A 57,671-nucleotide genomic window follows, 5' to 3' on the forward strand; every position below is an offset into this window, starting at 1 on the left:
CAACCCCAGCGTGAAGAAAAACTTGTGGATTCCTTGGTGATGTGCTAATCTATTCATGAGACATGAACCTCCTTGTGTGAATGGGTTTTGAGCACATCTATTTTACCCAAGGAGTCCGGTTCATGTCTCCTTTTTTGTTTAGTTGTCAATTTATGTCAGTGAATTTGCTCATCTACAGTTATTAAGAGTACATTTCCACTAATGCCAATACTTCTTCTACAGATTCAGCTTTAAACAACATTTGAATATGTTCTTGATTGGACAACAATGTTGTCAGCTGGGATAACGCTTTTAAATGAGTCTCATGATCAATGGCAGCTAACACAATCAAGACATACACTCGATCTTCTTCCCTGTCAGAAAACAGACAACCTTTTTTGATTCGAAGAAAGCTCATACCAAGTTTTTTTGCGCCTTGCTCCGGCCGGGCATGAGGCAAGGCCACTCCTGGTGTAATCACAATATAAGGCCCGAGTGTGAGAACGTTTTGAATCATGGCTTCAATATACTCACTTGTAATATAGCCTTCTTCTAATAATGGTCTTGCTGCTAACACAATCGCCTCTTTCCAATCACCTGCCTCTTCAATAATCTGAATATGTCGCTTCGTAAGCAAATCTTTTAGCATCGGTTTTTGCCAAATCTCCTTTCTTTTGCTGTGGCTAAAGTAAGCATTTAGTTCTTGATATAATGTCTTTTCATCGATGACCGTTGCGTGTTTTTTGATGATGTCCAACACCGCTTCGAGACCAAGGGATGTGGTTTCCGTCCATCCCTCGATCTCCCGTAAAAGCAACATTTTATCCTCCGTTGTTAAAATGGGGCGAACCGTATAAACAGGCACATCCTTCGGTTGCAATGGCGTTGTCGTCACCACAAAATCTACATGCCCCTCAAGAGAAATATAATCATATTCCCTTGCTGAAACGACGCCAATGACATCGACCGTTGATAACAGTTCCCCCAATTGTTTTTGCAACATTCGCGATGTTCCAATCCCGCTCTCGCAGACGATCAACACCTTTTTCCGTACTGGAACCGACACCCCCTCTCTGTCCAACCATCCGCCAAAATGCATGGCGATATAAGCAATTTCATCGTCGCTGACCGGCTGGCCAACTACACTTTCTAAATGATGGACGACTTTTTTCGTTAAGGTAAATAAATCTTGATAGTTCGCTTTGATCGATTCGGTCAGGTCGTTTTGTAGATGAAAACCATATTTCAGTCGATAATAGGCAGGCTTCATATGAACCAATAAATTTTTTTCCAACTCTTCGCGACGCTTGAATTGTACACATGCATAAGTTTGAAAATCATCCACCATATGTCGAATGATTCGTTTCAAAGTAGTGATGTCATCGTTATGATCAATTTGCTTGTCATCTGCAACTCGAAAACTGAGTAAATGGGTCGTCAAATAACAAACCTCGTCATCGGGAATAGATATTTGGGAAACGTTTTCAATTCGTCTAACGAGATGATCAGCAATCTGGTATTCCCGCATTGACCTTAGCACTTCTTTTTCTTGCTCATCCATTTGCACAAATTTGCCTCTAGCCCACCGTCTTTGGAACAATGCGAGATAAATAGGTAAAGTTTGAATAACCTCACCCGCATAGCGAATAGAAAAAGCAGACTCGAATTGGCGAATCCAATCAAAGATTGGCCATTGACACTCAGCTGACAACTCTGCAGCGAAATGCTGGTCATCCATCGTCGCTAATAGTTGATGAACATAACGAATCATCAATTTCCTCTTTTGGATTTCTTTTCCTGATAAGAAATACCCTTTTTTGCGATGGAATGACAATTGCAACTGAAATGACTGCCAATCTTCTTTCAGTTCCTTTATGTCATTTAACAACGTGCTCCTGCTTACATGTAATTTCTCTAAAAAATCAGACAAATACAGTGGATGAACGCGAGTCAAAATCCATAAACCAATCCAAGCTTTTCGCTCCCATGACTGATATGTGTAATGTCGGGCAGGTTGTAATGTGTTCCACTTTGTTGTTATTTCTTGTTTCACTTCATCATCCAAGCGAAATCCGAGCCCGCGCGCATATTGAATCGGCTTCAGCCCTTCATGATGCAACCATTCATTCGTTTTTTGTATATCGTAATAAATCGTTCGCTTGGATACATTCAATGATTGCGCCAATTTGTCAGCGGTAAGATAAAGAGAAGAGCGAAGCAACAACTTCATAAGTTGGATACAACGGGCATTGAGCATCATGATGGAGCGCTCCCTTTTATTTAGTTGTGCAAATCCTTGGACTTTTGATTAGAGAATCCGGATTCTCCTTACTGTTCATTATAGTTGATTTTCTTGAAAAGATAAGCCCAAATTCCAACACCCCAATTGCGCAAAAATTGGACTGATTCAATAAAAAAGCCACACGATCGATTTGTGTGACACCATCTAAACTATCTGCCCCTTCCTTGTCCGAACTCCTGCACTAACCGTGCGTGGACGCTTCCTAAGAAGGAGTGACCGTAAGGCAGTTGTCATTGCCCCCAGTTTTTCTTCGACTTATCTTTGCACGATCATATCCCGATCGTAAAGAATAGTTCAATCCTCATCCATTAAATATCGTTCCCATTCATCGTCGTCAGACGAACGATGAGGTTCATATCCGCTTCCTGTTCCTATTAACCGAAGCAGCGCGATAATTAATGCCAAACGGATCAGAATACGCCGTAGTCTTCCTCCAATATTCACCCGCATAACAATAAAATCATCGCCAACTCCCAATAATGTTCCGTGGAATTTTCCATGCACCGTCACAACAGTCACACGCTGCCCAACTAGCTGACGGGCTTGATGTTTAAAATCCATCGTTTCTCCTCCTTTCTACACTAACTATGTAATGTTTTGCAGGAGAAAAAGGTATGGTCATGATAACTACTGCAACAGCGGATTTTTTAACATCACTTGTCAAGAAGTCTCCCGCCTCTACACAAAATGTAGGTGTAAAAAATCAAAAAAATCCTCCCAGCCAATAAAGGCTAGGAGGATCAGATTCTTTAACGAATCCCTTTCATCAATCTCCCGATTCTTGGTGCAATGGCCAATAAGATCAAGCCTAGCACAAGCGCCGCACCGCCGATCGTGCCGAAATAGGCCGTTTCGTTTTCCGGCGTATAGAAGCGGACGAGCTGGGCGTTGATCGCTTGCGCGGCGGCGTTCGATAAAAACCAAAGGCTCATCGTTTGCGCTGAGAAGGCCGCAGGCGCAAGTTTCGTCGTCGCCGACAGGCCGACCGGCGACAGGCAAAGTTCACCAAGCACGACGATGAAATAGCTTAACACAAGCCAGATCGGATGGACGAGCCCTCCGCCGCTTAAATGGCCCGGCACGAGAATGACGATGAACGACAGGCCGGCAAACAACAAGCCGAGCGCGAATTTTTGCGGGATCGTCGGCTGCCGTTTACCGAGCTTCACCCACATCCATGCGAACACCGGAGCCAAAATGATAATAAATAACGGGTTCAGCGACTGGAACCATGCAGGCGACAAGTGGATGCCTGCTACATCCAACTGCGTCCGCTTGTCCGCATAGTTCGCCAAAATTGTCGATCCTTGTTCTTGAATCGCCCAAAACATCGCTGAAGCGACGAACAACGGAATGTAAGCGATCACGCGCGACCGCTCCTCCGCCGTCGTTTTCGGGCTGCGGTACATGACGACAAAATAGATGATCGGGATGATGATTCCTAAGATGCCGACAAGGGAAATAAACGTTTCCACAGTGAACCAACCGTTCGGAATCAAGATTGCTAGCAGCACGGCAATCACGACCGCCCCCACGGCCATGATCGAAGCCGCTTTTTTCTTTTCTGCCGGCGTCAGCGGGTTGGGCACGTACGTCCCCGCCAACCCGAGGTTTTTCTTTCTTGTCGCCACAAATACGACAAGCCCGAGAAACATCCCGACAGCTGCAAGGCCGAAGCCAAGGTGGAAGTTGTACTTCATCCCGGCCGTTCCAACAACAAGCGGAGCCAAAAAGGCGCCAAGGTTAATCCCCATGTAAAAAATGCTAAATCCGGCGTCGCGGCGGTCATCGCCAGGCTTGTACATATCGCCGACAATGCTCGAAACGTTCGGTTTCAACAACCCGGTTCCCAAGACGATGAGCGCCATCGACACAAACAGCGCCGTCACCCCGCCCGGAATCGCCAGGGCGATATGACCAGCCATAATGAGAAGGCCGCCGTAAAAGACCGCGCGCGACGTGCCAAACACCCGGTCGGCAAGCCAGCCGCCAATGATTCCGGACATGTACACAAGCGCCCCATAAATCGACATAATCGCGAGCGCCAGATGCTCATCAAGCCCGAGCCCGCCTTTCGATACTTCGTAATACATGTAGTACACTAAAATGGCGCGCATGCCGTAGTACGAAAAGCGCTCCCAAAACTCGGTGAAAAAGAGCGTAAACAGCCCTTTCGGATGGCCGAAAAAGCCGCGCTGGGGAACGCTGGCAGCGATTTGTTGCTTGTCGATCGATGACATAACCACTACCTACCTCCTTTAAATTCTTTTAATATAATAATTCATTATGTTTATATTGTCAAAAAAATTTTGTATGATTTATATCATGGTAAATAAAACAATAATATTAAGAAAAATAATATTATTTAAATAAAAATTCTGAAAAACATTTCTCCCTTTCCGTTTTCTTCGTTATAGGAAAAACCCTTTTCCGCTTTTCGTTGATCATGTATAATCAATGGCAGGGAATCGTCGTTTCCCCACAACACCATTTCCTCTTTTCCATCTCATCTGCATCTTTGTGTCCACCGCAATTCCCTTATCTTATTGACGATTAGGAAAGGATGTTGTCCATGAGCGAGCCGTGGCATCTTATTTTGGACAAGCTCGAAATCATGCAGCAGGAAATGGCAGAGATGAAGGCCAATATGGCCACCAAACAGGAGCTTGAAGACATCAAAGCCAATATGGCTACCAAGCAGGAACTTGAGGACATGAAAGCGAATATGGCGACAAAAGCGGAGTTGAATGAAATCAAAGCCGACATGGCAAAGGGATTTGCCGCTGTTCATCAAGCCATTCGGGAAATCGATGTGATCGTGAAACGGCTTGAACAGAATCAAGAGCAACAAATGCAACTATTGCTGCGCCAAGAGCGGATCATCGATATGTTATGCCGCCGGTCGCTTGAACATGAAGCGGCAATTTCAGATCTTCGCCTTGCCCTCAAAGGCTGATGCCCGCCTCATTGCCGCTTTCGCTCCGCGAGGCATTGTGCATGAATCTATGCTTATTGATGATGGGAAAAGACATTGTTCATTCCGTCCATTTTCTCCCCCGTGCAAAATGTGTTATACTGATCATGACACATAAAATGAAGGGGGATGTGGGGATGCTATACCCGTATAACGGAAAACGTCCGAATGTTCATGAAACCGCATTCATTGCCCCGGGAGCCTATTTGATCGGAGACGTCACCGTCGGTCCGGAATCGACCATTTGGTTCAATGCCGTGCTGCGCGGCGATGAAGGACCGATTACGATCGGCGCTCGAACGAGCATTCAAGACAATACGACCTGCCATTTGTACGAAGGGTCGCCGCTCATTGTTGAAGATGAAGTGACGGTCGGGCATAATGTGATCCTTCACGGCTGCACGATCCGCCGGCGCTCGATCATCGGCATGGGGTCGACGATTTTGGATGGGGCCGAAATCGGTGAAGAATGCATCATCGGCGCCAACACGTTGATTCCGTCCGGCAAAAAGATTCCGCCCCGCTCACTCGTCATTGGCTCGCCTGGAAAAGTGGTGCGTGAACTGACGGACAAAGACCTTGAGCTCATCCAGCTGTCGATTGATACATACGTGCAAAAAGGAAAAGAGTATCGCGAACAGCTGGCCAATCATCGGTAATAACGCCTTGAACGCTCTCCCACCTACGCTAAACGCTTAAAGGTGGGAGATTCTTGAGAACACCCGCCTCACAGCAAGCTGTTAACCAAGCCATCCCCGCCCACTTCAAGTGGGGGGCTTCTCGGCGCGAGATGATCAAAACAAAATCATCAGAGAACAGATGGTTGCACGAAAAAACGATATTCGCGGCCATCTGTTCGTACAGCTTTTAAAAGAAAAAGAGCCAGCCAGAGGGCATGGCTCTTCGTTTATGATTCATCCGTGTTTTGCACAATCATCTTCCACACTCGAAAAACCGTTTCAATGCGGCGAGGCGGTGTTTTCCGAACTTGCTTTCTGTTTCATTGGCAAAAGATGAATGATTCCTGATCTCAATGCTTCTACCGCTTCTAACAAACATTCGTTGCTGCTTGGGTGCGGACAAAAAGGGAATTTCATGTCTTCCTCTCGCGCCGCTAGAAATTCATCACTTTTTCGATGGCATGCAAAACGCGCGCTGGCGTTGGCAAATAATCGTCTTCATAAGCGAAAAACGGCACAGGAACGTCAAATCCCGTCACCCGTTCGACCGGCGCTTTTTGATAGAAAAACGAAGTATCGTTGATGACAGCGAGAATATCATTGGCCAATCCACCCGTCGCATGCGCTTCCTGAACGATCACGGTTCTCCCTGTCTTTTGCACCGACTCGGCGATGATGTCCTTGTCAAGCGGGTAAAGCGTACGCAAGTCGATGACATCGGCATCAATCCCTTTTTTCTTCGCTTCTTCCGCCGCCTTTATGGCGACCGGCACCATGGCTCCCCATGCAATGACGGTCACGTCGTCCCCTTCACGTAGTTTTTTCCCTTTGCCAATTTCAATCGTATATTTTCCTTCCGGAACGTCTTCGCGAAACGCACGATAACTGCGCATCGGTTCTAAGAAGAGAACAGGGTCCGGGTCTTCAATCGCGGCGATGAGCAACCCTTTGGCGTCATACGGCGACGCGGGACAGACGACTTTGATGCCTGGCATATGGGTAAACAGCGCTTCCGTGCTGTCCGAATGAATTTCCGGGGCCCGCACGCCCGCGCCGTACGGGGCGCGAATGACCAAGGGCACGGTAAAATGCCCTCTCGTCCGCGCACGCATGCGTGCCGCATGGGTCATGATTTGTTCATAGGCTGGATAGATAAAACCTAAAAACTGAATTTCTACGACAGGACGAAATCCACCAAGCGCCATTCCAATCGCTGCACCAGTAAATCCTGCCTCGCTTAACGGCGTGTCCATCACCCTCTCCTCGCCAAATTCCTCCAGCAATCCTTCGGTGGCGCGAAACACACCGCCATTTTTTCCAATATCTTCCCCGAGCAGGATGACATCTTCACGCTCTTTTAGCATGGTACGAAGCGCATCATTGACCGCTTGCACGATGGTGAGCGATTTGACGCCTACTTTGGTGATCATCTTTCCATCCCCCGCTTCCACTGAAGATACGCTTCTTTCTGCTCCGCAATCGTCCATGTCGGTTGGGCGAACACAAAGTCAAACATGTCAGATACATTCGCTTTTGGATAGCTCTCCATTTCCACAACCGCCTGCTCGATTTCGGCGTTCACTTCCTCTTGCACTTGATTCGCCCACTTTTCATCCCACCAGCCTTCCCGCTGCATCAACCGCTCGACCCGCTTAATCGGATCGGTTGTTTCGCGCCGTTTTTGGCTTTCCTCCTGGTCGCGATATCTGGACGGGTCATCGGACGTCGTATGGGCGCCATAACGCCATGTCACCGCTTCGATTAACGTCGGCCCCCCTCCGTTTCTCGCCCGCTCGAGCGCCTCAGTTGTTTTGAAATACACGGCAAACACGTCATTTCCATCGATGCGAAGGCCGGGAATATCGTACGCCAACGCTTTTTGCGCGATCGTTTTTGTCTTCATCTGACGGGTGATCGGAACAGAAATCGCATATTGGTTGTTTTGGTTGAAAAAGACGACAGGCGCGTTGAAAACGCTCGCGAAATTCAATCCCTCATGGAAATCTCCTTCTGATGTCGCCCCATCACCGAAGTACACAATCACCGCATTTTTCGTCCCCTTCCATTTTTCGGCGCACGCCGCCCCCGCTGCATGAGGGAGTTGCGTGGCAATCGGAACGCTCGGCGGAACGATTTTTTTTCCCTCAGGTGGAACACACCCTTCCGTCCGCCCTTTCCAGTATAAAAGCGTTTGCGTTAAGGAACGGCCGAATGTCATCATCGCCCCATGATCGCGATAGGTCGGAAACATCCAATCACCATCGTTGAGTGCAAGCGCGCTTCCGACTTGACACGCCTCTTGCCCTTCGTACGGCACATACGTCCCGATGCGCCCTTGCCGCTGCAGGCTGATACATTTTCGGTCAACCATTCTCGTGCGAATCAGATGGCGGTACATCGTCATCGTCAATTCTTTCGTGATTTGTTCACGATATTCAGGCTGCACAATCGTTCCTTCTTCATTCAATACTTGCACAATCGGAAAATCGAGTTCCATGCCATTCCTCCTCCCCATGGTATTTGAATGGCTGATCGATCAGCTCAATACCGCACGATCGCTTGCGAGCTGTTCCCCGCGAATGCGTTGGAATTCTGCGAGCAACTTTTCTACCGTTAAGCTTTTCTTTTCATTCTCATCCACTTCGAAAATGATCTGCCCTTTATCCATCATGATGAGGCGGTTTCCTAAATCGATGGCCTGCTGCATATTATGGGTGACCATCAAGGTCGTCAATCGATATCGCTCCACAATCTCTTTTGTTAAGTTGGTGATCAACTCCGCTCTGGCTGGATCGAGAGCCGCTGTATGTTCATCGAGCAGCAAAATGGCAGGTTCGGTGAAGGTCGCCATAAGCAAAGACAACGCCTGCCGCTCTCCGCCCGAGAGCAAGCCGACTTTCGCCTGAAGACGGTTTTCTAAACCGAGATGAAGGGTGGAGAGCAACTCGCGAAAATCATCGCGCCGTTTTTTCGTCACTCCGCGGCGGAGCGTGCGCTTTTGATTGCGTGTATACGCCATCGCCAAATTCTCCTCAATCGTCATGTTTGGCGCCGTTCCGGCCATCGGATCTTGAAACACCCTTCCGATATAGCGGGAGCGGACGTATTCCGGCATCATGGTGACATCTTGACCGTCAATCCAAATCGTCCCTTCATCAGGAAACAACACTCCTGAAATCAAATTCATCAAGGTTGATTTTCCTGCTCCGTTGCTGCCGATCACAGTGACAAAATCTCCTTTTCGAAGTGTTAAATGAATGTTTTGGAGCGCGATCTTTTCGTCAGGCGTTCCCTCATGAAACACTTTATAAATCCCTTTTAACTGCAACATCCGCCTCACCCTTTCCCGTTGCGGCAACGTCCATCACCTGCGCTCGATTCCATCTTTTTTCTTCTTTGCGTTTTTTCTCTTTTTGTTGACGAACCATTTGCGGAACAACGAGCGCCAAAATGACAATGCATGCCGTAATGAGCTTCACATCCCCTGTTTCGAGAAATTGGACGCGCAAAGCGAGACTCACAACAATGCGGTAAATGATCGCTCCACCGATCACGGCAAGCGTGGCTCGCGCGATCGTTTTCGTTCCAAATACCGCTTCGCCGATAATGACAGAAGCCAGACCGATAATGATCATGCCAATTCCCATCCCGACATCGGCAAACGCGCCGTACTGGGCAACAAGCGCCCCCGAGAACGCGACCATGGCATTGGAAAGGCCCAACCCTAAGACAATGAGCAAATTGGTGTTCGCCGACAGGCTGCGAATCATGCGCGGATTATCGCCCGTCGCCCGAATCGCAAGCCCAATTTCCGTCTGTAAAAACCAGTCTGTGAACCATTTAAACAAAAGAGCAAGCAACGTCATCGACAGGAGAATTCCCCATGTTTTCGCCGCGGCCGAGTCAAGTCCGATTTTCGTCCCCCATTCTTGAATGGTTGTAAAAACCGTCTTCTCATTCAAAAGCGGCACGTTCGAACGCCCCATGATGCGAAGATTGATCGAATAAAGCGCAATCATCATTAAAATGCCCGACAAAAGCGGATTGACCTTCCCTGCTGTATGAAGAAGCCCGGTCATACACCCGGCAGCGAATCCAACGAAAAGCGCCAGACACGTCGCCACAAACGGATTGATCCCGTTGACAATCAACGTCGCCGCCACAGCAGCTCCTGTCACAAAGCTGCCGTCCACGGTTAAATCAGGGAAATCCAACACACGAAACGACAAATACACTCCCAGCGCCATAATGGCGTAAATCAGTCCCGATTCCACTGCTCCCGTGATGGACGCCAGCAACAGCACTCATCCTTTCATTCGATGTATTCCGCCATTTGATCCCATTCAGGCTTCAGTTTGATTCCTTGTTTTTCCGCTGCTTGTTTATTGATCACCAATTTTAATTTTTTCGGATATTCTGGTTTGATCTCTGATGGTTTGGCTTCTCCTTTTAAAATGGCGACTGCCATTTGCCCCGCTTGATAGCCGATATCGTAGTAATCAAACCCATACGCCGCAAAACAGCCTCGTTTTAATGAATCGAGCTCTCCCGTAAAAACAGGGATTTTTTTCTCGTTGGCAACGCTGACAACCGATTCAATGGCAGATACAACGGTGTTGTCCGTCACGATGTAAAACACATCTGCCTTGCCAACTAACGACTCTGCCGCCTGTTTCACCTCGGCTGTGGTCGAAACGGAGGCTTCCACCAACTTCAAATCCGTATGTTTCGCCGCTTCCTTCACTTTTTCAATTTGCGCCAACGAGTTTTGTTCGCCCGCGTTATAAATAAGCCCAACGGTTTTCGCATCCGTTTGCTCATCGATGAATTGAATCGTTTTGCGAATCGCATCGGGATGGCTGTCCGTTGTTCCCGTGATGTTTTCCCCTGCCTTGTCCATCGATGGAACTAAACCGGCGCCGACCGGATCCGTCACGGATGTAAACACAATGGGAATGTCTTTCGTCGCATTGAGCGCACTTTGCGCGCTCGGAGTCGAGTTGGCAAAAATGAGGTCAACCCCATCCGATACAAAGTTATTGGCGATCGTTTGGCTGTTGTTCATGTCGCCTTGGGCATTTTGGATATTGTACCGAACATTTTTCCCCTCTTTAAATCCCCCGTCTTCGAGCGCCTTTTTAAATCCATTGAAGGCAGCATCTAACGATGGATGTTGAATGATTTGGGTGACGCCAATCGTAAACGTTTTCTGCTTTCCATCTTCTTTCGCACCGTTCGTCGCGGCCTTCTCTTCTCCCCCACAGCCTGAGAGCGCCAAAACTCCGAAAACGACCGGTATCGCGAATCGTTTGATCGCTTGTTTCATGAATGATTCCTCCTCGCCTCTTTGATCGCTGCTTTCCAAAAGGATTTTTCTCTGAATTAAAAAATAAGGTATTATATTACGTATTTTCAGACATTTTTTCATATGGATAGACTCGGCATTAACGTCGAATATCCCACTTCGGCCGCTTTTGGTGCGTGAAAAAATGATTGCGGCGTTTGCGTTTCTCGAGCCGCTCTTCGCAAAATTGATCGGCTGCCTCGATCGTCGTTATTCCTTCCGATTCAGCCCGCGCATAAATGGCGAGCAGCGTATCATAAATCGCTTTCGTTTTCGCCAGCACCCGCTCTTTGTTCGCTCCGTACAGTTCATCGGCCACTTGAATGAGGCCGCCGGCGTTGACGATATAATCGGGGGCATACATGATGCCCTTTTCTTTCAACATACGGGCGTGGCGTTTGTCAGCCAGCTGATTGTTCGCCGAACCGACGACCGCTTTCACTCGCAGCTCGGCGATCGTTTCATCGTTGATGACGCCGCCAAATGCGCACGGGACGAACACATCGGCTTCGACGCGATAAATATCCGTTCCGTTCACCGGCTTGACGGACGCCCCGATTTGCTTGCCGTACGCCACGACCTCTTTGACTGCCGCTTCGTTCAAATCGCACACATACAGATCCGCCCCTTCTTCAAGCAAACGAAGCGCCACTTTTTTTCCGACTTTTCCGAGCCCTTGCACCGCATACGTTTTGCCATGCAAATGCTTGCTGCCAAACACAACATCGTTCGTCGCCTGAATGCCGTAAACAACGCCCTCGGCGGTCGGCACGGATGAGTCGCCGCTTCCGCCATACGCTTCCGGAACGCCGACGATGCAATTCGTCTCTTTCAGCGCGTGCACAAAATCGTCCGGCGTCGTCCCCATATCCGTGCCCGTGTAAAACCGGCCGCCTAATGACTCCACGAACTGGCCGAAAGCGCGAAACAATTCCGGCGATTTGTCTTTGCGCGGATCGCCGATGATCACCGCCTTGCCGCCGCCAAAATCGACATCGGCAGCCAAGCATTTATACGTCATCCCTTTCGACAGCCGAAGCGCATCGGCGAGCGCCTCTTCCGTCGTGGCATACGGATGCATCCGACAGCCGCCGAGCGCCGGCCCAAGAGCCGTGCTATGAATGGCGATGATCGCCCTTAGGCCGGTCGCTTCATCGAGACAAAACACCACCTGTTCATGTTCACGCATTTGGAAAAACAAATCCAATCTTTGTGACATGTTTGGCGATAGCATGACATTCATCGCTTCCCCTCTCCTTTGCTTCACCGCTTGAAAGCGTTTTCAAGTTAATATAACAAAAAATATTATCACGTTAAAATAACGTAATACTATTTTTATAGTAACGATGTTCATTGTTAGTGTCAATCCTCTATCAACCAATTTTTCATCGCCAAAAAAAGACGCCGTTTGACAGGCGTCTTCGTTCGATCAGCGAAATAGTGTGGATAATGATTGCCACTGCGTTTTGGCTTCTGTCATCATTTGTTCAAACAGCTCGGCCACCGTTGGCACGCCATCGATGAGGCCAGCGATTTGCCCCGCGTTGATAAATCCTTCATGGAAATCGCCGAGGAGGGCGCCGCGGCGATGACGATCCTCCGATGTATATTCTTGAAACTGCTCGAGCGGCATGCCTTGCTGTTCATACTCCAGCAGCTTCTCGACATACGGCGTGCGCATGACGCGGCGGATGCGCCCGACCGAACGGCCGACAATGACCGTTTCATTTTCCTTTGCCTCGACAAGCCGCTGTTTATACGCTTCATGAAACGGCGCTTCCTTCGTGGCCACAAGCCTGGTGCCGAGCTGCACCCCTTGGGCGCCGAGAGCCAGCGCGGCAAGCAGCCCGCGCCCATCGCCGATGCCGCCGGCAGCGATGACAGGAATGCGGACGGCGCTGACGACTTGCGGAATGAGCGTCATCGTCGTCAGCTCGAGCGGCGAGTTGATTCCCGCCGCCTCATACCCCTCAGCGACGACGAGATCCGCTCCAGCCGCTTCCGCTTTTTTCGCTTGGCTGACCGAAGCGACGACGACGATCACCTTGATGCCATGTTCCGCAAAACGTGGAATCCACGGCGCCGGATTACCGGCGGAAAGCGAAACGACCGGTACTTGATGTTTGATGACAAGCTCGGCGATCTCCGCGGCGTGCGGCGTCACCTGCAGCGGGATGTTCACAGCAAACGGACGGTTGGTGCGCCGCTTCGTTTCAATAATCAGCGCCTCCACCTCATCGGGCGTCATCGTTCCGGCTCCGATCGTTCCAAGCCCCCCCGCTTCCGATACGGCGCTCGCCAGCTCGGCGTTGCTGATGTTGCCCATCCCCCCTTGAATGATCGGATAACGAAGATCAAGCAAACGACAAACATCATTCATTATATTCACACCCCGTGAAAAATACGTTATATATAAACGATACCATATTTTTTAGAAGATGCGAATGGTTGATTTATATAACGAAGAAAAAACGAACACCAATTAAACCGTATGAATTTCCTTTGAAGCCTATTTTCACCAGTGAAGACTGCCGTAAGTCAACGCCGCGCCCCACAGCGATGAAAAATCGACAACGATTGGTGGGCGTCCACACCAATGATGATCGTTTGGACGACAACATGCTTCTTCCACGTTGCCGTACCGAACGTTCCATGAACGTCAAACAGGATGCACAGCTGTTGTTGCGCCGTGCATCCCGGTTCATTCCACCGATATCTCTTCCTCTTCTTTTTTGTCAAGCTCTGCCCCTTCTTGAAACACCGCTTCAAAGAAACGGCTGGCCGGTGCCGCGAGTTGTTGATAATAGTCGTTGAACAAGGCGGCCGCATGGCTTCCCATCCACTCATTCGGCAACAGCTCTTCCGGCAAGCCGGGGTCGATGAACAAAAATTTTCGGTATTCATGGACGAGCTTCGTCCGCTCGACAAAACATTCCGCGTCCGACATTTCGCCGCGCTCGATTTTATGTTTGTCAATCACATATTTTTGACTGTAGACCGCAATAAACTGCTCGTATTTTTGGTTGATCTCTTCTAAGTTCCAGCACTTTTCCACAAGCTGCTTATTCGTATGCGGTCCATCGTATTCGGCAAGAAAGAAGTCGACATACGGGCGGATGTCATACTTGTCGATCAAGTCGTACACTTGTTGCTCCAAATTATTCGGTGAAATCCAGCAGCTGTTGGAAATCGTGCCGAACCCGCTCCAAACAAGCTCCTTTCGCAGTTCATCGCGCAAATGCCGCTTATCCTCAGGAATCGTATAGATGAGAATGCGCCATTTCCCGTCCCAATGCTCGGGGCGCGTTTTGTAAATGCGCCGCGCCGCTTCTTCCATCCGCTTGACGCCGCGTTCCGTGAGCGAATAGTAGCTTTTATTGCCGCGTTTTTCCGCGCGAATCCAGCCTTGTTTGCTCATGCGCGACACCGCCGCCCGCACCGCCTGGTCGTTATGGCCGAACTCGCGGAGGAGGCGGATTAGGCTCCCGATCCAAATTTCACCGCCGTAATGGCGGATGTAGTCGCCGTAAATCGTAAAGATCATTGAGCGTGTGTTCATTGTGAATGGGCTCCCTTTATCTTGTTTTCGAAATATAATCGTAACAAACTTTTATCACGCTGGCAAGACGGACGAAAAAACAAAAGGAATAAAAAAGAGCCGCACCGCTAAAAAAGCAGGCGGCTCTCAACGGCATGCAAACATGCGGCCGCAGCTTCGGCAGCTTCATCAACTTAGGCAGACGTCATTCAACCAGACCGGCTGTATGACGGGCCGTCGTCTGAACATAACCATCCTTTCCGCCGAACGAAGACAAGGCGCTCTCACCGTTCGTCCGCGTTTTTCACAATCGTCGCGATTCCTTGGCCGACGCCGATGCACATCGTTGCCAAGCCATAGGTGACGCCGCGTTTTCGCATTTCGTAAATCAATGTCGTCAAAATGCGGGCGCCGCTCGCGCCAAGCGGATGGCCAAGGGCAATCGCTCCCCCGTTGACGTTCACTTTCGCCCGATCGAGCTCAAGCTGCCGGATGCATTCCAGCGCTTGCGAGGCAAACGCCTCGTTCAGCTCGACAAGTCCGATGTCGTCAAGCGACAACCCTGCGCGGCGCAACGCTTTGCGTGTCGCAAAAATCGGGCCGATGCCCATCACGGCCGGTTCCACGCCCGCGACCGCCGAGGTGACGTAAGTAGCCAACGGTTTGAGGTCGAGTTCCTTCGCCTTCTCGGCGCGCATGACTAGCAGCGCGGCTGCTCCGTCGTTGACGCCGGAAGAGTTGCCGGCCGTCACCGTGCCGTTTTCAAACAATGGGGGCAGCTTCGCCAGTTTCTCAAGCGTCGTATCCGGACGCGGATGCTCGTCTTTATCGACGACAACGCGGTTGCCTTTTCGATCGTGATAAACGACCGGCACGAGTTCATCGGCAAACCGATTCGTTTCGATCGCTTGTTTCGCTTTCATTTGGCTTTCGTAAGCAAACTCATCTTGCGCCTCGCGCGTAATGCCGAACCGCTTGGCGACGTTTTCCGCCGTCTGAGGCATGCTGTCGGTGCCGTACATTTCGTGCATTTTCGGATTGATAAAGCGCCAGCCGATCGTCGTGTCGTACATCTCGATGTTGCCGCGCGGGAAATCGCTTTCCGGCTTCGGCATGACAAACGGCGCACGCGTCATGCTTTCCACGCCGCCAGCGATCATGATGTCCGCCTCACCAGCCAAAATCGCCCGCGCCGCATAATTGACGGCATCAAGCCCCGAACCGCACAGCCGATTGACCGTCACCCCCGCGACTTCAATCGGCAGCCCGGCCAACAGCGCCGCCATGCGGGCGACGTTGCGGTTGTCCTCGCCGGCCTGGTTGGCGTTGCCAAAGACGACATCATCAATTTGCTCGACCAGCACATTCGGGTTTCGCTCGATGAGCGCCCGAATGACAACAGCCGCCAAATCATCGGGCCTTACTTCTTTCAGCGCTCCCTTGTAGCGGCCAATCGGCGTGCGCACCGCATCCACAATCACGACTTCTCTGCCCATGTTTTCTCCCTTCCTTTTCCAGCGAATCAGCTGTTTTCCCGATTCGTATAGTCATAGACGCCGCGGCCTGTTTTGCGGCCGAGTCGCCCCGCTTTGACGTATTGCTCCAACAGCGGCGCCGGACGGTATTTTTCTCCGAGTTTTTCGTGCAAATATTTTAAGTTGTTCAGCCTCGTATCGAGCCCGACTAAATCCGCAAGCTCAAACGGGCCCATCGGGAAGTTGAGGCCGAGCTTGATCGCTTTGTCGATCTCTTCCGGCGTCCCGACCCCTTCCTGCAGCATATAAAACGCTTCATTGCCGACAAGGGCGCTGATCCGGCTCGTGACGAATCCCGGAAATTCATTGACCACCACTGTTTCTTTCCCCATTCGCTCGGCGGCTTCTTTCGCCACTTGTGCCGTTTCATCGCTCGTTTCAAGGCCGCGGATGATTTCCACCAGCTTCATTTTATGGACCGGATTGAAAAAGTGCATGGCGATCACCCGCTCCGGCCGCTTCGTGAACGAGCCGATTTCCGTCGGGCTCATCGTGGACGTGTTCGTGGCGAAATAGCATGACGCTGGCGCATGGGCGTCAATTGTCTCAAACACTTGTTTTTTCAACTCGAGTTTTTCCGGCACTGCCTCAATGACCAAATCGGCATCGCGCACAGCGGCTGCCAAATCAAGCGAATACGACAGACGCACCTCGGCTTCTTGCCGCTCTCCAGTTGTCAATTTTCCTCGAGTGACCGCTTGTTCAAAAATAGAAGTGATCTCCTTCCGAGCGCTGTCCAATTGTTCTTGCTTGACGTCAACTAACGTCGTCTGAAACCCGCCGACAGCGCCGACATAAGCAATGCCTCTCCCCATCACGCCGCTGCCGACGACAACAAGGCGTTCGATCATCGTCTTCCCCCTCTCGCGTGTTGATGTAAGACGGCGGGTGCATCGAGCCGGCGTTTCCTTTCGCCAAGCGGCGGACGCCATCAAATGAATGGGCACCCCATCACGAGCGACGGGGTGCTCGGCAAACGGAACAGCCGTGTTTCTTCCATTGCCATGAATAGCATGCTAGAACGGGAATGGACGGTCACGTTTTTCCCATGCCTGGCCGCCGGATCAGCCGATTGGGCCGACCAAGCCGCGCTTTTGAAGACGCGGCCGGCTGTACGATGCTTCCGGCATGCGGCGGGCGGCCTCTTCCTTAGACGCCGAACGGATTGAGCGGACGCGGACCGTAATACGACAGCACGCTCTTCGTTTCTGTGTACAAATCAAGCGCCTCGACAGACAACTCTCGCCCAAATCCGGACTGTTTGTAGCCGCCAAACGGCGTGCCTGGGAAAGCGGAGAATGGGCTGTTGACCATGACAATGCCGGAGCGCAGCTGTTTGGCTACGCGAACGGCGCGGCCATGATCTTTTGTCCAAATCGCGGCAGCGAGCCCATAGTCGCTGTCGTTCGCCAATTCAATGGCTTCGGCTTCATCGCGAAATTTCATCACGACGACAACCGGTCCGAAAATTTCTTCGCGAACCGCTTTCATTTGATGGTTCACGTTCGTCAAAATCGTCGGTTCATACCAGTAACCGTTTTCAAATCCAGCGACAACCGCCTCTTTCCCCCCGGCGGCGACCGTCGCTCCATCGGCGACAGCCGATTGCACGTATTCGTCAATCACTTCGAGCTGCCCGCGGCTGATGATCGCCCCAACATGCGTGCCGGCATCAAACGGATTGCCAAGCTTCAGCTGCTTCGTTTTGGCCACGAACGCTTCCATAAACGCGTCATAGATGCTTTCATGCACATACAAGCGGGAACGCGCCTCGCACGATTGGCCGCTGTTGTAGAAAATGCCGAACAATGAGCCGGCGACAGCGGCCTCTAAATCAGCATCCGCAAATACAAGGCTCGGCGACTTGCCGCCAAGCTCGAGCGTCACCCGTTTTAATGTTTTCGACGCCTTCTCCATAATTTCCTTCCCGACCGGCGTCGATCCGGTGAACGCGACTTTGTCGACGAACGGATGTTCGACGAGGTAATCGCCGACTTCCGCCCCGGCACCTGTCACCACATTGACGACCCCTTCCGGCACGCCGGCCTGATGGCAAATTTCCGCCAGCACAAGGCAAGTGAGCGGCGTCAACGACGCCGGTTTGACGACGACCGAGCAGCCGGCGGCAATGGCAGGCGCGATTTTCCAAGCCGCCATCATAAGCGGGTAGTTCCAAGGAATGATTTGCGCACACACGCCGACCGGCTCTTTTTCCGTATAGTTATGAAACGCCCCCGGCATCGGGTTGACCGCCCCGCGGTGCCCAATGATCGCCCCAGCGAAAAACTCAAAATCTTCGATCGCTTGCATCACTTGTCCTTGGGCCGCCGACAACGCTTTGCCGGTATTTAAAATTTCCAACTCCACTAATTCATTGAAGCGTTCGCGCATGATCGCCGCAATTTGGTACAAGATGCGCGCCCGTTTTTGCACTGGAAAATGCCGCCATTTCCCGCGGTCAAACGCTTGCCGCGCCGCTTGCACCGCCCGTTCGGCATCCTCGCGCGTCCCTTTGGCAACGCGGGCGACCGGTTCGCCAGTGGCCGGATTGGTGACGACAAACGTTTCGCTTGAGGCGCTTTCCATCCGTTCTCCATTAATAATCAAATGATAGAAATCGCGTTTCGTTGGCATCGGTTCCATTTTCTTTTGTTTGACAGTCGCCATCGTTTCGTTCCCCCTTGCTTAGTTTCCTTGAAATATTGGTTTTCGTTTTTCAAAGAACGCCTTGACGCCTTCACGGTGGTCTGCCGTCAATCCCGCAATGCGCTGGCATTCCGCCTCCCGTTCGAGGTAACGGTCAAACGTCGTTTCTTCGCTTTCGCGAAGCAGCCGTTTGATAAGTCCGATCGCCTTCGTCGGCATGGCAGAGAGCCGCTCGGCAAACCGCTCTACTTCCTCTTCCCAGGCAGATAGAGGAATCACGTTTGTCGCCAATCCGAGCGAAGCTGCCTGTTCGGCTGATATTTTTTCCCCGAGCACCGCAAGTTCAAGCGCCTTCGCCCGCCCGACAAGACGCGGCAAATAATAGAGATGGCCCGCATCCGGCACAAGGCCGACATGAATAAACGCGGGAGCGAAACTCGCCTTTTCCGAGAGAAGCCGGAAATCGCACGCCAGCGCCAAGCTCATGCCCGCGCCGGCCGCTGCCCCGTTCACCGCCGCGACAACCGGTTTTTCAAGATGATGAAGCGCTTTCATCATCAGCGCGTATCGGGTGCGCAACACGTCGCCATGGTCCATTTCTCCCGTCACGCCGCTCAAATCTTCCCCGGCGCAAAACGCCCGGCCGGCGCCTGTGATCACCACGCAGCGGACGTTTTGATCCGCCCCTGCTTGTTTGAGCGCTTTGGTCACTTCCGCGTTCATCTGCTCCGTAAACGCGTTGAGCTGATCCGGGCGGTTGAGCGTCAGCCAGGCGACCGAATCTTTCACTTCATAACGGATCGTTTCGTACATCGAACGCCCCCCTTATTTTCCTTGGAAGCGCGGCTTCCGTTTTTCGAGGAATGCCGCCATTCCTTCTTTTTGGTCTTCCGAGGCGAACAATAGGTAAAAGTTTTTCCGCTCAAATTGCATGCCTTCATACAACGGATAATCGACCGCTTTTTGCACCGCCTCTTTGATCAGCCGAAGGGCGAGCGGCGGCTGTTCAGCGAGGCGCCGCGCCAACCGCATCGTTTCTTCCATTAAAAGCTCCGGACTGACGACGCAGTTGACAATCCCTAGCCGCTCCGCTTCTTTCGCCGACATACGCGCCCCGATCCAAAGCCACTCGAGCGCCCGCTTCGGACCGATGAGCTTCGTCAGCCGTTGCGTACCTCCCGCACCTGGCATGACGCCAATGTTCACTTCTGGAAAGCCAAATTCGGCCGCCGCCGACGCGACAATCAAGTCGCACGAAAGCGCCAACTCAAAGCCTCCCCCTAGCGCCAACCCGTTCACAGCAGCGATCATCGGCGTTTTCACGATGGACAGGCGATCCCAATCGGCAAACTGGTTCAGCCACTCAAGACGAATGGGGTCATCTTCCGCCATCTCTTGAATATCCGCCCCAGCCGCAAACGCCCGTCCGCGCCCAGTGAGCACAATGACACGCACCTTTTCATCCCGGTCAAACGCTTCTGCGGCCGCCACGATTTCCGCCACCATTTGGCGGCTCAGTGCGTTCAAGACATCAGGACGGGCGAGCTCGATAATGCCAACCGCTCCTTCTTGCCGCACCGCAATGGAATTCCATTCACTCATGTTCCACTTCCTCACCGACCATAAAGGTGACGAGATCGCCGGCAAATGACATGACATCTTTTGCCGATGCCTTCGCTTCTTTCGTTTTCATCGCCTTTTGAAACGCCTCTTGGCTGTCGTAATACATTTCACACAACAAATAATACTCGCTTTCCGTCCCCATCGGCGTCCCCGTAATTTTCGTCACCTTGATTTTTCGAAGGCCGGGGATTTTTTCTGTCAGCGGCACATGCGTTCCGTAGTAATGGGCGTCAAACTGCTCCTTATCTTTCGGCTGTTTGTACAAGGCAATCATTTTAAACATCGCGAACGTCTCCTTTCCCTTTTCTTATCCCGAAGTCAATACGGGCTTCATCGCCTCAAACGGATTTTTGCATTGTTTGCAGTAGAAAATGCTGCGGCAGGCAGTCGGCCCAAACAAGTTTTCCATGACGGTCCGCTCCGCCCCGCAATAGGGGCATTCCACTTGCCATGCCCCTGACGGCATTTGCCGCGGCGGCGGAGCGATGCCAAACTGCTTCAGCCGCTCCCGCCCGGCTTCGCTGATCCGATCGGACGTCCACGGCGGATGGCGGAGAAACTCAACCGCCACCGCCGAGGCCCCTGCTTGCTTCACCGCTTCCTCCACTCGGGCGCGGATGATATCAAGCGCCGGGCAGCCGAGAAATGTCGGCAGCAGCCGGACCGAGACCGCGTCGTCCCGAACGTCCACCTGCTCCACCATTCCAAGATCGACAATGCTAATCGAATGGATTTCCGGGTCTTTCACCGTTTCTAACGCTTTCCAAACGTCTTCGTTTGTCATGGTTCTCCCTCACATTTTCCAACTCGCCGCCGTTTTGCCCCTTGAACAAGCACTTCGCCGCCACCAAGAGGCGTCATGCCCAACGCCGCCCTTTGGCGAACGGCGGCGCGGACATTACCATACCGCATGCGGGACGGCGCGGTATACTTCTGACAACGTCGCGAGCGCCTCATCCAAATCGGGCGTATGTTCGCCGTTGCGGCCGTTTCCATGCTTCATGTCAAACGGCATCGGCCACTCAAGCCCCACTTCGGCAAACGCCGGCGCCAGCGCAGCGATCGTTTTTTCCGTCAGCACCTCTTCCTCATCAATCAGCCCATGCCGCACCATGTCCTTTCCTTTCGCCCCGAGCGTCAACACGCCGGCAAAATCAGCAGCCACGTCCTGAATGGCTTTTGTCATTCGCGTCCGCGCTTCCCCAGGGGCGTTGGTCAGTTGGACAAACCACGTATGCCAATGAAGCAGATGGTAGTGCAGCTCCACTTGAATTTTCGCCGCCACTTCAGCCAGTGGGGCATAAGTGCTTTTTGTCAGCGACTCGAGGCGAACGCGCTTCGCCTGCGTATAAAAATATTGGCGAACAACGGTGAACGCCCAATCATAGCGAGGTTCGCGCAAATAATGCCCCGGGCCGTTCGCCCGTTCGAGCAAAACCGCATTGCGCCGCGCTGAAGCCGGCCGGGCGTGCGCCAGTTCGTCGGCTGATCCACAGCCAAGGTCTTCAAGCAGCTGATAGTACATGGCCGCATGCCCCATCGTATCTTGGCTGATGGAAGAAAAAGCAATATCCTCCTCAATATGCGGCGCCAAACCAAGCCATTCCGAGCCGCGGTATGCCAGCAAAAAATCATCGTCCGCAAGCTGAAACAACAGCTCGACAAGCGCTTCTTGACCGTCTGGATGGAAGTGCATCGGTTTTTCGCTCATCGCCGAATCTCGCCTTTCCATGACAAAATTTCCTTCTCATCGAGCACGTCTTGTTCATACTTCCGCCATCGTTTCTTTAAGTCGGCATACCCTCGCGTCAACCGGTAATCTTTGTTGTCAAGCCGCTTAAGCGCCGCTTTTTCCTCTTCACTCATGCGACGAATATCATCCCGCTTCACCACCCAAAGGTCCGCGACCGGCTCGCGGCGCATAAAGTTTTCCTGCGCCATCACGAGCGCGATCTCCTCATTGGGGGCAAGCAGGCTGAATTGGTGCTGCATCGGCGCGTCCGGCGTTTTCCGGCTGAACACTTCAAACACTTGATAAAATCCTTGTTCCTTTCCCACCATGGCCATCCCTCCTCATCCAGCCGTCCGTACGGCGCTGAGCGCCTCGCGCACCCACGCGTTCTGCTTGTACGCCGTCCGCCGCAGCTCAAGCCGCTCTTGCGACTTCGGCCCTTTGTTGCGGATGATCTCTTTAAACCGCTCCCAATCCGGCTGCCGGTAAATCCATCGGCCCTTCTCTTTGTCAAAATGCATTGTCTCATCAGGAATCTTCAGCCCAAGCGCCCAAATGCGCGGCACATATTTCGTAAAGAAGTCTTGGCGCAGCTGTTCATTCGTTTTCGTGCGGATGCGGTATTTGATGGTGATGTCTTGCTTTGACGTTCCCGTCGTGTCGGCCGTCGGCGGGCCGAAAAACATGAGGAGCGCCTCCCACCAACGGTTGAGCGCCTCTTGCAGCATCTCTTTTTGCTCCTTCGTACCCTCGGCGAGCGCCAAAATGATCGACTCACCGTGCTGGGCGTGAAACACTTCCTCGGCGCAAATGCGTTTCAACGCCCGCGCGTACGGTCCGTACGAGGCATCAAGCATGTTCGTCTGCGTCATAATCGCCGCCCCGTCGACAAGCCAGCCGATCAACCCCGCATCCGCCCATGTCGGCGCTGGCATATGAAACACGTTATGAAACTTCAATCGTTCATTCAACAAATCTTCGATAATCTCTTCCCGCGTTTTGCAAAGCGGAGCCATCAAGTCTTCCGCCACCCGAAGCAGCAGCTGGCCGTGCCCCATCTCATCCTGCACCTTCGCCATGATGCCGAGTTTGCGGCGCAGCGACGGCGCTTTCGGCACCCATTCTTTTTCCGGAAGCGCTCCCATAATTTCACTCACCGCATGCATCGCAATGAGCTTGATGAGCGTCATCCGATACTCATCCGGCATCCAGTCATCGGCTTCGATCTTTTCCCCCGCCTCGATGCGTCGAATAAACCGTTCGTACTTCTCCTCATCCGACAGGCGGGTGAACGTCATCATAGCCGCCATCCCCCATTCACCTCTCAATTAAAATATATAACGTTTTCTTAACGTTATTATATTTTAATGTCATATAATTTGCAATCTTTTTTCTTTCATTCAGATCGATTGGGGCGCTTCCACATGGCGGCGATCGACGATGCGCACCGCTTTTCCTTCCGAGCGCGGGAGCGTTTTCGGCGAATGGAGACGGACGTCAATCGAAATGAGACAGTGCGTTTTCAACAATGACTGAATGCGCCGGGCGAGGGCAACGGCCTGCTCGCTTTGCAAATCTCCGCCGACCTCGCTGTAAAAACGATCGGTCACTTCCACATGCAGCTCAAGCTCTTCCAAATGTCCGTGGCGGAGACGGTGCAGCTGATAGTGCGGAGCCAGTTCCGAGACACGGAGCAGATGGTGCTCAATTTCCGACGGGAACACATTGACGCCGCGGATGATGATCATATCATCCACCCGCCCCTTGACCCGCGACATGCGCGCCGTCGTCCGCCCGCAAGAACACCGTTCTTTCGTCACGGAAGCGATATCCCCCGTCCGATAGCGGATGACCGGAAACGCCTCTTTCGTCAAGCTTGTAAACACCAACTCCCCTTCTTCCCCTTCCGCCACCGGCTCGAGCGTTTTCGGGTCGATCACTTCAACAAGGAAATGGTCCTCGGCAATATGGAGGCCGTTTTGCGCTTCATGGCACTCCATCGCCACCCCCGGGCCGATCACTTCACTTAGTCCGTAAATGTCACATGCCTTCATATCAAACGTCTCTTCAAGCGTGCGCCTCATTTCCTCGGACCACGGTTCCGCACCAAAGATGCCGTATTTCAGCGATGTTTGCCGCGGATCTTTGCCCAGCTCTTTCATCCGCTCGGCGATGTTCAATGCATAGGACGGCGTGGCGCAAATGACAGTCGGTCGAAAATCTTCAATGATCATCACTTGTCGGTCGGTGTTGCCTCCGGATACCGGCACCGTCACCGCCCCAAGCCGCTCGCTGCCATAATGCAGCCCAAGACCGCCGGTAAACAGCCCGTATCCATAGGCGTTGTGAATCACATCCCCCGGTTTCCCGCCAGCGATGACAATCGCCCGCGCCACAATATCGGCCCAATGGTCAATGTCCCGCTTCGTATAAGCGACGACCGTCGGCTTGCCGCTCGTGCCGCTTGACGCGTGCACTCGGACGCATTGGGAAAGATCGACCGCCAACAACCCAAACGGATAATGGTCCCGCAAATCGCGTTTTGTCGTAAACGGGAGTTTGCGCACATCCTCAAGCGTGCGAATATCATCAGGCTTTACTCCACGTTCATCAAACCGCTGCCGGTAAAACGGCACCCGCTCATACACACGCTCCGCCGTCGCCCGCAACCGCTTGAGCTGGAGCGCCTCCAGTTCGCTGCGTGCGGCCGTCTCAATGTCATGCAAAATCATCGTTTCCGCCCCCTCTTTTAAAGCGCTTTCATAAAAATGGAAAATACAAAACTATATAACGTTATACAAACGTTATATAGTTTTATCATGATATCTAATTTTAAAATAGGCTAAATATTTGAAAATGTCAACATATTTTCAGACCGACAAAGCTGTAAAAAAAGGAGGCGATGGACGCTCCTTTCCAAAATAAATGAAAGAGGCGGAAAAACCGCCTCTTTTGATCCTGATCGTCTAATGGCGTCCCTCGCGCGCTTGGAAGGGGACAACGCTCTTACAGAAATCCGCTAAATCTTCATAATCCCCCCCGTGCTCGCCGATGTGACGTGTTTCGAGTAGCGGGCGAGATACCCGGTTTTCACTTTTGGTTCAAAGCCTTTCCAGTTCGCTTTCCGGCGTTCGAGCTCTTCATCGGACAGCTTGACGTTGATCGTTCGTTTCACCGTATCGATCTCGATGATATCGCCGTCTTGGATGAAAGCGATCGGTCCGCCTTCCGCCGCTTCCGGTGAAACGTGGCCGACGGACAAGCCGCGCGAGGCGCCGGAGAAGCGGCCGTCGGTGACAAGCGCTACCTTCGTACCGAGCCCCATGCCGACGATTTGCGACGTTGGCGCAAGCATTTCCGGCATCCCTGGGCCGCCTTTTGGTCCTTCGTAGCGGATGACGACGACATGACCCGGCTTGATTTTGCCGCTGGCGATGCCTTCAAGCGCCTCTTCCTGCGAATCAAACACGATCGCCGGACCTTCATGGCGCGTGATGCCGCCTTGGACCGCGCCGGTTTTGATGACGGCGCCGTCCGGCGCTAAGTTGCCGAACAAAATGGCGAGCCCGCCCGTTTCCGAATACGGGTTGTCAATCGGGCGGATGACATCGTAGTTTTTCACTTGGCAGCCGGCGATGTTTTCACCGAGTGTTTTGCCGGTGACAGTCAGCGTATCTAAATGAAGCGTGCCTTCTTTTTTCGCCAGCTCGTTCAACACCGCCGAGACGCCGCCGGCTTCGTGCAAGTCTTCAATGTAATGCACATCCGACGCCGGCGCGAGTTTGGCCAAATGCGGCACCCGCGCCGCGATTTCGTTGATGCGCTCAAGCGAGTAGTCGATGCCGGCTTCGTTGGCGATCGCAAGCGTATGCAGCACCGTATTCGTCGAGCCGCCGAGCGCCATATCGAGCGCGAACGCGTTGTCGATCGCTTTTTCCGTTACGATGTCGCGCGGTTTGATGTCATGTTCGATCAAATACATCAGCTGCTTTGCCGATTGGCGGACAAGCTCTTTGCGCGCTGGGTCAACCGCCAAAATGGTGCCGTTGCCCGGCAAAGCGAGCCCGAGCGCTTCAGCGAGACAGTTCATGGAGTTGGCCGTAAACATGCCCGAACACGATCCGCACGTCGGACAGCCGTAGCGTTCGAGTTCTTCGAGCCCTTTCTCATCGAGCGTTCCGCCTAAATACGCCCCGACCCCTTCAAACACGGACGAGAGCGAAATTTTCCGCCCGTCTTTCGTCACACCAGCTTTCATCGGCCCGCCGCTGACAAAAATCGTCGGGATGTTGAGCCGCATCGCCGCCATCATCATCCCTGGCGTAATTTTGTCGCAGTTCGGAATGCATACCATGCCGTCAAACCAATGCGCCGAGATGACCGTTTCGATCGAATCAGCGATGATTTCCCGGCTCGGAAGCGAATAGCGCATCCCGATATGCCCCATGGCGATGCCGTCATCAACGCCGATCGTGTTCATTTCAAACGGCACGCCGCCTGCTTCGCGAATCGCTTCTTTCACGATTCTCCCAAACTCTTGCAAGTGAACGTGCCCCGGAATAATGTCGATGTACGAATTGACAACCGCGATGAACGGTTTGTCAAAATCCTCATCTTTCACCCCGGCCGCCCGCAGCAAACTCCGGTGCGGGGCGCGGTCAAATCCTTTTTTGATCATGTCGCTGCGCCGCTTTTTCATATTCTGGTCCCTCCATCGTGCAGATTGCTAGGTTGCTAGTATTGTACCACTTTTTCTAATAAAAAGACAATTATCTTTATTCTGAATGCGTTTTCATGATCTACTCTGCGAAAATGAGTCAGAAAAATCAGCCGCTCCTCTTGACAACCGGAGCATTTGGCGTCATAATTTCTTACAAATTATAAATCGCAAGTCTATCCTTGACAATGAAACAACGAGAACGGCACGGGATTAGTAAACCGAGGGAACGCGCCAGAGAGTGGAACCCACAGGCTGGAAGGTTCCTCGCGGGAAGCCGGTTGAACCTGCCCTAGACGGCCGCTTATGCAAACATAAGCCGCACGCCTGCGTTACAGGCCAGAGGTGGGCGCTTTGTGCGCCAAAAAAGGTGGTACCGCGGAACGCTTTTCCGTCCTTTTGCAAAAAAGGAGGAAAAGCGTTTTTTATTGGCCAGCCGCTTCGCAGAGCGGCTAGGCGATCCAACTCATGCCATTCAACACGCAAAGGAGGGAGGAACGCGATGAAACGGCAGCGCGTGGTGGTCAAAATCGGCAGCAGCTCGCTCACCGATCCGAAAGGCGGCCTTTGCCATGACAAACTGTTCGATCACGTTGAGGCGATCGCTTATCTCAAACAGCTCGGCCATGACGTCATTCTCATCACGTCCGGCGCTGTCGCCGCTGGTTTCGGACCTTTAGGCTACCCGGCGCGCCCGACGACAATCGCTGGGAAACAGGCAGCCGCAGCCGTCGGGCAAAGTTTGCTCATGCAGGCGTACAGCTCGGCGTTCGCCCAATTCGGCTTTACGGCCGCTCAGCTGTTGTTGACGCGCAGCGACTTTTACAGCCGCGAGCGGTTCCGCAACTTGTTTGCCACAATCACCACACTGCTTGAGAACGGCGCCGTGCCGATCATTAATGAAAACGACTCCGTTTCCATCGAAGAATTGACATTTGGCGACAATGACATGCTTTCGGCGCTTGTCGCCGGCTTTTTGCACGCTGATGCGCTCATTTTGCTTACGGACATTAACGGGTTGTATGACGCCAATCCGAAAACGAATCCGCAGGCGAAAAAATACGCCTTTTTGCCGGAAATCACCGATGAGATGATCGAAGCCGCCGGCGGCATCGGTTCAGCCGTCGGCACCGGCGGGATGCGCTCGAAGCTTCTCGCGGCTCGAAAAGCACTTTCGTTTGGCGTCAGCGTGTTCATCGGCACGGGAAGCGGCCGAGAAAAACTGGCTGATATTTTAGCTGGAAAAGGAGACGGCACGTACATCGGCGTTCCGTTTCCGAAACAAATGCAAATGCGCAAACAATGGATTGCCTATCATGCTCCTGTCGCCGGCATGATCACGGTCGACAGCGGGGCTGAAGAAGCGTTGCTTATGCGTGGGAAAAGTTTGCTCCCTGCTGGCGTAACAGCGGTTTCCGGCGACTTCCATGCGATGGATGTCGTGGATGTCGTCAATGAAAAAGGGATCACGATCGGACGCGGCCAAGTGTATTACGCCGCCGCCGATTTGAAAAAAGTGAAAGGGCGGCCGAGCGAAGAGGCCCGGCAATACTCTTACCTTCACCGCCCGGAAGTCATCCACCGCGACAATTGGGTCACGTTGCGAAAGGAGAGTGTATCGAAATGAGCGAACTGCTCGAAAAAGCCGAACGGTTGAAAACCGCCTCACAAACGCTCGCCATGCTGTCAGCGGAGGAAAAAAATGAGGCGTTGGAACAGATCGCCCAAACCCTTGACCGCGAACGCGCCTTCATTTTGCAAGAAAACGAGAAAGATATGGCCCAAGGCCGCGAACAAGGGCTGTCGCCGGCTTTGCTTGACCGGCTCCAACTCACCAATGAACGCCTGGACCAAATCATCGACGGCGTCCGCCAAGTCGCCTCGCTGCCTGACCCGGTCGGAGAAATCATCGCAGAGTGGACGCGGCCGAACGGGCTCCGCATCCAAACGGTGCGCGTGCCGCTTGGGGTCATTGGCATGGTGTACGAAGCGCGCCCGAACGTGACGGTCGATGCGGCGAGCCTTTGCTTGAAAACGGGCAACGCAGTTTTGCTTCGCGGCAGCACATCAGCGCTTCATTCGAACAAAGCGCTCGTTCGCGTCATGAAAGAAGCGCTCCGCACGACGACCGTTCCGGAAACGGCGATTGAACTGCTCGAAGACACGAGCCGGGAAACGGCGCAGCGTATGTTCCGTCTCAACAACTACTTGGATGTGCTCATCCCGCGCGGCGGAGCCGGGCTCATCCGCTCGGTCGTCGAAAACGCCACCGTGCCGGTGCTTGAGACCGGCGTCGGCAACTGTCATATTTTCGTCGATGAATCAGCCGAGCGGCAAATGGCCATCGAGATCGTCCTAAACGCCAAACTGCAGCGCCCATCGGTCTGCAATGCCGTCGAAACGGTGCTCATCCATGAGCGTTGGCCATATGCCGCCGACTTGCTTGAGACGCTTCACGCCCGCGGCGTCGAATTGCGCGGCGACCAACGTCTTGCCTCCGCCTATCCGTTTATCAGCGAGGCAACAGAAGATGACTGGTATACGGAATATTTGGCGCCGATTTTAGCGGTCAAACTGGTCGCCGATGTCGACGAGGCGATTGGCCACATCCGCCGCTACGGGACGAAGCACTCGGAAGCGATCATCACGGAAAACGAGGTGAACGTCCGCCGCTTTTTCCAGGCGGTCGACGCGGCGGTCTTGTACCATAACGCCTCAACCCGCTTCACGGACGGCGAACAGTTCGGCTACGGGGCGGAAATCGGCATCAGCACGCAAAAGCTGCACGCCCGCGGGCCGATGGGGCTTGTCGCCATCACGACGACAAAATCGCTCGTGTACGGGACGGGGCAAATTCGAACCGTGTAACCAAGGGCGGGAAGCGGGACCCCGCCCCTGCGCTCCCGTCCTTTTGACGCATACAACGATTAGGAAAGAAGGGGGGCCACGATGCCGTTCATTGATTTTCGCAGCGATACCGTGACCAAACTGACGCCAGAGATGCGCCGGGCGATGTCGGAAGCCGAAGTCGGCGACGACGTATACGGCGAAGATCCGACCCTCAATCGTTTAGAAGCGTTGGCGGCCAAAATGCTTGGAAAAGAAGACGCCTTGTTCGTCACGAGCGGCACGCAAGGAAATCAAGTCGCCATCTTGACGCATTGCCGCCCGGGGTTTCTGTGAAAATGTCGCACCGACGAGCCATGATTTTCACCCTGAGTGGAGAGCGGACCGCGGCTCATGGACCTTTCCGTGAAAATCCCATGCGGGAAGCGATGATGTTCGTCTCCGGGTGGAGGGCAAACCGTTGCTCGTGAGCCCTTTCTGTGAAAATCCCTGGCCGGCAATCCATGGTTTTCATCCCCAGGTAGAGGGCAAGACGTCGCCTATAGATTTGTTTCTGTCAACGTTCGCTTCGCGGTGCCGCAAACACCCAACAGCGGCTGCCGATGAAATTCACCGCCATGCCCATGATCGTGGCCGCACCTTTCGCGAGCCAAAGCGGTCCAAGCCGTTCGGCCGCCAACAAGACAACAAGCGACACCCCAAGCGACAGCCCGTTGACCGCAAGAAACCGAAGCAATTCCCCAATATTCGCCCTTTGCTTCATTTGAAACGTCCAGCGCCGATTCCAAACGTAGCTGTTCGCCACCCCGGCGCCATAAGACACGACCTGAGCGATGGCCGTGGGAACGCCCGCGGCGGTGAGCAGAAAAAAGACAGCGAAGTCGACCATCGTATTGCCCACCCCGACGACGGCAAACCGCCATATGGCTTGTTTTTCTTTACGGAAGGTAGGAAGGCTTTCGTTCATGTCTCATTCCGACTCCCCATGTTTCATTGATAATATATAGAGGCCGCTCTTTCACTTCATCGTAAATGCGGCCGATGTATTCACCGGTAATTCCAAGCATCGTCATCGTCGCTCCGTTGCAAAACAGCATGACTATCAAAAGCGATGCCCATCCGGCCACGGTCGAATGGGTGAACCATTTCAAGTACAATACCGCCATCATGCCGACCACACTTACCGCCGACAAAGCAAACCCAAGCCAGCTCGCCAATTTGAGCGGCTTATGCGAAAAAGACGTAATGCCGTCTACCGAAAAACGAATCATCTTCTTAAGTGGATACTTTGTCTCCCCAGCCAGCCGCGGCTCTCGCTCGTATTCCACCGCTATGTGCCGAAAACCGACCCAGCTGACAAGCCCCCGGACAAAACGATTTCGCTCTCGCATATAGCGTAACTGATTACACACTTTACGGTCAATGAGACGAAAATCGCCGGCATCAGCGGGAATGTCGATCTCGGTCGCCGCCCGCAGCAAGCGATAGAACACATACGCTGTCCATCGCTTGAACAACGTCTCCCCCTTCCGCTTGACGCGCCGAGCATAGACAACATCATACCCTTCTTTCCAACGCGCAATCATGTCCAAAATCAGTTCAGGAGGATCTTGCAAGTCGGCGTCAATGATGATGACAGCCTGGCCAGAGGCGTAATCCATTCCTGCTGTAATCGCGATTTGATGGCCGAAATTGCGGGAGAAGTCAATGTACTTCACCGTTTCATCTTTCACGGCCAGTTCCCTCAAGATATCGAGCGTCCCATCGGTGCTGCCGTCATTAACAAACAACAATTCATACGGCTCACCCGTTTGCTCCAGCACCGTTTTCAGCCGTCGGTACGTCTCACGGATCACGAGCGCTTCATTATAGACAGGAATAATGACAGAATAGGTCGCCATCGATTTCCCTCCTTGCTTCTATGGATTTCTTCGGCTACGAAGCTGATCAACCGCCAATGATCAGCTCGAATCAGCTTCATTTATTTTAATGGAGAATCCCATAAAAAACGCTTTTCTACGAATATCCTAGTTTTGAAAAACAGCGATGGATGTCGTCCGTTTTTCTCGCACCTTCTATCCGTTGTATACGTAGAGCGTCATTTCTCTGCGCTCCGCTCCACCGTCGAGGGCCTTTTGTCCGCCATTCCATTCTGAAAATGGAACTTCTTTGCAATGTGTTTGAATCCATTGAACAAGCTCATGATTTCCTCGCCCTTCACCGGAAAGGAGAAAATACTTCACCTCACCGTTGCGAGCCATTTCCTCTAGCTTCTTCGGCGTCAGTACGGGATCCGTTCCTCCGAATCCGCCCATCGCCATCACCGCTCGATCGGTGTGAAGCATCAACTCCGCCGCTTCGGTCGCACGGATGGTGGCCGCTAAATATTTGGCTTCACCCACATGCTGCTCCAAATAGGACACTAACGCTGTCAACAAGTGAGAAGTTTGCCACCGCCTTGCCCCATCGCCGGGTTGTCCCGTCTCTCCTCTCAGCAAACGCTCCTCTTGTCCATCCGGCATCCCGGCTGTCGGCATGGGCGCGCCTCTGTCTCGTTGTAAATCTGGTCCAGCGTATGGAATGGTGCTGTTTGTCCCATATAGCACTGGCGTCAGCGACCAATAGGCCGGCAATGCCAGCACGCCAATCAGCGCAGCTCGATAGACGATCCGCCTCCCATGCTCGCGGCCTTCCATCGCGAACCAAAGGCAAACCATTCCAAGGCCGTAAAATCCGACAGCAAGCGGCCATACCGGGGAGAACGAAGCACGGTATTGCCAGGCTGTCCATACTTCAAACGCATACGTCGCCACCAAGGCGGCCGGGAACAACCACATCGTCCGCCGTCCGCTGCACGCCAACAAGGCCAACATCGCGCCGCCCGCTCCCACTAATACCGCTATAGCCGGCGCCAGCATACTTAAATAATAGCGGTGATAAAATCCGGCAATGCTAAAAAATACGAGCATCGGACCAAGCCAGGCGAACCAAAAAAGCAAAAATTGATGAAACGCGGTCATCTGCCGGCGTCGCCATACGTCCATTCCCAAGCCGATCGCTACGACGGCTGCAAACGGCAACAGCCAGCTCGCCTGCCCGGCAAGCGGCAGTTGAAACAAAACCACACAAGTTTTTTTCAATTTGAAAAACAAGGTGGTGATACAACATGCTTCTTATCATCACCCATCTTCTATGGTTACGTTACATAGTGTTGGTGAAAGTTTGGTGAAAAAATGAAACGAGCGGACTAGATTTTCATTTTCCCGATGCCGGCCATGTGCTATGATCAGAGTAAAGGAGGTGAAACTCATGGAAGGAGAAACGATCGTGCAGCAAATTCTAAAGGCGCTTGACCTGCATTCCGGTCAACTCCGTCAACAAATGAAGGAAATGGAAGATCGATTGCGCGTCGAAATCCAAGATACAGAAAACCGATTGCGTGCCGAAATCCAAGATACAGAAAATCGATTGCGCGCCGAGATTCAGGATACAGAAAATCGGCTGTATGCCAAAATCCGCGAGACGGAAGACCGGTTGCACCAAAAGCTTTTAGATCTGGAAAAACGCACGGATGCTCGATTTGAGCGCTTGGAAACGAAAATGAACTATTGGCGCCTTGAATGGTCGGAAACGCAGGAAACGGTTGACTTCCTCGCCCGCAAAACCCTCCAACATGAACGAAAACTCCGTTCCCGGGCTGGACAAAACGAAATCTCCTAAAAACGAAAAAGAAACAAGCCAACCGGCCGCCAGCATGTTTTTGCTTGAGGGCCGGTTGAACTTTTGTCTCCTGTTTGCCGAATTCTTTTTTGGACAGACGACCGCCTTGAAGGATCATCGTTATGGCTTCAGCCACCAAAGCCAATACGGCGCCGACAGAAGCAGCACCGCCAAGACAATATATACATAAAACCAGCGGAACGCCCTTTCCTCCATCTTCCCACTCTCCCTCACACCCGGTATCTTCCTTATAACAAAAGGAGCGCTTGTCCGGCAAGAACAAACAGGCATTTCTGCCCAAAAAAGAAAAGAAACGCAGGGTCGTTCGTCTTCCCTCCGCTCCCTGAACGCGACCCAACGTCCGATCCCCGGACACGAAACAGGCCTCTCTGATGGCTTCCGAAAACGAGTCCGCCCATCACTCACATCCACACCCTTGCCGATCAAGAACGCGAGACTGAACGCAAGGCGAGGACAAGCGGATCCGGCTCCCCCGAACCGCTTTGGCCGCGTCCGCAAAACCTGCTATTGGAAAAACCGCGATAACGGCGCCGCATTCCTCGTTCCATCACCAGCTTTCGATGCGGCCATCCAACACGAAAAGGCAAGCTCCCAACAAGAGCCTGCCTTTTCGCCATGACCATCTATCGATTTGGTTCATATACATCCCACGTCCATTTGATCGACTCGACGATTTGCTCGGCCGCCTGTTCGGCTTCAAGCTCATTCAACACCACGCGGGAATGATGGAGGGCGTAAGCCGACTGCCGCTGGAAAAACAGCTGCTCCACCTCTTCCAACGTTTTGTTTTTCAGCACCGGGCGGCTGTCGACAATGAGCGGCAGCCGTTCCTCTTTCCAATAATCCCATGACAAGTCAAGGAAAAAGACGATGCCATGAGCGAGGCATGCGCGCCGCACCTCCTCCTGCAAATACGCGCCGCCGCCAAGCGAAAGGATTTTCAACCTTGTATTTGTGCATAAATCGACGATGAGTTCCCGTTCCACCTTTCGAAAATACGCTTCTCCTTTTTGCGCGAAAAGCTCCGGAATCGACATCCCTTGCCGCCGCTCGATTTCCGCGTCGACATCGATAAAATCGCGGTACAGCTTTTTCGCCACCAGCTGCCCGATCGTTGTTTTCCCCGCTCCCATAAAGCCGATTAAAATGATGTTCCGCTCGCGGAGCGGGATGGTGGTTTGCCTCTCCACGTTCCCTCACTCCCTTTTCAATCGCTCTTTCTAGATGACTGCCGGATGACGAGCTCTGGATGCAAAATCGTCCGTTTCGGCTCGCTGTCATCCCCTTTCATGCGTTCATGCAACCGCCGCGCCGCGCACGCACCGATCTTTTCTGGGAACGCGGCCACCGTCGTTAACGGTGGTTGAAACAACGCTGACTCTTGAATGTTGTCAAATCCCACGACCGCGATATCGCGTCCCGGAACGATTCCTTCCTCTTTTAAGCCGAGCATCGCCCCGAAGGCGACAACATCGTTATAACAAAAGAGCGCTGTCGGCGGGTTCGGTTGTTGCAAAACTCGTTTCGCCGCCATCCGCCCGCCCTGCCTTGTTGTCGCCGACGGCACAAGCAGCGCGTCATCCACCTCGATGCCTGCGGCACGCAACGCCTCGCCGTATCCCCTTTGGCGCGCCTTCCATACGGACGACTGCGGAGAACCGCCAATAAAGGCAATGCGGCGATGACCCTGATCGAGCAAATGCTCAGTCGCCATCCGCCCGCCGGCCACATTATCGATTCCGATATAATCAAACTGTCCAGCCGGAAGTTCATCACGAGCAAACAACACGACTGGAATATCCCATTGCCGCAGCCGCTCAACCATCTCGGTCGAACACCCCGGAACCGGGCTCATGATGACGCCGCCAACCCGATGCTCAAGCATCGTCGATAGTAATGCATCTTGTTTTTCCGGCCGGTCAAACGTCGTGCCTAAAATGACGGTATATCCTTCCTGATCAAGCGCCTCGTGGACGCCGACAAGCAGTTCGGAAAAAAACGGGTTGTCAAGTTCCGTAATAATCAACCCGACGGTGGAAGAGCGCTGCGAGCGCAAATTGGCGGCTACACGGTCATACACGTAGCCTAATTCTTTCATCGATCGAAGCACTTTTTCCCGTGTTTCTTTCGAAATATTCGAACTCCCACGAACAACAAGCGAGGCTGTCGCCCGCGACACGCCGGCATGCTTGGCCACTTGTTCGAGCGTCACACGGGAGCGCTTTTTATCCGACACGGTTCGAATCACCTGCTTTACCGTTGCTTTAACCTACTAAAAGTATAAACGGTTGCTGCAAACAGTGTCAACGCACAGCGCCGGCTGGGCAGGAAAAAGGCGCCTCATCGTTCGTTATCCAAACAACGCAAAAAAAAAGCCCGGCGATCTCCAAACGAGAAGCCGAGAGTCAACTGCCCGCCGCATGAACTACCCGCCACCTACGCTTTGCTGAGAGGCGGGGGCTTCAAGCGACTTGTGCATGTTCGCTGAACGGCAAGCCACACAAAAACCCTTTATGCTTCCCCGCGTTCCGAAGGTGTCCGTTCTAACCATCTATTTATCATATTGGTTGGCTATCGTCCCCCCCGAAATTCATCTCCCACTTTCACTTTGTTTCGAAGTGGGAGACTTCTTTCGGAACGTTAAATAATCTCTTTTTCTCTTAACTTCTGAATGTCCTCCTCGGACAGGCCAAGCATTGTCTGCAAAATCTCTTCCGTATGCTCCCCTAAATCGGGCGCAATACGGCGCACCGCGCCCGGCGTTTTTTCAAATTTCGGCACGATGCCGGGCACTTTAATTTTGCCAAGGCGCGGATGGGCGACTTCAATGATGTTTTCCCGTGCTTGATAGTGCGGATGCTCAAAAATGTCTTTAATGCTTAAAATCGGACTGACCGGCACCCCATGCTCATCCAAAATGCGGAGCAGTTCATCGCGCGGCTTGGTGCGGATCCAGTCGGCGACGATGCCGTTTGTTTCTTCATGATGGGCGAGGCGCCGTTCATTCGTACAAAACTTCTCATTGGTCAACAAATCTTCGCGGCCCATCGCTTTCGCCAGCCGTTCGAACGTCGAATCGGTGCTCGTCACCAACACGACCCAATGCCCGTCCTTTGTCATAAACGTGCCGGCCGGGCTCGAATGCCCGGACAATCCCGGCGACCGCTCGCGCACTTTGCCCAACTGGTCATATTCAGCGATCAAAAATTCCATCATGCGGAATACCGATTCGTAAAGGCCGATATCGACCATTTGCCCTTCCCCATCGGGGTGAACATCGCGGTAATAAATGGCGGTCACCGCTGCAAAGGCGACATAAATGCCGGTAATGTAGTCAGTTAACGAAAACGATGGGCTGACCGGTGGACGGTCCGGATACCCTTGCAAATACGTAAACCCGCTGAACGCCGTCGCCGGCGTGCCAAACCCGGCTTTTTCGCGAAACGGCCCCGTTTGTCCGTAACCAGAGACGCGAATCATGACCAAATTCGGATTGATTTGTTTCAGCTCTTCATATCCGCCTCCCCATTTTTCCAACGTGCCAGGGCGGAAGTTTTCAATGACAATATCGACGTGGCGGACAAGTTGTTTGAAAATGTTCATTCCTTCTTCTTTGCGCAAATCCAACGTGAGCGACCGTTTATTGCGCGCCAACCCCGGCCAGCGAAGCGGTTCTCCATCCTTAAACGGCCCGACATGGCGCAAGGTGTCCCCTTTCCCCGGCAACTCCACTTTAATGACATCGGCGCCAAAATCGCCGAGCAATACCGCACCGAACGGCGCCGCGATCATCGTTGAAACATCGAGCACTTTGACACCCTCCAACGGCAAACGACCCATGATGCTCTCCTCCCCCAAAGTCCAATTATTGGCTGTATTTCATGATGACCGACAATACATCTCTGACTTCTTCAATGGGAATTTGCCCCGGAGCTGAGCTTTGTTGGCCAACGGCAAACGTGACGGCCGAACCGAACAATCCCCCGACCAAACGAGTGATGGCGCCCAATCCTCCCATCGACATCGTAATGAGTGGGATCTCCAACCCCTGCCGCGCCTCCTCGGTCGCTTGCAACAAGGCAAGAACGTCTTGTCGTGATGTTGGCATGACCGCCACTTTGGCGATATCGGCACCATGTTGCTCAGCTTGGCGCATTTTGGCGACAAGTTCTTCCTTAGATGGCGTACAATCAAAATTATGATAGGACAAAACGAGACGCACTCCATAGCAGCGGGTCAGCTGACGGACAGCGGGGACATAGGGCTCATGGGCAAGCTCGTAATCAAGCAAATCGATCGCGCCGCTTTGGCACACTGTTTCAAACAACCGCAGCTTTTCCTCTTCTGTCAAGGAAATCGGTCGGCCGCCCTCCAGTTCGGAACGAACCGTAAACAAAATCGGGATGTCTCCGGCGATCGCCCGCATCTCTCTCGCCGTTGCCGCCACTTGCTGTTCGTCATGAATCGCCTGGAAAAAGTCCGCACGCCATTCAATCAGATGCGGCTTTTTCGCGCTGATTTGCCTTGTTTCCTCTAACACTTGCCCCGCATCCGCTCCAACGACCGGGGCGCAAATGCACGGCTCGTCTCCCCCAATCAAGACATTGCGCACACGGACGGCGCGTTTTGAAATCGCCATATGCTCTTCCCCCTTATGGTCGATAACCTAGTTTTTCTGAAATCGCTTGCGCTCCTTCTTTCACGATCGTTTCGAACTTCTCGAGCACGTCCGGCGTAAACCGATGCGTCGGCCCGGAGATGGACAAGCAGGCGCTAACTTCCCCACGGATATTGAAAATCGGCGCCGCAACGGCCGCAGAGCCGACTTCCCGTTCATCGATGCTAGACGCAACGCCGCGCTCCCGAATCACCTCAAGCTCCGCCGCTAGACGAGCCAAGCGTTCCTTTGTCGGCATTTGCGCGAAAATTCGCTCTTGAAAGGCGGGCGATTGGTATGCCAACAATACTTTTCCTCCCGCGCCCGCCCAAAGCGGCAGCCGCTCGCCGATTCTCACCATATGGCGCAGCGCCTGAAGCCCCTCGCACTGTTCGACGCAAACGCGGGCATCTTGTTCCAGCACGTATAAGTTCACCGTCTCCCGCGTCTCGTCGCGCAGCCGCTCCATCACAGGCCGCGCGATTTCCCGCACTTTAATCGATTTGCCGGCAATATATCCTAAATAGTACAATCCTTGTCCAAGACGGTACTTTAACGTCTCCGGATCTTTGACGACCAAGCGGTTTTGCTCCAGCGTAGCGAGCAGGCGCGTTGTCGTTGATTTGGCCAGCGAAATTTTTTTCGCAATTTCGGTGAGCGATAACGCTTGTTCCTCCAGGGTGAAACAATATAAGATGTCAATGGCCCGTTGCACCGTGCGCAAGCTCGTCTCATGTTTCTTTTCTTCCGTCAACTCGTTCATTGTCCCTCCTTTCTTCATTGTTCCGACAAATGGAATTTAATTTCTATCAGTGGAACTCTATTTTCATTTTAGCATCTTGTCTCATCGCTATTCAAGCATTTTTCACTTTTCTTTACATTTTCGATTTCAGAGGAAATATAGCTAGACAACGACGCTCCGCAAATGGAGAAGGTTTATGCAGCTTGACCTTCCCGATCTTCGAGAATCAGCGATTGAGAAGAAATGCCGCTTTTTGCCGAACTCTTCTTTTGACATCCATAAGTTCCCGCCCCATTGATTTTCATGACTCATCGCATAAATAGTTCAAATTTTTCAGCAAGTTATAGACAAAAGAAAGTGAAATTTGTTATAATCCATTCAAGAGTTCCATTGATAGAAAATGAATTACATAGAACGGAACAAAGAGAAGGAGGGACGAACGACAAGACTTTCGGCTTCACTGTAAAAGGAAGACAAACAACGTTGTCAAACCGTTTAGCCCAACACTTGCTATGGAACCATCATTTCTCATAAATCTCACGTCCATTTTTTTCACTAAGAACTGTATACGTTTTCCTACTAAGAACCAAACAAGGATGGTGAATGACCATGAAGAAAAAACGACGTTGGGCGATTGCATTTTTGATCGCCTTAGGAGTCATTATCAACTATTTTGATCGCATTAACATGTCGGTCGGCATTCAGCCGCTGTCGAAAGAATTCAGCCTAACGCCCGGACAGCTTGGCATTTTGTTGTCAGCCTTTGCTTGGTCGTACGCCATTTTGCAAATTCCAGCCGGCGTTATTCTCGATAAAATCGGCGTCAAATGGGTGACGCGCGTTGGAACGATCATTTGGACGGCGGCGTGTTTCTTGACCGCCATCGCCAGCGGACAAGGGCTTGTCATGTTATCGCGCGTCTTGTTGGGCATCGGGGAAGCTCCGTATTTCCCGTCAGCCGCCAAAGCGGTCGGTCAATGGTTCCCGCGTCATGAGCGAGCCACCGCGATTTCCCTTTATGACGCCCAATCAAAGCTGTCGAACGCCATCGGCACCCCGATTATCGCTTGGATCATCACCGAGTGGGGATGGCGGGCTGGATTTTATACGACCGCGGTGCTCAGCTTGATTTACGCCGTCATCTTCTGGGTGACATACCGCGACCCGCATGAAGACAAACGGCTGTCCAAAGAAGAGTACGATTACATCGTCCAAGGCGGGGCGCAAAAGTCGGACGAAACATCCGGAAACGTTTGGGAGACGATTCGGTATTTGCTGACGAAGAAAAAAGTGTGGGCGACATTGATCGGGTTTGCCGCCTACGGTTACTCATGGTTTTTGTTTCTCACGTGGCTGCCCGGCTATTTGGCGACGGAAATGCACATGTCGGTGTTGAAATCGGGCTGGTACGCCTCAATTCCATGGATCGTCGGCACGATTTCGGAAATCGTGATCGGCGGATGGCTCGTCGACCGGCTCATCAACAAAGGAGGCCATTCGACGCGCGTGCGAAAAACGTTTTTAGTCATCGGCATGCTGCTCGGACTGTCTGTCATCGGCGCCGCCTTTACGACAAATCCGAACATTGCGATTCTTTGCATTTCGATTGCACTCGGCGGCTTAGTCATCACATCATCGATCGCCTACAGCATTCCGACCTTTATTGCTCCTAAAGGAACTGTTGGAACATTAACCGGCCTTTTGACGTTCGGCAACAACTCGATGGCAATTGTCGCACCGATCGTCACCGGCTTTATCGTTCAAGCGACCGGCTCGTTTATGTACGCGTTTCTCGTTGCGGCGCTTATTTTGCTCGGCGGCATTTTCAGTTATATCTTTTTGCTAACCGATTTGGAGCCGATCGAGCCGATCCCAAAGCCTGAAGCAGCTCAAAGAACAGTCATCCCACACATCAAAGCGTGATAAACAAGCTAGGAGCGCCTTCACCCGAGCGATGAACAAGCCGGATGGAGGCGCTTTTTCATCAGTTCGCTGCCGAATGATGTGAGATTGCACTAGCCACATTCAAAACAATGGTCCGAAGCCTCGACAGCGGCTCTCGGACCTACCTTTTCTCGCAATGACTTCTGTCCTTCCAAGATCAAGTTTGCATCAATGCCCCGCAAACCACCCAAGCGGCACGGTCACAAGAGACGGGAAGAAAATCAACAAAAGCAACAGGAGCGTTTCCACAAGCAAAAATGGCCAAACTCCTTTCATAATGTCTTCCATGCTGATTTTCCCGACCCCGCAGGCGACGTTCAGCACCGTGCCGACCGGCGGCGTGAGCAGCCCGATGCAGTTGTTCAGGATAAACAGCACCCCGAAGTACACCGGATCGATTCCCGCCTTTTCGATAATCGGCATCAACACCGGCGTCAAAATGAGCACTGTCGGCGTCAAGTCCATCGCTGTTCCGACCAATAGCACCAACGCGTTAATGGCCAGCAGCAGCGCCAGCGGATGATCGATGAGCGGCGCGAGCACATCTGTCACGATCGACGGAATGTTGGCGACCGTAATGAGCCAGGCCGACACCATGGCGGCGGCCACCAAAAACATGACGACGCTTGTCGTTTTCGCCGCGGCCACGAGCACGTGGAACAAGTCTTTCAATTTCAGCTCGCGGTAAATGCATAGACCGACAAACAACGCGTAAAACGCGGCCACGACCGCCGCCTCGGTCGGCGTAAACACCCCTCCGCGCAGCCCGCCGACGATGATCGCCGGCAAAATCAGCGCCCAAAACGCCTCGCGGGTCGCCCGCCAAATGTCTTTCGCCGATTGGCGCGGAAGCACCTCGGCTTGATCCCTCCGCGTCACCCACCACCAGCAGACCGCCAAAGAAATCCCAAGCAGAATCCCCGGAACGATGCCGGCCATAAACAATTTCGTAATCGACACGCCGCTTGTGACCCCGAAAATGATCATCGGAATGCTCGGCGGGATGATCGGGGCGATGATGCCGCCGGCGGCGATGAGGCCGGCTGACCGGTTGCGGTTGTACCCAGCTTTGACCATCATCGGGATGAGAATGGCCCCAAGCGCCGCTGTATCGGCCACCGCCGACCCCGACAACCCGGCGAACAACACGCTCGCGATGATCGCCACATACCCGAGCCCGCCGCGGATATGGCCGACAAGCGCCATCGCAAAGCGGATGATCCGCTTCGAAATGCCCCCGGCGTTCATGAGCTCCCCGGCGAGCATAAAGAACGGAATCGCCATCAGCGGAAAGCTGTCTGCGCCGCTGATCAAGTTTTGCGCGATGATTTGCGTATCAAAAATGTCCAAATAAAACATCAAGGCGACGCCGCTGACCAAGAGCGCAAACGCGATCGGCATCCCGAGCGCCATGACCCCTAACAGCGACCCGATAAAAACGACCAACGCCATTTACCGCTCACCTCCAGCGGCGCCTTGCGTTCGCCCGTGCGCCCATTCTGCCGCTTCGTGCTCGACGGGAGCGGCCGCCATGATTGCTTCTTCGGATTCTTTCATTCTCGTCAACTCGTCAATCGCCCCGGTGCGAAACAGCGCCTGATACAGATGAAACAAGATGATGAGGCCCATGCCGATGCTCACGACAAGCCCAGTTCCGTAGATGAACGCCATCGGCAGCCCGGTCGCCGGAGCCCGGCTTCCGACACTGCTGAGCGTAATTTTCCAGCTTCCGTCAAACAGCAAATAGAGCACGTAAAGCACGATGGCGTTGCTGATGACAAACACGATGCGCTTGGCGCCGGTCGGCAGCTTTCTCACCAATGTGTCGACGCCTAGATGGTCATTGTCCTTCAAAGCACCAATGGCTCCAAGAAACGACATCCAAATGAAGAGAAAGCGCGACATTTCTTCCGACCAAGTGATGCCGGAGTTAAACCCATAGCGGAGTACGACATTGCCGAACACAAGAATGGACATGAAAGCGAGACAGAACGCCATCAATGCGTTGAGCGTCTTCTCCAGAACGGCTCCGATCCTTTTCATCGTTGTTCCCTCCAAGTCTGAAAGAATGGAAGGACTCTTAAGGGGCAGTCCCCCTTAAGAGCCGGCTTTGCCATTCTGTTATTTTCCTGCTTCAATCAATTCGTTCACTAAATCTTGCCCAAATTTCGGCGCATATTTTTGATAGATTGGCTGCACTTTTTCCACGAATTTTTGCTTCTCTTCCGGGGACAGCTCGGTAATGACCATTCCTTGCTGTTTCAAATAGTCGAACATTTTCTCATCTTCTTCTTGATTGAGCTTTCGCTGATAGTCTCTTGCTTCTTCCGCCGCTTTTGTAATGATGTCTTTTTCTTTGTCCGTCAACGTGTCCCAAAACTTTTTGCTGATGAGCAGCGGGCTCGCATTGTAGACGTGGCCGGTTTTCGTCAAATATTTTTGCACTTCGTAAAACTTATTGATTGCGACATTCCCGACAGGGTTTTCCTGGCCGTCTACAACGTGTTGTTCTAAAGCGGTGAACAGCTCGGTAAAGGCCATCGGTACCGGAGTGGCTCCTAACTCTTTCCACAAGTCAATATGAAGGTCATTTTCCAACGTCCGAATTTTCAACCCTTTAATGTCATCCACGCTTTTGACTTCCCGCACGTTGTTCGTCAAATGGCGGAAGCCGTTTTCCCAATAGTTCAGGCCGATCACGCCGACAGACGGCAAATCGTTGAGCAAGTCTTGACCGATTTTCCCATCCAGCACTTTGTAAGCGGTTTCCCGATCTTTGAATAAAAACGGCAAGTCTAACACCCCAAGGCGCGGCGCAAAGGAAGCGATCGGACCGGTCGACATCGTCGATCCTTGGATGGTTCCCATCTTCAGCGCTTCAAACACCGCCAAATCTCCCCCAAGCTGCCCATCCGGATACACTTCGACTTTGATCGATCCGTTTGTCTCTTTTTCCACGATTTCGGCAAATTTGTACAGCCCTTTCGTCAACGAACGGTCTTTTGATGTCGCGACGGCCATCTTCATCACTTTTGGTTCTGCTTTTTTCGCCGCACCGCCTCCTTGCGGCTCAGATTTCGATGAGCACCCCGCAAGCACCAACAGGCAGGCAAACAACAACACCAACATCTTTTTCATTACCTTTTCCCCCTTCTTTCCTCTATAGTGCAATGGTTGATGCAGCCGAACGGATCAACCGGCTGGCATCGTGTTGTATGTTGAACCCGCATTCCCGTTTTGCCGCAGGCCATTCTGTTCTCTCTCGACCGCGGCCGGTCATGCGGGAAACAACCAAATGAATGGAGCATTTATTTTTAATAAACAGAATTAATATATAAAATTTTCATATAACTATGAATACGTGTATGGCAGCCTCCCTTGTAGGAAGCGCTGCCAAACTTTTGTTTATCGATCACGCCGATAGATCGCTTTGCTCCGTGACATGACGAGCAAAATAGTCTTTCGCCGACTGCAGGCAACGTCGCGCATGCTCTTCGTAGCCCAATTCCTTTACACGCTTGATGTTTGGCAGCTCGATCGAGCAGGGAATTTCCGGAATGCGACGGACAATGTCGGCAATATCAATCCCGCCTTCGCCGATGTACAGCCGCTCTTCGCGGAGAATTCTCGTCATCTCTTCTTTTGACGCCGGAATCTCGCCCGGCGCGTCGCAAAGATGGAGAAAATGGAACCATTCCCGCGGCACGGCTTCCAGCGCTTCTGGCGAATCGCCAGCGCGATGAAAATGATGCAAATCAATCATAACGCCAGCATTGTCTTTCCTTACCGTCTTTAACACATCGACGACTCCTGCCAAATTCGTCACCGCTGCAATCGGCACGTACTCCAAATCAACCGTCAACCCGTATGGTTCCGCCAGTTCGCACAGCTCGGCAAATCGCTCGATGTAAACACTGCGGTCGGTCGTCCAAATGCTGCTTAAGACGTGGCGGCCGCCCAGTTCAGCCGCCACTTCCAAGGCCGGTTCATACCGTTTTGGATCCGTATCGGCATCAATGCGGGCCAGCTCAATATCCAGCAGATTGACGCCGGTTTCCCGCAACGCTGCTTTCGTCTCACGCAACAGCTGTGGATTTTCCGCCAACGCATAGTTTGGCTCGCCGGGCAGCCCCATGTAGATGATCCGAAAACTGACGTAATCATACCCTGCCCGGGCGGCAATATGCGCCATCTCCGGCGGCGGGCAGCCGAGCACCGTCAAATGGGCCAATGAAAAGGTTCTCGCCATATCCTTCCCCCCGATCTTGAAGGTTTCTTCTTACCGCTCCACCGCAACATGGTGAACACGTTTGCCTGGGGAATAGATGTCCATAATATTCCAGTGGCCGGACGTCGGCGTCGGGACGTTGATCATTTCTACATCGATGACAAACGGTTTGTTCGCCTGAATGGCCCGTTCGAGCGCCGGTTTAAACTCTTCCGCCGAGCGAATTTTCACCCCTTCAACGCCGTATGCCTGGGCAATGGCTGCATAATCCGGCGAATACGGCTTACCGTCCTTTTGGAAAACCGTCCCGTGCGTCGTGCCAAAATGCGCTTTCTCGAGCCCGGCGATCGTGCCAAAAGCGTAGTTGTTCATAATGACCCAAACAACGGCGATATTTTCCTCAGCCGCTGTCGCCAACACCGCCGGATTTTGGCCAAATCCACCATCTCCAACGAGCGACACGACGACGCGATCCGGGCAGGCGATTTTCGCTCCAAGTGCGGCCGGAGCGCCAAAGCCCATCGTCGCATAACCGCCTGGCGTTAAAATCGTCCCTGCGCCATACGCTCGGAACTGTTGGCCGACCCCGTTTTTGTTCCAGCCGACATCGGTCGTGATGATGGCATCTTTCGGCAGTACTTCCCGCACCTCATGCAAAATGCGTTCTGGACGCATCGGATAGCTGTCGTCTTGAATGTGCGGCGCATTTTGCCGCCGGAATTCCTCTTTATAGTTAGCGATGCGTTCTTTCAGCGCCTCGTCCGTCCGCCCTTGCGGCACGGTTTGTTTCGCCACGCGGTTCAACACGGTAAGCGCTTGCTTGACATCGGCGACGATGCCGAGTTCCGTTGGATAGTTGCGCCCGATTTCGTTCGGGTCGATGTCAATATGAATGAGCTTCGTTTCCGGAATGTTGAACGTATACTCCGGCTCCCATGAGCTGCAATCAGCTTCGGAAAATCTCGTTCCCAATGCCAAAATGACATCGGCGTTTCGGCACATATCATTGACAAATTTCGCCCCCCAAAATCCGCTCATGCCTAGTGTCAGCGGATGGTCATCCGGCAGCGCCCCTTTACCCATCAGCGTGTGCGCAACCGGGAGGTCGAAGTGTTCCACAAACGTTTTCAGTTCTTCCGCCGCATCCGCCAGCATAATGCCGCCGCCGACGTACACAAGCGGGCGTTCCGCCTGCATCAGCTTCTCAATGATGTGTTTCGCGGTTTCATCGTCAATCGACGGCTTATGCAGCGTTTTTGTATGCCGCTTTTGCTTTTCAAACAGCGCCACATCCACTTCTTTGGAGAAAATGTCCATCGGCACGGAGACAAGCACCGGCCCCGGGCGGCCGTTCTCCGCCAACTGGAACGCTTTTTCCAAAATTTCCGGGAACAAATCCGGCCGGTCGACCCGCCATGCCCGCTTCACAAACGGGCGGTAAATTTCATATTGCGACGCATCGGCGTGCAAGTTGATCTCCTGGTGCGGATGCTTCCCGTAATAATGGCTCGGCACATCTCCGGCGATGACGACCATCGGAATGGAATCAAGCGCTGCGTTCGCCACCCCGGTCGCCGCATTCGTCAGCCCTGGGCCAACGTGGCAGAGGACGACAGCCGTTTCCTTTTTCGCCCGCGCATAGCCGTCGGCCATATGAGCGGCAATTTGTTCGTGGCGGACGTTGACGAACTTGATTGAACTATGCTCCAAAGCCGCCAACACTGCGATGTTCGTATGGCCGCAAAGCCCAAAAATATGTGTGACGCCACGGTCTTCTAAATACCGCACGAGTTGTTCAGCCACTTGTTTTTTCATTGTTCTTCCCCCTCTCGAAAGCTTAAGACGACTTTGCCGGCATTGCCGGATGACGCCAACTCATACGCCTGCTCATAGTCGCAGACGGGGAAAATGCGGGAAATGACCCGTTCGATCGGATGCGGCATCGTCCGCAAATAATGAATCGCTTGCAAATAGTCATCCGGGAAGCGATAGATGATCGAGCCATGCACAGTCACTTCATTGCGAACGAGGCGCACGACCGGAAATGTCGCTTCATTCGCCAGACCGATCAACACAAGATGCCCCCCTGGAGCGACAAGCTCCGCCGCCTGTTCGACCGCTTCGCGCGCACCGGCCGCCTCGATGACAACATCAAACATTTCACCTGACAGCGCATCAGGCGCAAGCGTGCGGATGTCCGCCATCGCTTTCACCGTCTCCAGTTTTAACGGATTCACATCGACCGCCGTCACGTCCGCACCCAAATGGCGGGCGAGGACGGCCGCCATCATCCCTTCATTTCCGCAACCGATGACCGCTACGCGCATGGCGGGCTCGATCCGCACTTTGCTTAAAGCATGCACGACGACAGCAAACGGTTCGACGAGCACCGCTTTTTCATCGGAGAGATCATCAGGAACAGGAAGCACATACTTGGACGAGATGATGAATTCATGCGAAAATCCGCCGTCGACGTTGATGCCAAGCGATTTTTTATGCCGGCAGATGTTCGTCAACCCTTTTTGGCATAAGTCGCACGTTCCGCAATACGTGTTCGGCAGCACAACGATCCGTGTCCCGATGTCATACGCCGCCTGTTCTCCTTTTTCCACGACGACACCGACTAGTTCATGCCCAGCGCGAACGGGATAGTTCGCGTGCGGAAGTTTTCCTTTCAACACCCCAAGATCCGACCCGCAAATGCCTCCATAGATGAGCTGTATTTTCACCTCATCCCCCTCAGGAGAACGGACGGCCTCGAGGCGCCGCAGTTCTAATTCATTTGGCTTTGCCACATAAAGCGCTAACATGTTGCCACCACCTATCATCACTGTGGAAACTGCCATACAATCATCTTCATTTCCGTCATTTCCTCAATCGCATACCGCGGACCTTCACGGCCGATGCCGCTGTTTTTCACACCGCCGTACGGCCAATGATCCAACCGGAAATTCGAGGTGCCGTTAATGACAACTCCACCGACCTCAAGCGCCTCCGCCACTTGATAGACGATGTCCATCCGGTTCGTAAACAGCCCGGCTTGCAGGCCAAAGGCAGAATCGTTCGTCTCGGCGATCGCTTCGTCAATCGTCCGGTACGGGATGACGCTGACGACCGGGCCGAACACTTCTTCACAAACGACTTTGCTTCGCTTCGGCGGGTTGAAGAGCACCGTCGGCTCCACCGTCGCCCCGCGCCGTTTTCCGCCGCACACCAGCGTCGCGCCGGATGCGATGGCTTCATCAATCCAACTCATCACCCGATCCGCCGCCCGCTCATCGACCATGCAGCCGACATCCGTATCGGGCAAGAGCGGGTCGCCGACTTTCAACGCTTCCACTTCCTGTTTGAGCAACTCGGTGAACGGTCCAACGACCGACTCATGCACGTAAATGCGCTGAACGGAAATGCAGCTTTGCCCGGAGTTGCTGTAGCCGGTTTTCGCGCACAGGGCGGCCGCCCGTTTCAAATCGGCGTCTTCATGGACGATCGTCGCCGCATTGCCGCCAAGCTCCAGCAGCACTTTTTTCATGCCGGCCAACGCGCAAATGTTGCGGCTCGCCACGACACCGCCAGTAAATGAAATGACGTTGACGCGATCGTCTTTCACGATTTGCTGCCCAACCTCGGCGCCGCCAAGCACCATGTTGATGGCGCGCGGCGGAAGACCGGCCTCCAGCAGCAGCTTCAACAGCTCTGCCGCAATGAGCGGCGTCTGCGGCGCCGGTTTCAACACAACGGCGTTGCCCGCCGCAAACGCGGGTCCGACTTTATGGCAAATCAAATTGAGCGGAGCGTTGAACGGCGTAATCGCCGCCACGACGCCGACCGGCACGCGAAACGTCACTGCCACCGCTTTCGTCCCGCGCGCCGAGGCGTCGCCCGGGATCGTTTCCCCAAACAGACGCTTCGCTTCTTCAGCTGACTGCTCAAGCGTTTCAATGGAGCGGGACACTTCATCCAACGTGTTTTTCAGCGGCTTTCCAAGCTCTTCCGAAATCCAGCGGGCAAACGTTTCTTTCCGCTCCTCCAGCAGCATCGACGCCCTTTTTAAGATGCGCGCTCGCTCATAGGACGGAATTCTCGCGATCTCTTTTTTTGCTTCAAACGCACAGGCGAGCGCCCTGTCCACATCTTCCGGCGTCGCCAGCTGCTGTTCGCCGATCACTTCCCCGGTATACGGGTTTTTCACCGGCTCAACCGCACGCGGTTCTTCGATCCATGTCCCGTTAATATACAGCTGTGCTTTTCTCATCTTGATCACCTACTTTTCCAAATGACGTTTGGCTGGTCCGGTATAGCGGACTAAATCATCGCGGTTCGGGCACGGTCCTTTGATCAGCACGCCGTTTTGCCACTCTTCAAACGCATGGGCGACAATGCCCATCCCGCGCGACAGAGCGAACACACCTTTCGCCGCCGCCGCCGGCACGCCGAGCTCGCACTGGATCGCCGCCGCCACCCCGTCGATGTTCATCGTCATCCGCTTCCCTTTCGTCTTCTCCAAATGGGAACGATACGCTTCGGCGATCGCTAAATACCGCCCGCTGATCTCCCCTTCTTCCACGAGTTCGCCCGCCAATGCATACAGCCGTCTGACGCGCGGGTCGTCATCATGAAGCTGATGGCCAAATCCCGGCAGCTTCCGCCCTTCACGGCGAAACTGTTCAAACCGCTCGCCGATCACATCGGCCATCGCACCTTCCCCGCCGCGGATTTCGATTTGCTCATTTGTCTCGTAAAACAGCGCCATCGCCTTCTCCACCGCTCCCCCGTGCACATCACCAAGCACGTTGATGCCCGTCGCCACACACGAGTTGAACGAAATGCCGCATGTCGCCGCCATGCGGGCCGCCGCAATCGACGGGGCGCGCGGGCCGTGATCCGCCCCGGCGACAAGGACGCTCTCCCATAACTTCGCCTTTTTCTCGCTCAATATCTCGCCGCATAATAAGAGGTACAGCATTTGCGTGTACGACACATTGCCGATTAATTCTTCAATCGGATATCCGCGAATGAGAATTTCATTTTTGCGGACGTCGCTGATCGACGTCTCCCACCACGCCCCTCCATCGGCGTACATATCGAGCGCACTTCGCTGCTTCATCCGAGTCGATCCCCCTTTGCCGCTCTTTGTAGATCGATCTAAAAGAATGGAATTTTAGTAGATCGATCTAAAACAAAAGAATGAAGATTAGATCGATCTAAAAACCTCCAGAACAAATCTTCTTTGTTTCCATTTTTAAGCAGACGATCCCGAGCGCACCAACTAGGCACGCCTATTTATTAGATCGATCTAAAAAAGAAATGACAAACAATTCAATCGATTCAATCTCATTATATCGTTCTGCTGAAAACGCTGTCAACCTAAAAATCTTCTTTCTTTGAAAATAAAGAAGGAAACGACCCCACAACGCCATAGATATCAGCCGAAAAACAGCCGCTCCGCCAACAGCGCAATGCCGATTCCCACGGCCATATAACCGAGCGCAAACGGAACATTCCTCCTGCCGATCCGATACGGATTGTCCCCCAGCTCCTCCGCCAGCAAAGAAACAGAAATATTGTACGGGCTGTACATGACCGTCGCCAAACTGCAACAAATGAGCACAATCGACAACGGCACCGCCGGAACAAGCAGCCGCACCGGCTCAAGCAGCGGCATGAGCAGCGTCAAGCTGACCAACGGATGAAACCCAACAAACGACGTCGCGAAAAAATAAACGGCAATCATTCCATACAGCCAGACGGAATGCTCCGCCCCGACGCGAAACCAGCCTCCAAGCCCAGCGAGCAGCGGAGACCGGGCCAGCATCTCGACAAACAACCCGGCTCCTAAAAACATGAAAAAGTAGTTTCCCAATCCCTCTGTCCGCTCTTTCCAATGGCAGAGCGCCATCACCGCATACCGCTTCACCCGGCGCACAAGCAGCGCCCATCCGAAACAAAACGGGACAAGCAATAAGACGATCGAAAACAAAAATCCTTTGCCAAGCCAACGCTGAACGAGCGACACGAGCACCGTAAACACGACGAGCACCACTAGCAGCTGGGCGGCCTTTTTCCCGATCGAAACCGCTGATTCCCGCCCCGCTTCCTCGCCGTTGTCCAATGGGATGGATCGGTACGAAACAGCGGCCGTTCCCCAGTCGATCATCGCCATCGTAAAAGCCAGAAGCAGCAAAAACAGCGCCACTTCATAATAGTGCACACCGGTGAAATCAATCGTCGTGCTGATCATCACTTCCATCGGGCTCCACGTCAAACAAAGCGCATACGCCCGCAGCAAATTCCGAACATAAAACGACTCGGCCTTCCGTCCTCCTACATTTCGCAGCGCGGTGCGCAACGATTTGACAAGAAGCGGAATCGTGGCAATGTTCAAAAACAACCCAAGCAAATGACAAACGCTGAAACTGCGGCGGTACAGCGACGAAACGCCCCCGACGTTCCGCTTCAGCCATTCGCTCAAACTCTGATCATACCGCCCGACGCGAATAAGCGTATTCATGAACGGAAGCACAAAAAACAGCGCCAACAGCCCCAACACCCGTTCAAAATGCAGGACAAACGTCGGCCATGCATCGCCATAGAACAAAAACAATCCAACACCAAATGCAAAAAACAGAGCTCCCGACACCTGGTACACCCCGCGGGCGAAAAACGCGGACACAATAAACGCTGACAGCGCTGCAGCTCCCATAGCATAGTGAACGGGGGCCGTCTCGACAAACTGGGCCACCATATACAGCGCCACCGCCGCTGTATACACCGGCACCCGCCATATTCCAATCCAGTCTTGAATGCGATCGTGCGTCATTGTTCTCCCCTTTCGTTGCCATACGTTGAGATGATGATGCGACTGTTGTCCATAAGCGGCGAAAACGATTCCCCTCTCCGACAGCACACATTCACGTTTCAGCAGACGGGGCAAGCATCGGAAACCTGAGCCTCTCTACATCCAAAGCGATGTGGTGAACGTCCAATCGAAAAAAACGGGTGCTGCTACACCCGTTTCGCAAGCACCCGCTCAAGCCCCGCCGCCACGCCGTCTTCTTCATGGGAGAGGGTGACGAAATCACAATTCGCTTTCAATTCGGGGGCGGCGTTGGCCATGGCGACGCGGCAGCCCGCCACCTCAAACATCGACAAATCGTTATGGCTGTCGCCAAAGACGACCGTATCGCGCAAATCGATGCCGTAATGGGCAGCGAGTTGCTTGAGCGCCTCGCCTTTTGTCGCCCGTTCGTGGTTCATTTCTATGTTGTGCGGATGTGAGGAGGTGACCGTGACGCCAGGGAGCGCCGCGAAACGGGAGGCCGCATCACGCAACCGCTCGCGGTCAAGGGCGAAAATCAGCAGCTTATAGATCACCCGCTTCGGGTCGTCCCACACCGTGCGGATGTCGTCGACATACGTCACCCGCGCTTGCTGGAACTGCTTGTTCACCAGCCATTTCACATCCGGGGCCGCAGCGGCCATCTCGGAAGCGAGCGCTTCCCATTGGGCGCGGTTGTGCAAGCCGACATAGACCGCATCGCCCGTGTACGTCTCGCAATACAAATCCGACTGTTCGCGCACCCACTCCAGCGTCGGGCGGACCGCCGCCCGTTCGAGCGGCGCCTCGCTGATGACCGTGCTGTCCTCAAGCGTCACGATCGCTCCGTTTAAGCTGGCGATCGGACAGACGAGGCCTGCCTCACAAAGCGGGGCGAGCGCGTCTTTGCGCGCCCGCCCGGTCACGACGGCGACGATGTGGCCTTGCGCTTTTGCAGCCGCAATGGCCGCCCGGTTGCGCTCGCTGATTTTTCCTTCCCCGTTTAACAGAGTGCCATCCATATCGAGTGCAATCAACATAACTCATCCCTCTTTCCTTCGTCATGCAAAGAGCTTCTAGAAAAACGGCGTTCTGACAGAAGCAGGGGGCTAGTGGAAAGCTGGAAATTCCCGCACTTTTCACTCCGCACTCCAGCGCCTGCCTCCATCTGCTCTTGTTCTGCAACTCTTCCTTTTATTCTGAATAGCTGTCGGCTTCTTAGATCGCAAACTGTTCGAACAATTGCCGTACTTCATCAGAACGAGGGGTTGGACCTGTGCTCATATTGACGCCCAACTCGCGCAAAAGCGGCGCCAGCAGCGGTGCTTGTCCTCCATTATAACAAACGAATGGAAAAATGGTGAAATGTTCTCCCTTCTCGTAGTATAATAGATGAGAAAAATTCTCAATGAAAGCGAAGGGATGTGCATGTGGATCGTTTATGCTTTGCTGGCGGCGGTGTTTGCGGCGCTGACATCGGTGCTGGCGAAAATCGGCATTGAGAACGTGAACTCCCATCTAGCGACCGCCATTCGCACCGCCGTCGTGCTTGTGCTCGCATGGATGATCGTCTGGATGACAGGGGCTCATCAAGGCGTCAAAGCAATCTCAACGAAAAGCTGGGTGTTTCTCTGCCTCTCAGGAGCGGCGACCGGATTGTCATGGCTTTGTTTCTACAAAGCGATCCAAATCGGCGATGTCTCGCGCGTCACCGCCATTGACAAATCAAGCTTGGTGCTGACGATTTTGTTTGCGGCTATGTTTCTCGGCGAACCGCTGTCCGCGAAAGTGGTGATCGGGGTGTTGCTCATTACCATCGGGACATTGATCATGATGTTTTAGCCAGCCGCCTGCTCAAGCGCCTAGCCTGTCCTTCTGGAAAAACTGCCATCATGCCCAAATTTGGTATTTTTCCATCAAGCCTATAGACAGAACGATCCAAAAGATGTTATAATAGTCTTTATAATGACCAAGATCTTTTCTCGCCTCTCCACATCATTTAGGCATAGAGGACAGCTTTTGGGATCACCTCATTAAAAAATAAGGTCTTCGTTGCGACCAAGAGTGTGTGAATGGCTTCGCCGCTGCTTGTCAAACGGAGAGTAGTTTGAAAGGAGATCACTGAATGAATGATTTTCACCCGTTCGGTTGGTACGCGGCGAAAATTGCCCCGCATTTGCCGAAAAAAGCGTTTCAACCTGTGAAGTCCCGCTTGTTTGGAGGTCTGGCTTATGTAGGGCTCGTCATCACCGGCATCCTCGCTGTATCACTTTTTCATCTTCACCCGGTATGGAACCTCCTCATCTCTGTTGTGCTTGGTTTCAGTTTTGCTGCGTTAGGATTTTTAGGACATGAAATTTTGCACGGCACAGTCGTCAAAACGCCATGGCTGCGCGATCTTCTCGGAGCGATCGCCTTTTGGCCGCTTTGCACCGGTCCGAAGTTGTGGAGAAAATGGCATAACGCCAGCCACCATGTGCATACCCAGCATGAAGAAAAAGACCCGGACGCGTGGCCAAGCATGGAGAAATTAGCGAAAAGCCGCCTGCTCTCTTGGGTATACCGCATCCCGTTTCCGATTCGCGCTTCTTTCGCTTTTAGCTCCTTGTCCGTGATGTTTACCGTTCACTCGATCCGGATGCTGTTTTACTTTTTCAAAGACTTCCGCCGGAAGAACCGCGCGGTTGTCCTGTTTCAATTTTTCTTGCCTTGGGCGACATGGCTCGGGCTGTTATGGCTTGTCGGCTGGGAAAAATGGTTTTTCGCCTTTTTGCTTCCGCTGCTCGTCGCCAACACGATCGTCATGAGCTATATCTCAACAAACCACCGTCTCAATCCGTTAGTGCCGGTCAACGATCCGTTGGCCAACAGCTTGTCCGTCACGGTGCCAAAGTGGGTGGATATCCTTCACTTCAACTTTTCGCACCATACCGAACATCATCTCTTTCCAGCGATGAGTTCGAAGTACTATCCGCTCGTGAAAACATACATCAAACAAATGTGGCCCGACCGCTACCACGAAATGCCGATGGGAAAAGCGTTGGCCGCCCTTTGGAAAACGCCGCGCGTCTACTACGAGCAACATGAGCTCATCGAGCCAAAGCAAGGCCATGTGTACGGCACGCTTGGCAATGGGTTGGATCCCGACCGGATTGTGCATCGCGAGCTGGAAACAGAAAAACAGCCGCGCTCAGCCAAAAAACGGGCAAAAACAAAAAAAGCGGCGGGGCAAGGGAATTTGTAGAAAGGATTGGCTTTGCAACAATCAGCCACCTTGTGATTCTCCTTTTGGATCATCGATCAAGAAGCGGCGGAGAAGGGAAAAGAGCGCTTTTCTTTCTGCAAACCTGCGTTTCCGTGTATGTGCGCATAACCAAAAGGTGCCCCATCACTTTGGGACACCTTTTTTCATTGCCCATCAGCGGCAGCGGTCGAGGCAAGCGGCCAGCCGCTTCTCAATGTCGGCCGCGATTTCCTTCAAAGCAGGATCGTTCATCATGCCAACGAGCATCGTCGGTTTCGGCATGCCGATTTTCGTTGTGCCGTTTTCTTGGTAGACGACGAGTTTGCACGGCAAAAAGTAGCCAACCAAGAGGTTTTCGTTTAGCACCCGAGCCGCTTCTTGCGGGTTGCACACTTCGAAAATGACCATCGGCGTGGAAAAATCAAGCCCCTTTTCTTGCAGCTTCTCGGTTACGCTAAACTGCCAGAGCACGCCAAATCCTTCTTGTTTCAAGCTTTCTTCCAAACGCTCGATCGTTTCGTTCATGCCCGTTGACACGTCAACCGTGTAATGGAACATCGCTCATTCTTCCCTTCGTTATGTTTTCCCGTTGTTTAGCATGCCCAAATCGATCGCTCACCATCACGCAGAAAACGGACGGCGACACATGATCAGTTCCAGCATTCACATGTCTTTTCCCGTGACCCGTCGCCTTTCAAGCGCTTCGATCATAAAATATCCACCCAAATTTTCACCGCCGTCGCCAAAATCAACACGGCAAGGATGACTTGCAGCACTTTCGTGTTCATTTTTTGCCCCGCTTTCGCCCCTAGCGGAGAGGCAAGCAAGCTCGCGACGACCATGATGAGCGCCGGGATGTAATCGACTTGGCCGGTGGCGATTTTCCCGAACGTAGAGCCAATGGAGGAAATGAACGTAATGGCCAAAGACGTGGCGATCGTCATTCGCGTCGGGATTTTCAGGACAACGAGCATGACCGGCACAAGCAAAAACGCCCCCGCCGCCCCGACGATGCCGGACCCGACGCCGATCAGAAACGCCAAGGCGGCCGCCACCCCTTTGTTGAACGTCACTTGGTCAAGCGGAATGTCATCGATCCCTTTTTTCGGCACAAACATCATGATGGCCGCCAATGCCGCCAAGATGCCGTAAACGACGTTAATCGTTCCCTCGCTCATCAGCTTCGAGCCATAGCCGCCGACAAAACTGCCGACAAGAATGCTCACGCCCATATAGAGAATGAGCGATTTGTTCAAATAGCCGCTTTTTCGATACGCCCACACGCCGCCGATCGTGGCGAAAAACACTTGCACCGCGCTGATTCCCGACACTTCATGAGCGCTGAACGCCGCCAGCCCAAACAACGGCGGAAGATACAAAAGCATTGGATATTTAATAATCGACCCGCCGATCCCCACCATCCCAGAAATAAATGAACCGACAAAGCCGATTAAAAAGATGACAATGAGAAACGCGAGCGAAACATCCATCGACCATCCCTCCCTTTTGTTTTCAAAAGGGACGAGGCACGCCCCCGTCCCCTGCCAATCTGTGCCGCTTCTTTAGGCATGGGTATGATGCAGCGCGCAGCGGTTCGGGCCGATCTCAAGCTCCCGCTCTGTTTCGATATCAACGGTTTTGAGCCCGCGGTTGATGGCGACAATGTCTTCAAAGTTCGGCGGGGTTTCAGTATTGGCGCTTTGGATGACAAGATCGATAAATTCGTCTTTTGGTTTGTTTTGCATCATCTCATTGCGGGCGCGGATGCGGCCTAACGTATCGCCGACATACCCCTCCGCGTTGATTTCTTCGTCTAAGTTCGCGTAGTGAGCCGGCAAGACGATCACATCATCCGCCATGGCCGCGACTTTTTCGTACACGGTGTCATACAAATCCGCCGCCCATTCCGCCACCTTGCCGCCGAGGTCCGGCCGCCCGAGACCGCCGACAAAAATCGTGTCACCCGAGAACAGCCATTTGCCGTTGACAAAGAACGAGACGCTGCCTGGCGTATGCCCCGGTGTTTTCACTGCCAACACTTCCAAATGAACGTTTTCGAAGTCGATCGTTTCATGTTGCTCGAGCGGCTCGAAATCAAACACCGCTCCCTCGCTTTTCATCAAGTAGTACGTTGCTCCGGTCCGCTCGGCCAGCGCCTTGCCGCCGGAAAGATGGTCGGCATGCAAGTGCGAGTCCACGATATGCGTGATCGTTACCCCTTCTTGTTGGGCGGCTTGTTCGTACACATCGATAAACCGCAACGGATCGACGACAAGCGCTTCGCTTCCGGAGATGACCATATACGACAGGCATCCTTTGCCGACGCGGATGAATTGGTAAATTTTCAACTGATCATCTTCGTATACTTTGGCTTGATGGAG

Annotated in this window: 53 protein-coding genes and 1 pseudogene (1 of these 54 running past the window's edge); 9 read left to right on the top strand and 45 right to left on the bottom strand. The window is 53.1% G+C overall.

The annotated features are described in order from the left end of the window. Positions 1 to 181: 181 nt before the first annotated feature. The 3 genes from ABS784_RS12875 to ABS784_RS12885 all read right to left on the bottom strand — a co-directional run bounded on the left by ABS784_RS12875 (position 182) and on the right by ABS784_RS12885 (position 4,521). The gene (locus ABS784_RS12875) at positions 182 to 2,239 is read right to left on the bottom strand and encodes a BglG family transcription antiterminator (RefSeq protein WP_062898686.1); all 2,058 of its coding nucleotides are present in this window, start codon (positions 2,237 to 2,239) and stop codon (positions 182 to 184) included. A gap of 336 nt (positions 2,240 to 2,575) precedes the next feature. After that, positions 2,576 to 2,842, bottom strand: a complete 267-nt coding sequence (locus ABS784_RS12880) for a DUF2642 domain-containing protein (RefSeq protein WP_011231505.1) — start codon at positions 2,840 to 2,842, stop codon at positions 2,576 to 2,578. Between the two features lie 188 nt (positions 2,843 to 3,030). Continuing rightward, positions 3,031 to 4,521, bottom strand: a complete 1,491-nt coding sequence (locus ABS784_RS12885; RefSeq protein WP_023633551.1) for a peptide MFS transporter — start codon at positions 4,519 to 4,521, stop codon at positions 3,031 to 3,033. A gap of 332 nt (positions 4,522 to 4,853) precedes the next feature. On the opposite strand from ABS784_RS12885, the gene ABS784_RS12890 reads away from it, so the two are divergent. Next, positions 4,854 to 5,237: a hypothetical protein gene (locus ABS784_RS12890; protein ID WP_020278622.1), complete on the top strand. Its 384-nt coding sequence runs from the start codon at positions 4,854 to 4,856 to the stop codon at positions 5,235 to 5,237. 155 nt (positions 5,238 to 5,392) lie between these two features. After that, the gene (locus ABS784_RS12895) at positions 5,393 to 5,914 is read left to right on the top strand and encodes a gamma carbonic anhydrase family protein (protein ID WP_013523996.1); all 522 of its coding nucleotides are present in this window, start codon (positions 5,393 to 5,395) and stop codon (positions 5,912 to 5,914) included. Positions 5,915 to 6,369: 455 nt separating this feature from the next. Here ABS784_RS12895 and ABS784_RS12900 read toward each other — a convergent pair whose 3' ends face one another. The 21 genes from ABS784_RS12900 to ilvD all read right to left on the bottom strand — a co-directional run bounded on the left by ABS784_RS12900 (position 6,370) and on the right by ilvD (position 27,052). Then, positions 6,370 to 7,365, bottom strand: coding sequence for an alpha-ketoacid dehydrogenase subunit beta (locus ABS784_RS12900; protein WP_020278619.1), 996 nt, complete (start codon positions 7,363 to 7,365; stop codon positions 6,370 to 6,372). After that, positions 7,362 to 8,432, bottom strand: a complete 1,071-nt coding sequence (pdhA, locus tag ABS784_RS12905) for a pyruvate dehydrogenase (acetyl-transferring) E1 component subunit alpha (protein ID WP_011231513.1) — start codon at positions 8,430 to 8,432, stop codon at positions 7,362 to 7,364. The genes ABS784_RS12900 and pdhA overlap by 4 nt, the downstream gene beginning before the upstream one ends. Positions 8,433 to 8,471: 39 nt before the next feature. Continuing rightward, the gene (locus tag ABS784_RS12910) at positions 8,472 to 9,266 is read right to left on the bottom strand and encodes an ABC transporter ATP-binding protein (protein ID WP_020278618.1); all 795 of its coding nucleotides are present in this window, start codon (positions 9,264 to 9,266) and stop codon (positions 8,472 to 8,474) included. Continuing rightward, positions 9,241 to 10,233: an ABC transporter permease gene (locus ABS784_RS12915; RefSeq protein ID WP_023633546.1), complete on the bottom strand. Its 993-nt coding sequence runs from the start codon at positions 10,231 to 10,233 to the stop codon at positions 9,241 to 9,243. The genes ABS784_RS12910 and ABS784_RS12915 overlap by 26 nt, the downstream gene beginning before the upstream one ends. 14 nt (positions 10,234 to 10,247) lie before the next feature. Further along, positions 10,248 to 11,261 carry an ABC transporter substrate-binding protein gene (locus tag ABS784_RS12920; protein ID WP_014196076.1) on the bottom strand — a complete coding sequence of 338 codons (1,014 nt, stop codon included), beginning with the start codon at positions 11,259 to 11,261 and terminating at the stop codon, positions 10,248 to 10,250. A 118-nt stretch (positions 11,262 to 11,379) separates the two neighbouring features. Further along, positions 11,380 to 12,522, bottom strand: coding sequence for a Leu/Phe/Val dehydrogenase (locus ABS784_RS12925; protein WP_014196077.1), 1,143 nt, complete (start codon positions 12,520 to 12,522; stop codon positions 11,380 to 11,382). Between the two features lie 186 nt (positions 12,523 to 12,708). Next, a complete protein-coding gene (locus tag ABS784_RS12930; RefSeq protein WP_227016039.1) occupies positions 12,709 to 13,689 on the bottom strand; it encodes an NAD(P)H-dependent flavin oxidoreductase in 981 nt (326 codons plus the stop codon). Between the two features lie 128 nt (positions 13,690 to 13,817). Then, a complete protein-coding gene (locus tag ABS784_RS12935; RefSeq protein WP_011231519.1) occupies positions 13,818 to 14,018 on the bottom strand; it encodes a hypothetical protein in 201 nt (66 codons plus the stop codon). Next, positions 13,981 to 14,838 (bottom strand): phenylacetic acid degradation operon negative regulatory protein PaaX, encoded by an 858-nt coding sequence (gene paaX / locus ABS784_RS12940; protein ID WP_011231520.1) that lies wholly within the window; start codon positions 14,836 to 14,838, stop codon positions 13,981 to 13,983. The genes ABS784_RS12935 and paaX overlap by 38 nt, the downstream gene beginning before the upstream one ends. A 263-nt stretch (positions 14,839 to 15,101) precedes the next feature. After that, positions 15,102 to 16,313 carry a 3-oxoadipyl-CoA thiolase gene (locus ABS784_RS12945; protein ID WP_352512729.1) on the bottom strand — a complete coding sequence of 404 codons (1,212 nt, stop codon included), beginning with the start codon at positions 16,311 to 16,313 and terminating at the stop codon, positions 15,102 to 15,104. A gap of 26 nt (positions 16,314 to 16,339) precedes the next feature. Then, complete coding sequence (locus ABS784_RS12950) at positions 16,340 to 17,203, bottom strand: 3-hydroxyacyl-CoA dehydrogenase (RefSeq protein ID WP_044731156.1); 864 nt, start codon at positions 17,201 to 17,203, stop codon at positions 16,340 to 16,342. Between the two features lie 298 nt (positions 17,204 to 17,501). Next, complete coding sequence (locus ABS784_RS12955; RefSeq protein WP_352512731.1) at positions 17,502 to 19,019, bottom strand: aldehyde dehydrogenase family protein; 1,518 nt, start codon at positions 19,017 to 19,019, stop codon at positions 17,502 to 17,504. A gap of 18 nt (positions 19,020 to 19,037) precedes the next feature. Then, positions 19,038 to 19,811: an enoyl-CoA hydratase-related protein gene (locus tag ABS784_RS12960; RefSeq protein ID WP_352512733.1), complete on the bottom strand. Its 774-nt coding sequence runs from the start codon at positions 19,809 to 19,811 to the stop codon at positions 19,038 to 19,040. 12 nt (positions 19,812 to 19,823) lie between these two features. After that, positions 19,824 to 20,600, bottom strand: a complete 777-nt coding sequence (locus tag ABS784_RS12965; protein WP_352512735.1) for an enoyl-CoA hydratase/isomerase family protein — start codon at positions 20,598 to 20,600, stop codon at positions 19,824 to 19,826. Beyond that, positions 20,593 to 20,904: an EthD family reductase gene (locus ABS784_RS12970; protein WP_352512737.1), complete on the bottom strand. Its 312-nt coding sequence runs from the start codon at positions 20,902 to 20,904 to the stop codon at positions 20,593 to 20,595. The genes ABS784_RS12965 and ABS784_RS12970 overlap by 8 nt, the downstream gene beginning before the upstream one ends. Positions 20,905 to 20,928: 24 nt before the next feature. Next, positions 20,929 to 21,405 carry a 1,2-phenylacetyl-CoA epoxidase subunit PaaD gene (paaD, locus tag ABS784_RS12975; protein ID WP_352512739.1) on the bottom strand — a complete coding sequence of 159 codons (477 nt, stop codon included), beginning with the start codon at positions 21,403 to 21,405 and terminating at the stop codon, positions 20,929 to 20,931. 114 nt (positions 21,406 to 21,519) lie between these two features. After that, the gene (gene paaC, locus ABS784_RS12980) at positions 21,520 to 22,353 is read right to left on the bottom strand and encodes a 1,2-phenylacetyl-CoA epoxidase subunit PaaC (RefSeq protein ID WP_352512741.1); all 834 of its coding nucleotides are present in this window, start codon (positions 22,351 to 22,353) and stop codon (positions 21,520 to 21,522) included. Then, positions 22,329 to 22,682: a 1,2-phenylacetyl-CoA epoxidase subunit PaaB gene (gene paaB / locus ABS784_RS12985; protein ID WP_352512743.1), complete on the bottom strand. Its 354-nt coding sequence runs from the start codon at positions 22,680 to 22,682 to the stop codon at positions 22,329 to 22,331. Before paaB ends, paaC begins: the two co-directional genes overlap by 25 nt. A gap of 12 nt (positions 22,683 to 22,694) precedes the next feature. After that, complete coding sequence (paaA, locus tag ABS784_RS12990) at positions 22,695 to 23,663, bottom strand: 1,2-phenylacetyl-CoA epoxidase subunit PaaA (RefSeq protein WP_352512744.1); 969 nt, start codon at positions 23,661 to 23,663, stop codon at positions 22,695 to 22,697. A 90-nt stretch (positions 23,664 to 23,753) separates the two neighbouring features. Then, a complete protein-coding gene (paaK, locus tag ABS784_RS12995; protein ID WP_352512746.1) occupies positions 23,754 to 25,085 on the bottom strand; it encodes a phenylacetate--CoA ligase PaaK in 1,332 nt (443 codons plus the stop codon). Between the two features lie 287 nt (positions 25,086 to 25,372). After that, positions 25,373 to 27,052, bottom strand: coding sequence for a dihydroxy-acid dehydratase (gene ilvD / locus ABS784_RS13000; protein WP_023633537.1), 1,680 nt, complete (start codon positions 27,050 to 27,052; stop codon positions 25,373 to 25,375). Positions 27,053 to 27,572: 520 nt separating this feature from the next. On the opposite strand from ilvD, the gene proB reads away from it, so the two are divergent. From proB to ABS784_RS13015, 3 genes and pseudogenes are all read left to right on the top strand, one after another. Then, positions 27,573 to 28,697 (top strand): glutamate 5-kinase, encoded by a 1,125-nt coding sequence (proB, locus tag ABS784_RS13005; protein WP_011231534.1) that lies wholly within the window; start codon positions 27,573 to 27,575, stop codon positions 28,695 to 28,697. Beyond that, positions 28,694 to 29,938 carry a glutamate-5-semialdehyde dehydrogenase gene (locus ABS784_RS13010; RefSeq protein WP_081212790.1) on the top strand — a complete coding sequence of 415 codons (1,245 nt, stop codon included), beginning with the start codon at positions 28,694 to 28,696 and terminating at the stop codon, positions 29,936 to 29,938. Before proB ends, ABS784_RS13010 begins: the two co-directional genes overlap by 4 nt. A gap of 81 nt (positions 29,939 to 30,019) precedes the next feature. Further along, a pseudogene (locus ABS784_RS13015) lies at positions 30,020 to 30,244 on the top strand (beta-eliminating lyase-related protein); the annotation flags it as partial. Between the two features lie 229 nt (positions 30,245 to 30,473). On the opposite strand, the gene ABS784_RS13020 reads toward ABS784_RS13015, so the two are convergent. The 3 genes from ABS784_RS13020 to ABS784_RS13030 form a co-directional block, all read right to left on the bottom strand. Continuing rightward, the gene (locus ABS784_RS13020) at positions 30,474 to 30,884 is read right to left on the bottom strand and encodes a GtrA family protein (RefSeq protein WP_011231537.1); all 411 of its coding nucleotides are present in this window, start codon (positions 30,882 to 30,884) and stop codon (positions 30,474 to 30,476) included. Next, positions 30,856 to 31,818: a glycosyltransferase family 2 protein gene (locus ABS784_RS13025; RefSeq protein WP_352512749.1), complete on the bottom strand. Its 963-nt coding sequence runs from the start codon at positions 31,816 to 31,818 to the stop codon at positions 30,856 to 30,858. Before ABS784_RS13025 ends, ABS784_RS13020 begins: the two co-directional genes overlap by 29 nt. A 174-nt stretch (positions 31,819 to 31,992) precedes the next feature. Continuing rightward, positions 31,993 to 33,042, bottom strand: a complete 1,050-nt coding sequence (locus ABS784_RS13030) for a TgpA N-terminal domain-containing protein (RefSeq protein WP_255515199.1) — start codon at positions 33,040 to 33,042, stop codon at positions 31,993 to 31,995. A gap of 184 nt (positions 33,043 to 33,226) precedes the next feature. Between ABS784_RS13030 and ABS784_RS13035 the strand changes: the two genes are divergently transcribed. Further along, positions 33,227 to 33,637 carry a hypothetical protein gene (locus ABS784_RS13035; RefSeq protein ID WP_020278605.1) on the top strand — a complete coding sequence of 137 codons (411 nt, stop codon included), beginning with the start codon at positions 33,227 to 33,229 and terminating at the stop codon, positions 33,635 to 33,637. A gap of 644 nt (positions 33,638 to 34,281) precedes the next feature. Here the strand turns inward: ABS784_RS13035 and ABS784_RS13040 are convergent. The 5 genes from ABS784_RS13040 to ABS784_RS13060 all read right to left on the bottom strand — a co-directional run bounded on the left by ABS784_RS13040 (position 34,282) and on the right by ABS784_RS13060 (position 39,078). After that, positions 34,282 to 34,848: a shikimate kinase gene (locus ABS784_RS13040; RefSeq protein ID WP_020278602.1), complete on the bottom strand. Its 567-nt coding sequence runs from the start codon at positions 34,846 to 34,848 to the stop codon at positions 34,282 to 34,284. 17 nt (positions 34,849 to 34,865) lie between these two features. Beyond that, positions 34,866 to 35,894 carry a LacI family DNA-binding transcriptional regulator gene (locus tag ABS784_RS13045; RefSeq protein ID WP_031212350.1) on the bottom strand — a complete coding sequence of 343 codons (1,029 nt, stop codon included), beginning with the start codon at positions 35,892 to 35,894 and terminating at the stop codon, positions 34,866 to 34,868. Between the two features lie 404 nt (positions 35,895 to 36,298). Further along, positions 36,299 to 37,498, bottom strand: a complete 1,200-nt coding sequence (locus tag ABS784_RS13050; RefSeq protein WP_023633533.1) for a CaiB/BaiF CoA transferase family protein — start codon at positions 37,496 to 37,498, stop codon at positions 36,299 to 36,301. A 25-nt stretch (positions 37,499 to 37,523) separates the two neighbouring features. Then, entirely contained in the window at positions 37,524 to 38,297 is a 774-nt protein-coding gene (gene aroD / locus ABS784_RS13055) for a type I 3-dehydroquinate dehydratase (RefSeq protein ID WP_023633532.1), read from the bottom strand. Between the two features lie 13 nt (positions 38,298 to 38,310). Continuing rightward, positions 38,311 to 39,078 carry an IclR family transcriptional regulator gene (locus ABS784_RS13060; RefSeq protein ID WP_033012396.1) on the bottom strand — a complete coding sequence of 256 codons (768 nt, stop codon included), beginning with the start codon at positions 39,076 to 39,078 and terminating at the stop codon, positions 38,311 to 38,313. A 588-nt stretch (positions 39,079 to 39,666) separates the two neighbouring features. On the opposite strand from ABS784_RS13060, the gene ABS784_RS13065 reads away from it, so the two are divergent. Beyond that, entirely contained in the window at positions 39,667 to 40,980 is a 1,314-nt protein-coding gene (locus ABS784_RS13065) for an MFS transporter (protein ID WP_174435184.1), read from the top strand. Positions 40,981 to 41,169: 189 nt separating this feature from the next. On the opposite strand, the gene ABS784_RS13070 is transcribed toward ABS784_RS13065, so the two are convergent. The 10 genes from ABS784_RS13070 to ABS784_RS13115 form a co-directional block, all read right to left on the bottom strand. Further along, positions 41,170 to 42,453, bottom strand: coding sequence for a TRAP transporter large permease subunit (locus ABS784_RS13070; RefSeq protein ID WP_352512754.1), 1,284 nt, complete (start codon positions 42,451 to 42,453; stop codon positions 41,170 to 41,172). Next, the gene (locus tag ABS784_RS13075) at positions 42,454 to 43,044 is read right to left on the bottom strand and encodes a TRAP transporter small permease (protein WP_352512756.1); all 591 of its coding nucleotides are present in this window, start codon (positions 43,042 to 43,044) and stop codon (positions 42,454 to 42,456) included. Positions 43,045 to 43,122: 78 nt separating this feature from the next. After that, the gene (locus ABS784_RS13080) at positions 43,123 to 44,139 is read right to left on the bottom strand and encodes a TRAP transporter substrate-binding protein (RefSeq protein ID WP_031212347.1); all 1,017 of its coding nucleotides are present in this window, start codon (positions 44,137 to 44,139) and stop codon (positions 43,123 to 43,125) included. A gap of 274 nt (positions 44,140 to 44,413) precedes the next feature. Continuing rightward, entirely contained in the window at positions 44,414 to 45,250 is an 837-nt protein-coding gene (locus ABS784_RS13085) for a sugar phosphate isomerase/epimerase family protein (RefSeq protein WP_023633527.1), read from the bottom strand. 30 nt (positions 45,251 to 45,280) lie between these two features. Continuing rightward, complete coding sequence (locus ABS784_RS13090; RefSeq protein ID WP_352512758.1) at positions 45,281 to 47,044, bottom strand: thiamine pyrophosphate-binding protein; 1,764 nt, start codon at positions 47,042 to 47,044, stop codon at positions 45,281 to 45,283. Beyond that, positions 47,041 to 48,039 (bottom strand): zinc-dependent alcohol dehydrogenase, encoded by a 999-nt coding sequence (locus ABS784_RS13095; RefSeq protein WP_352512760.1) that lies wholly within the window; start codon positions 48,037 to 48,039, stop codon positions 47,041 to 47,043. The genes ABS784_RS13090 and ABS784_RS13095 overlap by 4 nt, the downstream gene beginning before the upstream one ends. A gap of 17 nt (positions 48,040 to 48,056) precedes the next feature. Continuing rightward, entirely contained in the window at positions 48,057 to 49,484 is a 1,428-nt protein-coding gene (locus tag ABS784_RS13100) for an aldehyde dehydrogenase family protein (RefSeq protein WP_352512762.1), read from the bottom strand. A gap of 9 nt (positions 49,485 to 49,493) precedes the next feature. Further along, positions 49,494 to 50,336, bottom strand: a complete 843-nt coding sequence (locus ABS784_RS13105; RefSeq protein ID WP_014196107.1) for a citryl-CoA lyase — start codon at positions 50,334 to 50,336, stop codon at positions 49,494 to 49,496. 318 nt (positions 50,337 to 50,654) lie between these two features. After that, the gene (locus ABS784_RS13110; protein WP_352512764.1) at positions 50,655 to 52,049 is read right to left on the bottom strand and encodes a hypothetical protein; all 1,395 of its coding nucleotides are present in this window, start codon (positions 52,047 to 52,049) and stop codon (positions 50,655 to 50,657) included. Between the two features lie 185 nt (positions 52,050 to 52,234). Then, complete coding sequence (locus ABS784_RS13115) at positions 52,235 to 53,086, bottom strand: HAD family hydrolase (RefSeq protein ID WP_020278586.1); 852 nt, start codon at positions 53,084 to 53,086, stop codon at positions 52,235 to 52,237. Between the two features lie 388 nt (positions 53,087 to 53,474). On the opposite strand from ABS784_RS13115, the gene ABS784_RS13120 reads away from it, so the two are divergent. Both ABS784_RS13120 and desB read left to right on the top strand, forming a co-directional pair. Continuing rightward, the gene (locus ABS784_RS13120) at positions 53,475 to 53,888 is read left to right on the top strand and encodes an EamA family transporter (RefSeq protein ID WP_023633522.1); all 414 of its coding nucleotides are present in this window, start codon (positions 53,475 to 53,477) and stop codon (positions 53,886 to 53,888) included. 283 nt (positions 53,889 to 54,171) lie between these two features. Continuing rightward, the gene (desB, locus tag ABS784_RS13125; RefSeq protein WP_023633521.1) at positions 54,172 to 55,290 is read left to right on the top strand and encodes a Delta(10) desaturase DesB; all 1,119 of its coding nucleotides are present in this window, start codon (positions 54,172 to 54,174) and stop codon (positions 55,288 to 55,290) included. A gap of 174 nt (positions 55,291 to 55,464) precedes the next feature. Here desB and ABS784_RS13130 read toward each other — a convergent pair whose 3' ends face one another. The 3 genes from ABS784_RS13130 to ABS784_RS13140 form a co-directional block, all read right to left on the bottom strand. Beyond that, the gene (locus tag ABS784_RS13130) at positions 55,465 to 55,848 is read right to left on the bottom strand and encodes a DUF302 domain-containing protein (RefSeq protein WP_096225042.1); all 384 of its coding nucleotides are present in this window, start codon (positions 55,846 to 55,848) and stop codon (positions 55,465 to 55,467) included. A gap of 149 nt (positions 55,849 to 55,997) precedes the next feature. Next, positions 55,998 to 56,780, bottom strand: a complete 783-nt coding sequence (locus tag ABS784_RS13135; protein WP_062898701.1) for a sulfite exporter TauE/SafE family protein — start codon at positions 56,778 to 56,780, stop codon at positions 55,998 to 56,000. Positions 56,781 to 56,852: 72 nt separating this feature from the next. Then, on the bottom strand, positions 56,853 to 57,671 hold the 3' portion of the coding sequence (locus ABS784_RS13140; RefSeq protein WP_352512768.1) for an MBL fold metallo-hydrolase. 318 nt of this gene lie beyond the right edge of the window; only the last 819 of its 1,137 coding nucleotides appear in the window; the start codon falls outside the window, past its right edge; its stop codon occupies positions 56,853 to 56,855.

Origin of the sequence: Geobacillus sp. G4 (assembly GCF_040327975.1) — a bacterium.
Taxonomy (GTDB): Bacteria; Bacillota; Bacilli; order Bacillales; family Anoxybacillaceae; genus Geobacillus; species Geobacillus thermoleovorans.

Coding starts and splice junctions, on each gene's coding strand:
- ABS784_RS12875 (WP_062898686.1), bottom strand. CDS start 2,239: ATGATGCTCAATGCCCGTTGTATCCAACTTATGAAGTTGTTGCTTCGC.
- ABS784_RS12880 (WP_011231505.1), bottom strand. CDS start 2,842: ATGGATTTTAAACATCAAGCCCGTCAGCTAGTTGGGCAGCGTGTGACT.
- ABS784_RS12885 (WP_023633551.1), bottom strand. CDS start 4,521: ATGTCATCGATCGACAAGCAACAAATCGCTGCCAGCGTTCCCCAGCGC.
- ABS784_RS12890 (WP_020278622.1), top strand. CDS start 4,854: ATGAGCGAGCCGTGGCATCTTATTTTGGACAAGCTCGAAATCATGCAG.
- ABS784_RS12895 (WP_013523996.1), top strand. CDS start 5,393: ATGCTATACCCGTATAACGGAAAACGTCCGAATGTTCATGAAACCGCA.
- ABS784_RS12900 (WP_020278619.1), bottom strand. CDS start 7,365: ATGATCACCAAAGTAGGCGTCAAATCGCTCACCATCGTGCAAGCGGTC.
- pdhA (WP_011231513.1), bottom strand. CDS start 8,432: ATGGAACTCGATTTTCCGATTGTGCAAGTATTGAATGAAGAAGGAACG.
- ABS784_RS12910 (WP_020278618.1), bottom strand. CDS start 9,266: ATGTTGCAGTTAAAAGGGATTTATAAAGTGTTTCATGAGGGAACGCCT.
- ABS784_RS12920 (WP_014196076.1), bottom strand. CDS start 11,261: ATGAAACAAGCGATCAAACGATTCGCGATACCGGTCGTTTTCGGAGTT.
- ABS784_RS12925 (WP_014196077.1), bottom strand. CDS start 12,522: ATGAATGTCATGCTATCGCCAAACATGTCACAAAGATTGGATTTGTTT.
- paaX (WP_011231520.1), bottom strand. CDS start 14,838: ATGAACACACGCTCAATGATCTTTACGATTTACGGCGACTACATCCGC.
- ABS784_RS12945 (WP_352512729.1), bottom strand. CDS start 16,313: ATGGGCAGAGAAGTCGTGATTGTGGATGCGGTGCGCACGCCGATTGGC.
- ABS784_RS12950 (WP_044731156.1), bottom strand. CDS start 17,203: ATGATCGAACGCCTTGTTGTCGTCGGCAGCGGCGTGATGGGGAGAGGC.
- ABS784_RS12955 (WP_352512731.1), bottom strand. CDS start 19,019: ATGGCGACTGTCAAACAAAAGAAAATGGAACCGATGCCAACGAAACGC.
- ABS784_RS12960 (WP_352512733.1), bottom strand. CDS start 19,811: ATGTACGAAACGATCCGTTATGAAGTGAAAGATTCGGTCGCCTGGCTG.
- ABS784_RS12965 (WP_352512735.1), bottom strand. CDS start 20,600: ATGAGTGAATGGAATTCCATTGCGGTGCGGCAAGAAGGAGCGGTTGGC.
- ABS784_RS12970 (WP_352512737.1), bottom strand. CDS start 20,904: ATGTTTAAAATGATTGCCTTGTACAAACAGCCGAAAGATAAGGAGCAG.
- paaD (WP_352512739.1), bottom strand. CDS start 21,405: ATGACAAACGAAGACGTTTGGAAAGCGTTAGAAACGGTGAAAGACCCG.
- paaC (WP_352512741.1), bottom strand. CDS start 22,353: ATGGAAAGGCGAGATTCGGCGATGAGCGAAAAACCGATGCACTTCCAT.
- paaB (WP_352512743.1), bottom strand. CDS start 22,682: ATGGTGGGAAAGGAACAAGGATTTTATCAAGTGTTTGAAGTGTTCAGC.
- paaA (WP_352512744.1), bottom strand. CDS start 23,663: ATGGCGGCTATGATGACGTTCACCCGCCTGTCGGATGAGGAGAAGTAC.
- paaK (WP_352512746.1), bottom strand. CDS start 25,085: ATGATTTTGCATGACATTGAGACGGCCGCACGCAGCGAACTGGAGGCG.
- ilvD (WP_023633537.1), bottom strand. CDS start 27,052: ATGAAAAAGCGGCGCAGCGACATGATCAAAAAAGGATTTGACCGCGCC.
- proB (WP_011231534.1), top strand. CDS start 27,573: ATGAAACGGCAGCGCGTGGTGGTCAAAATCGGCAGCAGCTCGCTCACC.
- ABS784_RS13010 (WP_081212790.1), top strand. CDS start 28,694: ATGAGCGAACTGCTCGAAAAAGCCGAACGGTTGAAAACCGCCTCACAA.
- ABS784_RS13020 (WP_011231537.1), bottom strand. CDS start 30,884: ATGAACGAAAGCCTTCCTACCTTCCGTAAAGAAAAACAAGCCATATGG.
- ABS784_RS13025 (WP_352512749.1), bottom strand. CDS start 31,818: ATGGCGACCTATTCTGTCATTATTCCTGTCTATAATGAAGCGCTCGTG.
- ABS784_RS13035 (WP_020278605.1), top strand. CDS start 33,227: ATGGAAGGAGAAACGATCGTGCAGCAAATTCTAAAGGCGCTTGACCTG.
- ABS784_RS13050 (WP_023633533.1), bottom strand. CDS start 37,498: ATGGGTCGTTTGCCGTTGGAGGGTGTCAAAGTGCTCGATGTTTCAACG.
- aroD (WP_023633532.1), bottom strand. CDS start 38,297: ATGGCGATTTCAAAACGCGCCGTCCGTGTGCGCAATGTCTTGATTGGG.
- ABS784_RS13060 (WP_033012396.1), bottom strand. CDS start 39,078: ATGAACGAGTTGACGGAAGAAAAGAAACATGAGACGAGCTTGCGCACG.
- ABS784_RS13065 (WP_174435184.1), top strand. CDS start 39,667: ATGAAGAAAAAACGACGTTGGGCGATTGCATTTTTGATCGCCTTAGGA.
- ABS784_RS13070 (WP_352512754.1), bottom strand. CDS start 42,453: ATGGCGTTGGTCGTTTTTATCGGGTCGCTGTTAGGGGTCATGGCGCTC.
- ABS784_RS13075 (WP_352512756.1), bottom strand. CDS start 43,044: ATGAAAAGGATCGGAGCCGTTCTGGAGAAGACGCTCAACGCATTGATG.
- ABS784_RS13080 (WP_031212347.1), bottom strand. CDS start 44,139: ATGAAAAAGATGTTGGTGTTGTTGTTTGCCTGCCTGTTGGTGCTTGCG.
- ABS784_RS13085 (WP_023633527.1), bottom strand. CDS start 45,250: ATGGCGAGAACCTTTTCATTGGCCCATTTGACGGTGCTCGGCTGCCCG.
- ABS784_RS13090 (WP_352512758.1), bottom strand. CDS start 47,044: ATGAAAAAACAAGTGGCTGAACAACTCGTGCGGTATTTAGAAGACCGT.
- ABS784_RS13095 (WP_352512760.1), bottom strand. CDS start 48,039: ATGTTAGCGCTTTATGTGGCAAAGCCAAATGAATTAGAACTGCGGCGC.
- ABS784_RS13100 (WP_352512762.1), bottom strand. CDS start 49,484: ATGAGAAAAGCACAGCTGTATATTAACGGGACATGGATCGAAGAACCG.
- ABS784_RS13105 (WP_014196107.1), bottom strand. CDS start 50,336: ATGAAGCAGCGAAGTGCGCTCGATATGTACGCCGATGGAGGGGCGTGG.
- ABS784_RS13110 (WP_352512764.1), bottom strand. CDS start 52,049: ATGACGCACGATCGCATTCAAGACTGGATTGGAATATGGCGGGTGCCG.
- ABS784_RS13115 (WP_020278586.1), bottom strand. CDS start 53,086: ATGTTGATTGCACTCGATATGGATGGCACTCTGTTAAACGGGGAAGGA.
- ABS784_RS13120 (WP_023633522.1), top strand. CDS start 53,475: ATGTGGATCGTTTATGCTTTGCTGGCGGCGGTGTTTGCGGCGCTGACA.
- desB (WP_023633521.1), top strand. CDS start 54,172: ATGAATGATTTTCACCCGTTCGGTTGGTACGCGGCGAAAATTGCCCCG.
- ABS784_RS13130 (WP_096225042.1), bottom strand. CDS start 55,848: ATGTTCCATTACACGGTTGACGTGTCAACGGGCATGAACGAAACGATC.
- ABS784_RS13135 (WP_062898701.1), bottom strand. CDS start 56,780: ATGGATGTTTCGCTCGCGTTTCTCATTGTCATCTTTTTAATCGGCTTT.